38 protein-coding genes and 1 pseudogene are annotated in these 43,457 nt (G+C 71.9%); 22 read left to right on the forward strand and 17 right to left on the reverse strand.

The genetic code is table 11. The annotated features are described in order from the left end of the window. Positions 1–258: 258 nt before the first annotated feature. The 6 genes from LCH29_RS40575 to mce all read right to left on the reverse strand — a co-directional run bounded on the left by LCH29_RS40575 (position 259) and on the right by mce (position 9,628). Entirely contained in the window at positions 259–1,260 is a 1,002-nt protein-coding gene (locus tag LCH29_RS40575; RefSeq protein ID WP_446466701.1) for an ABC transporter permease subunit, read from the reverse strand. Further along, positions 1,257–2,459, reverse strand: coding sequence for an ABC transporter ATP-binding protein (locus LCH29_RS40580; protein WP_446466702.1), 1,203 nt, complete (start codon positions 2,457–2,459; stop codon positions 1,257–1,259). Before LCH29_RS40580 ends, LCH29_RS40575 begins: the two co-directional genes overlap by 4 nt. A gap of 68 nt (positions 2,460–2,527) precedes the next feature. Then, the gene (locus LCH29_RS40585; protein ID WP_446466703.1) at positions 2,528–3,304 is read right to left on the reverse strand and encodes a hypothetical protein; all 777 of its coding nucleotides are present in this window, start codon (positions 3,302–3,304) and stop codon (positions 2,528–2,530) included. A gap of 494 nt (positions 3,305–3,798) precedes the next feature. Continuing rightward, positions 3,799–4,737: a cellulose-binding protein gene (locus LCH29_RS40590; protein WP_009714987.1), complete on the reverse strand. Its 939-nt coding sequence runs from the start codon at positions 4,735–4,737 to the stop codon at positions 3,799–3,801. A gap of 196 nt (positions 4,738–4,933) precedes the next feature. Continuing rightward, positions 4,934–8,935 (reverse strand): polarized growth protein Scy, encoded by a 4,002-nt coding sequence (gene scy / locus LCH29_RS40595; RefSeq protein ID WP_446466704.1) that lies wholly within the window; start codon positions 8,933–8,935, stop codon positions 4,934–4,936. A gap of 252 nt (positions 8,936–9,187) precedes the next feature. Then, positions 9,188–9,628 (reverse strand): methylmalonyl-CoA epimerase, encoded by a 441-nt coding sequence (gene mce / locus LCH29_RS40600; protein WP_009714985.1) that lies wholly within the window; start codon positions 9,626–9,628, stop codon positions 9,188–9,190. Positions 9,629–9,782: 154 nt separating this feature from the next. Here mce and LCH29_RS40605 point away from each other — a divergent pair, with 154 nt between their 5' ends. From LCH29_RS40605 to LCH29_RS40620, 4 genes are all read left to right on the forward strand, one after another. Beyond that, complete coding sequence (locus tag LCH29_RS40605) at positions 9,783–10,964, forward strand: acetyl-CoA C-acetyltransferase (RefSeq protein WP_446466731.1); 1,182 nt, start codon at positions 9,783–9,785, stop codon at positions 10,962–10,964. 63 nt (positions 10,965–11,027) lie between these two features. Then, positions 11,028–12,002, forward strand: a complete 975-nt coding sequence (gene meaB / locus LCH29_RS40610) for a methylmalonyl Co-A mutase-associated GTPase MeaB (RefSeq protein WP_446466705.1) — start codon at positions 11,028–11,030, stop codon at positions 12,000–12,002. A gap of 240 nt (positions 12,003–12,242) precedes the next feature. Next, positions 12,243–12,899, forward strand: a complete 657-nt coding sequence (locus LCH29_RS40615) for a response regulator transcription factor (RefSeq protein WP_446466706.1) — start codon at positions 12,243–12,245, stop codon at positions 12,897–12,899. Then, the gene (locus LCH29_RS40620) at positions 12,892–14,277 is read left to right on the forward strand and encodes a sensor histidine kinase (RefSeq protein ID WP_446466707.1); all 1,386 of its coding nucleotides are present in this window, start codon (positions 12,892–12,894) and stop codon (positions 14,275–14,277) included. Before LCH29_RS40615 ends, LCH29_RS40620 begins: the two co-directional genes overlap by 8 nt. Before the next feature lie 56 nt (positions 14,278–14,333). Here LCH29_RS40620 and LCH29_RS40625 read toward each other — a convergent pair whose 3' ends face one another. Both LCH29_RS40625 and LCH29_RS40630 read right to left on the reverse strand, forming a co-directional pair. Next, complete coding sequence (locus LCH29_RS40625; RefSeq protein ID WP_446466708.1) at positions 14,334–14,810, reverse strand: MarR family winged helix-turn-helix transcriptional regulator; 477 nt, start codon at positions 14,808–14,810, stop codon at positions 14,334–14,336. A 94-nt stretch (positions 14,811–14,904) separates the two neighbouring features. Continuing rightward, complete coding sequence (locus LCH29_RS40630) at positions 14,905–15,585, reverse strand: AIM24 family protein (RefSeq protein WP_446466709.1); 681 nt, start codon at positions 15,583–15,585, stop codon at positions 14,905–14,907. 104 nt (positions 15,586–15,689) lie between these two features. Here LCH29_RS40630 and LCH29_RS40635 point away from each other — a divergent pair, with 104 nt between their 5' ends. Then, positions 15,690–16,895, forward strand: a complete 1,206-nt coding sequence (locus tag LCH29_RS40635; protein WP_446466710.1) for an RNA-guided endonuclease InsQ/TnpB family protein — start codon at positions 15,690–15,692, stop codon at positions 16,893–16,895. A gap of 34 nt (positions 16,896–16,929) precedes the next feature. On the opposite strand, the gene LCH29_RS40640 is transcribed toward LCH29_RS40635, so the two are convergent. Both LCH29_RS40640 and LCH29_RS40645 read right to left on the reverse strand, forming a co-directional pair. After that, on the reverse strand, positions 16,930–17,580 hold the full coding sequence (locus LCH29_RS40640) for an AIM24 family protein (RefSeq protein ID WP_446466711.1): 651 nt from the start codon (positions 17,578–17,580) through the stop codon (positions 16,930–16,932). Further along, complete coding sequence (locus LCH29_RS40645) at positions 17,580–18,218, reverse strand: AIM24 family protein (RefSeq protein ID WP_446466712.1); 639 nt, start codon at positions 18,216–18,218, stop codon at positions 17,580–17,582. Before LCH29_RS40645 ends, LCH29_RS40640 begins: the two co-directional genes overlap by 1 nt. A 138-nt stretch (positions 18,219–18,356) precedes the next feature. On the opposite strand from LCH29_RS40645, the gene LCH29_RS40650 reads away from it, so the two are divergent. From LCH29_RS40650 to LCH29_RS40675, 6 genes are all read left to right on the forward strand, one after another. Further along, entirely contained in the window at positions 18,357–18,701 is a 345-nt protein-coding gene (locus tag LCH29_RS40650) for a DUF3817 domain-containing protein (protein ID WP_446466713.1), read from the forward strand. Continuing rightward, positions 18,698–18,991: an MTH1187 family thiamine-binding protein gene (locus LCH29_RS40655; RefSeq protein ID WP_009714975.1), complete on the forward strand. Its 294-nt coding sequence runs from the start codon at positions 18,698–18,700 to the stop codon at positions 18,989–18,991. Before LCH29_RS40650 ends, LCH29_RS40655 begins: the two co-directional genes overlap by 4 nt. Positions 18,992–19,033: 42 nt before the next feature. Next, complete coding sequence (locus LCH29_RS40660) at positions 19,034–20,437, forward strand: MFS transporter (RefSeq protein ID WP_446466714.1); 1,404 nt, start codon at positions 19,034–19,036, stop codon at positions 20,435–20,437. Positions 20,438–20,659: 222 nt separating this feature from the next. Further along, complete coding sequence (locus LCH29_RS40665) at positions 20,660–21,172, forward strand: MarR family winged helix-turn-helix transcriptional regulator (RefSeq protein WP_446466715.1); 513 nt, start codon at positions 20,660–20,662, stop codon at positions 21,170–21,172. A 52-nt stretch (positions 21,173–21,224) separates the two neighbouring features. Then, the gene (locus tag LCH29_RS40670) at positions 21,225–21,563 is read left to right on the forward strand and encodes a DUF3817 domain-containing protein (protein ID WP_123100123.1); all 339 of its coding nucleotides are present in this window, start codon (positions 21,225–21,227) and stop codon (positions 21,561–21,563) included. 109 nt (positions 21,564–21,672) lie between these two features. Next, entirely contained in the window at positions 21,673–23,373 is a 1,701-nt protein-coding gene (locus LCH29_RS40675) for an acyl-CoA mutase large subunit family protein (RefSeq protein WP_446466716.1), read from the forward strand. Here LCH29_RS40675 and LCH29_RS40680 read toward each other — a convergent pair. Beyond that, positions 23,349–24,020 (reverse strand): TetR/AcrR family transcriptional regulator, encoded by a 672-nt coding sequence (locus LCH29_RS40680; RefSeq protein WP_446466717.1) that lies wholly within the window; start codon positions 24,018–24,020, stop codon positions 23,349–23,351. The two genes, LCH29_RS40675 and LCH29_RS40680, sit on opposite strands and share 25 nt — an antisense overlap. Positions 24,021–24,155: 135 nt before the next feature. On the opposite strand from LCH29_RS40680, the gene LCH29_RS40685 reads away from it, so the two are divergent. The 8 genes and pseudogenes from LCH29_RS40685 (at position 24,156) to LCH29_RS40720 (ending at position 31,716) form a co-directional block, all read left to right on the forward strand. Further along, positions 24,156–25,118 carry a tetratricopeptide repeat protein gene (locus tag LCH29_RS40685; RefSeq protein ID WP_123100126.1) on the forward strand — a complete coding sequence of 321 codons (963 nt, stop codon included), beginning with the start codon at positions 24,156–24,158 and terminating at the stop codon, positions 25,116–25,118. Positions 25,119–25,685: 567 nt separating this feature from the next. Beyond that, a complete protein-coding gene (locus LCH29_RS40690; RefSeq protein ID WP_446466718.1) occupies positions 25,686–26,303 on the forward strand; it encodes a DUF6230 family protein in 618 nt (205 codons plus the stop codon). 142 nt (positions 26,304–26,445) lie between these two features. Continuing rightward, a complete protein-coding gene (locus tag LCH29_RS40695; protein ID WP_446466719.1) occupies positions 26,446–26,976 on the forward strand; it encodes a DUF6114 domain-containing protein in 531 nt (176 codons plus the stop codon). Then, complete coding sequence (locus tag LCH29_RS40700; protein ID WP_446466720.1) at positions 26,954–28,279, forward strand: hydrogenase expression protein HypF; 1,326 nt, start codon at positions 26,954–26,956, stop codon at positions 28,277–28,279. The genes LCH29_RS40695 and LCH29_RS40700 overlap by 23 nt, the downstream gene beginning before the upstream one ends. A gap of 129 nt (positions 28,280–28,408) precedes the next feature. After that, entirely contained in the window at positions 28,409–28,825 is a 417-nt protein-coding gene (locus LCH29_RS40705) for an effector-associated constant component EACC1 (protein WP_446466721.1), read from the forward strand. Between the two features lie 2 nt (positions 28,826–28,827). Continuing rightward, positions 28,828–30,129 carry a caspase, EACC1-associated type gene (locus LCH29_RS40710; protein WP_446466722.1) on the forward strand — a complete coding sequence of 434 codons (1,302 nt, stop codon included), beginning with the start codon at positions 28,828–28,830 and terminating at the stop codon, positions 30,127–30,129. A 3-nt stretch (positions 30,130–30,132) separates the two neighbouring features. Continuing rightward, positions 30,133–30,546: pseudogene (locus LCH29_RS40715) on the forward strand (Clp protease N-terminal domain-containing protein); the annotation flags it as partial. 66 nt (positions 30,547–30,612) lie between these two features. After that, entirely contained in the window at positions 30,613–31,716 is a 1,104-nt protein-coding gene (locus tag LCH29_RS40720; RefSeq protein ID WP_446466732.1) for a Clp protease N-terminal domain-containing protein, read from the forward strand. Positions 31,717–31,770: 54 nt separating this feature from the next. Here LCH29_RS40720 and pyk read toward each other — a convergent pair whose 3' ends face one another. From pyk to pta, 3 genes are all read right to left on the reverse strand, one after another. After that, positions 31,771–33,198 carry a pyruvate kinase gene (gene pyk / locus LCH29_RS40725; RefSeq protein WP_446466723.1) on the reverse strand — a complete coding sequence of 476 codons (1,428 nt, stop codon included), beginning with the start codon at positions 33,196–33,198 and terminating at the stop codon, positions 31,771–31,773. A 66-nt stretch (positions 33,199–33,264) separates the two neighbouring features. After that, on the reverse strand, positions 33,265–34,410 hold the full coding sequence (locus LCH29_RS40730; RefSeq protein WP_446466724.1) for an acetate kinase: 1,146 nt from the start codon (positions 34,408–34,410) through the stop codon (positions 33,265–33,267). 49 nt (positions 34,411–34,459) lie between these two features. After that, positions 34,460–36,556, reverse strand: a complete 2,097-nt coding sequence (pta, locus tag LCH29_RS40735) for a phosphate acetyltransferase (protein ID WP_446466725.1) — start codon at positions 36,554–36,556, stop codon at positions 34,460–34,462. Positions 36,557–36,754: 198 nt separating this feature from the next. Here pta and LCH29_RS40740 point away from each other — a divergent pair, with 198 nt between their 5' ends. The 3 genes from LCH29_RS40740 (at position 36,755) to LCH29_RS40750 (ending at position 40,242) form a co-directional block, all read left to right on the forward strand. Continuing rightward, positions 36,755–37,780, forward strand: coding sequence for an ATP-dependent 6-phosphofructokinase (locus tag LCH29_RS40740; protein WP_179936834.1), 1,026 nt, complete (start codon positions 36,755–36,757; stop codon positions 37,778–37,780). Positions 37,781–37,843: 63 nt separating this feature from the next. Then, positions 37,844–39,127 carry a hypothetical protein gene (locus LCH29_RS40745; protein WP_446466726.1) on the forward strand — a complete coding sequence of 428 codons (1,284 nt, stop codon included), beginning with the start codon at positions 37,844–37,846 and terminating at the stop codon, positions 39,125–39,127. Continuing rightward, entirely contained in the window at positions 39,118–40,242 is a 1,125-nt protein-coding gene (locus LCH29_RS40750; RefSeq protein WP_446466727.1) for a hypothetical protein, read from the forward strand. Before LCH29_RS40745 ends, LCH29_RS40750 begins: the two co-directional genes overlap by 10 nt. A 6-nt stretch (positions 40,243–40,248) precedes the next feature. Here LCH29_RS40750 and LCH29_RS40755 read toward each other — a convergent pair whose 3' ends face one another. The 3 genes from LCH29_RS40755 to LCH29_RS40765 all read right to left on the reverse strand — a co-directional run. Continuing rightward, positions 40,249–41,145, reverse strand: coding sequence for a carbohydrate ABC transporter permease (locus LCH29_RS40755; RefSeq protein ID WP_446466728.1), 897 nt, complete (start codon positions 41,143–41,145; stop codon positions 40,249–40,251). Between the two features lie 130 nt (positions 41,146–41,275). Further along, positions 41,276–42,673, reverse strand: a complete 1,398-nt coding sequence (locus LCH29_RS40760; protein ID WP_446466729.1) for an LCP family protein — start codon at positions 42,671–42,673, stop codon at positions 41,276–41,278. 86 nt (positions 42,674–42,759) lie between these two features. Further along, positions 42,760–43,457: glycosyltransferase (locus tag LCH29_RS40765; RefSeq protein WP_446466730.1), on the reverse strand; the 698-nt coding region annotated here is incomplete at its 5' end.

The following is a 43,457-nucleotide window of genomic DNA, read 5'->3' on the forward strand; positions in this document are numbered from 1 at the left end:
GGGAAACCGGGGCATGGCAGGACTCCTATTCTGCCCCCGCATAACCCACCGGATACGAGCCCTCTGGCTCGGCCCGAAAGGGAGCTGACGTGGGTCAGGGGAACACCCTGGCCGCCGGACGGGCGGACAGGCTAAACGCCTCGCAGAGCGCAGGTAAGACCAGGACGAGAGTCCCGGCACAGCGCGTTGGAGCAGGAAGCCACCCAGACGGTCACACAACCGTGGCAGGAATCCCCGGGCTTCAGGCCGGGGAGCACGTCAAACGTCGCGCTTCTCCAGCAGGACGTACGCCGCGACGAGGGCCGCCGCGGTGATGCCCCCCAGCACACCCAGCTGCGACCAGCCGGAGCCCATCGAGTCGTCGATCTGGAAGAGCGCGGCCAGCGCGAAGGGCGAGGAGTACTTCTGCATCGTCTCGCCCAGATCCGCCAGGCTGGGCGACATCATCAGGAACGCCGGGAGGATCGACGGGAGCAGCACCACGCCCAGCATCGTGGTGATCGCACCGGCCGAATGCCGCAGCATGCTGCCGACGGCGAGCGAGAGCAGCCCGAGCAGGGAGACATAGAGCCCGACGCCGAGCGTCGCGCCGATCAGCTGGTCGTTGGTCGGATCCATGACCTCCGGGCCGCTGTGCATCCCGGAGCTGATGAACGTCACCAGGGCGAGCGAGAGGGTGGTGGTGACGAACGCGAGCGTGAAGAAGACCAGCGCCTTGGCGGTCAGCACGCGGGAGCGGGCCGGGGAGGCGGTGAAGGTGGTGCGGATCATGCCGGTGCCGTACTCGGACGAGATCACCAGCACACCGAGGGTGACGACGCACAGCTGGCCGAGCAGGGCGCCGAAGAACCCGGGGAGGGTGGTGGGGGCGCTGGTGTAGTCGCTGTCGTTGGTGCTCGCCGACGTCAGGAACCCGATCCCGACGACCAGCGCGGCCATGACGCTCAGCGTCCAGATCGTCGAGCGCACCGACTTGATCTTGGTCCACTCCGAGGCGATGGCGTTCCCGAGGTGGGTGCGCTGGATCGGGATCGGCGAGGTGTAGGTGCCCACGGCGGCGTACGGCTGCGCGGGCGCGCCGGGCGGCGGCGACACGTACCCCGGCGGCACATGCGGCGCCTGGTGCTGGGGTGCCACCGGCTGCGCCTGCGGTGGCTGTGCGTACGGCTGCTGCGGTGCGTGCTGCGGTGCCTGGGGAGCCTGGGGCGGAGTCTGCGGCGGGACGGGCGCCTGGCCCTGCTGCTGGTACGGCGTCGTCATCGGGCGTCCTCGTTGTCGCGCTTGGACAGGTCGGCGGGGGCGGCGGCGGGAGGCTGCGCCGGGGCGGTGGGCGGCTGGACCGGGGGAGCGGCCGGGGCACCGTGCGGCGGGGCGGCGCCCTGCGGCGGGGCGGGCGGCTCGGCGTACCCCGGCATCACGGTTCCGGGCGGGTACGGCCCGGGCTGCTGCCCCGGTACGCCCGGCGCGCCCGGCGCGTAGCCGTACGCCCCGCCCTGCGGGGCGCCCGCGCCGGGCGGCTGCTGGAGCCCGGCCCGCTGGTCGGCCGTCGAGCGGTAGTCCACGGCGCCCTGCGTCATCCGCATGTACGCCTCCTCCAGCGACGCCTGGTGCGGGGACAGCTCCCACAGCCGGACGTCCGCCGTGTGTGCCAGCTCGCTGATGCGCGGCAGCGGCAGCCCGGTGATCCGCAGGGCGCCGTCCTGCTCCGGCAGCACCTGGCCCCCGGCCTCGCTCAGCGCGGCGGTCAGCTTCTCGCGCTGCTGCGGTTCGCCGTCGGGGGTGCGGACCCGGGCGAAGTCCGCCGAGTTGTACGAGATGAAGTCCTTGACGCTCATGTCCGCGAGCAGCTGCCCGCGGCCGATCACGATCAGCTGGTCGGCGGTGAGCGCCATCTCGCTCATGAGGTGGCTGGAGACGAAGACCGTGCGGCCCTCGGAGGCCAGCTGCTTCATCAGGTTGCGGACCCACAGGATGCCCTCGGGGTCCAGACCGTTGACCGGCTCGTCGAAGAGCAGCACCTGCGGGTCGCCGAGCAGCGCGGCCGCGATGCCCAGGCGCTGGCCCATGCCGAGCGAGAAGCCCTTGGAGCGCTTGCGGGCGACGTTCTGGAGGCCGACCACGCCCAGCACCTCGTCCACCCGGCGGGCCGGGATGCCGGACAGCTGGGCCAGGCACAGCAGGTGCTGGCGGGCGCTGCGGCCGCCGTGCACGGCCTTGGCGTCCAGGAGCGCGCCGACCTGGCGCGGGGCGTTGGGCAGCTTGCGGAAGGGGTAGCCACCGACCGTGACGTGCCCCGCGGTGGGTTCGTCGAGCCCGAGGATCATGCGCATCGTCGTCGACTTGCCGGAGCCGTTGGGCCCCAGGAAGCCGGTGACGGCGCCCGGCCGCACCTGGAACGACAGGTTGTACACGGCTGTCTTGTCGCCATAGCGTTTCGTCAGGCCGACTGCCTCGATCATGCTCCGCCCCTCGTGCGAATGGGTCGGGGCGCCTCGCCCCCGTGAGTCTTAGGAGCTTAACGGCCTGGTTACGGTTCCCGTGAAAGCAGGGTTGAGAGCGGATCGTGACCCCGTGGCCGGGCCCAGCCCTCGTCGTGGAACAGCCGGGTGCCCGCCGTCCGCACCGCCGCGTCGGCGCCCGCCCGGCCGACCCAGGCGGCGGGGTCGGGGCCGAGGAGGTCCCGCAGCCGCGCGGAGGAGGCGAGCAGCCGGGCCAGCAGCGCGCTCTGGTCGCCGCCGCCCGGCAGCGGCCGCCCGCCGTCGCCGGGCGCGGTGAGCACGCCGTGGGTGCTGACGTACAGGTACGCCGCGTCCAGCCGCTCCCCGGACGGCAGCACCATCGGGAACTCCGCCCCGGGCAGCCGGACCCGCTGGTAGTTGGGCACCTCGGTGCGGTCCACGGCGTCGAGCTGCGCGTCGTCGAGCCAGCTGACGACGAGGGACGTGAGGGCGGCGGGGTGCCCGTACGGGGCGGAGGCGACGTACCCGTAGCGGCCGATGTGCGCCGAGCAGCCGACCGCGATGCCGTGCACCAGGACCGGAACCATGGGCACGGTGGCGGGGTGCCCGGGCCCGCTGAGCTTGTGGTGCAGCTGGGCGGGGGAGGCGTTGGACCCGACCGCGATGACGGGGTGCCGCTGCCGGTACCGCTCCAGCAGCGTCAGGTCCAGGGGGTGCAGTTCGCCGCCGGTGAGCAGCGTGGGCGTGGTGACGGGCCGCCCGGGGTAGGTGAGCGGCGCTTCGGCGGGCACGTCGCCGAACCCGAGTGCGGCGAGGCTGAGGTCATCCACCCTGCGGTCATCCACCCTGCCGAGGCTACGCGACCGGCTGCCCGCGCCGACACCAGGCGAGCCCCGGCCGCGCGGCACGCGCTGCACCGGCCGCGTGAGGCGAGCGGCGCGCCCCGGCGAGCGTCGGCCGTGCAGCAGGACGACTTGCCGCGTGCGGGGCACCCGCGCCGTCCGTCAGTCGGCACCCGCCGCGCACGGCGAGCAGCGCATCCCGCGCCCGGCCCGGCCGCGCAGCGGGACGGGGCACGGCACGACATGCGCGTGCCCCGCGCCGCTCCTGCTGGCGGCACGGGGCACGGAGCGCTGGAGGGGGTGTCGTGCCGATCATGCCGGGCTCCCGACGTCTGGCACGGCATCTCGCGGCCCCGCGCTCGTCGCGCGCAGCGCCGCTGCGCTCTCCTCACGCGGGTTGCGAGCTACCGCTCCCCCAGCTACCGCTGGGAGGTGCCCCCTGACGCCGCTCGCTGATCCGGCCTGATCGACAAGACACCCTAAGCCATGACCGAGCGTCACCGGGTCTGCTGGGCGGGGACGCCGCGGGTGGCGGCCTCTTCCTCGCCCGGGTTCCCGGCCGCGGCGACCGCGGCGCCGGTCAGCGTGGCCAGCATCTCGCGGACGTTGGTCAGCTGGGCGTTGATGCTGTCGCGGCGGTTGGTCAGGGCCGCCAGCTCGCGCTCGGACTCGCTGCGGATGCGGTCCGCCTTGGCGTTCGCGTCGGCCACGATGTCCTCGGCCTGGCGCTGGGCGGTCTCCACCGTCTGGCGGGCCCGGCGCTCGGCGTCGGTGCGCAGCTTCTCGGCCTCCAGGCGCAGCTGCTCGGCGCGGTGCTCGATCTCCGCGAGCCGCTTCTCGGCCTTGGCCTGACGGGAGGCCAGGTCGCGCTCGGACTGCTCGCGGCGCTTGGCCAGGTTCGTCTCGAAGTCGGCGGCGGCCTGCGCGGCCTTGGCGCGGGTCTCCTCGAAGAGGGAGTCCGCCTCCTCGCGCTTGGACTGCGCGTCCTTCTGCGCCTCCTGACGCAGCGTGGTGGCTTCGCCCTTCGCCTTCTCGACGATCCGCGCGCCCTCGTCCTCGGCCTTGGCCTTGCGGTCGGCGGCGAACGCCTCGGCGTCGTTGCGGACCTGCTGGGCGGAGGACTCGGCCAGCTCGCGGTGCTGCTCGGCGGCCCGGCGGGCCTCCTCGCGCAGGTCCTTCGCCTCTTCCTCGGCGAGGCGGAGGATCTTCTCGACCCGGGCGCCGAGTCCGGCGTAGGACGGCTCCGCGTCGTTGATCTGGGCCTGAGCGTTCTGCGTTTCGAGGTGCAGCTCCTCGATGCGCTTCTCGAGCGAGGTGATGCGGGACAGTGCGCTGTCACGGTCGGCGATGAGCTTGGTAATGCGGTCGTCCACCTGACCGCGGTCGTACCCACGCCGCACGAGCTCGAAGCCGAAGGGGGAGGAAGTGTCGCTCATGGGGTTCCTGTCGAAAGAGACCGGTGAGGTGATAGAGCAAATCCTAGGGGGCCGAACGGCGTGTCATCGAGTCAACGTCCGTTTGATCTGGAGAATGTCCAGCCTTTTGAGTGGACGTAAGACGGAGACCTTGTCACTCGTCGGGATGATACGGACACGACACGCCCTGTGCGACTAGCCGTCGGACCGTGTTCCCCTACCCATCGGACCGCTTTCCACTCGACCGGGTCGCTCCCGCTCCCGCCGCCGTCTTCACTCCGCCGTTCTCCTTGCCGCCCGCGCCGCCCGACGCGGGGGTCTCGAAAGACTCCAACGCTTCCAGCACGTCCTGGACACGGGTGATTTCCGCGTTGATGTCCTCGCGGCGGCGCTTGAGCAGCTCCAGCTCCCGCTTGCCCTCGTCGACGATCTCCTTCGCCTCCGCCGTCGCCTCGGACTTGGTGCGCTCGGCGTCCTTCTCGGCCTCCAGCCGCTTCTGCTCGGCCTCCTTCAGCAGCCCCTCGGCCTTCTTCACGGCCTGGATCCGCACCCGGCTCGCCTCGGTCTCGGCCTCCGAGACCAGCGACTTCGCCTTCTCCTCGGCCTTCATCAGCTGCGCGGTCGCCGCCGCGACGAGCTTGTCGACCCGCTCGCCGGTCGCCTTCATCTGCTCCGCCGACTCCCGGCGGGCCCGCTCGTGCAGCTCCTCCACCTCGGCCGCGGTCGTCGCCCGCAGCTCCTCGGCGCGCTCCCGGATGGACGTCGCGTCGCCGCGGGCCTCGGCCAGCATCGTGTCGGAGTCCGTACGGGCCTTCTCCACCAGGCCATTGGCCTGCGCGGTGGCCTCGGACACCAGCCGCTCGGCCTCCTGCCGGGCGGCGCCCACCATGACGTCCGCCTGCTCCTCGGCCGCGGCCGTCGCCTGGAGCGCGGACTCCTGGGCCTCCGCGGTGAGCCGCTCGGCCTCCGCCGCGGACTCGGTGACCAGCCGGTCCGCCTGCTCGGCCGCGTCGGAGCGGCGCTTGTTGGCGTCCTCGCGCGCCTGGTCGACCAGCCGGTCGGCCTCGTTCTGCGCCTCGGTGCGGATGCGCTCCGCCTCGGCCGCCGCGTCGGCCGCGACCCGCTCGGACTCGGCGCCGGTGCGCTGCGCGTGCTGCTGCGCCGAAGCGACCGTCTCCGCGGCCTCGGTGCGCAGCCGCTCGGCCTCCGTACCGGCCTCCGACAGCAGCCGGTCCGCCTCGTTCGACGCCTCGGTGACCAGCCGGTCGGCCTGGGCCGCCGCCTCCGAGCGGATGTTGTTGGCGTCGCTGCGGGCCTGCGCCCGGGTGCGCGCCGCGTCCTGCTCCGCGGTCGCCCGCGCTTCCGCCGCCTCCGTCCGCAGCGCCTGCGACCGCGCGGTGGCCTCGGCGACGATCCGCTGCGCCTCCTCGGTCGCGCCGCTGACCAGTGTGTCGGCCTGCTCGGCGGCCTCCGCGCGGGTCTTGTTGGCGCTCCTGCGCGCCTCGTCCAGCGTCTCGTTGGCCTCCGCGCGCAGCCGCTCGGCCTCGTGGTTCGCCTCGCCGAGCAGCCGGTCCGCCTGCTCCGCGGCCTCGGAGCGGCGCCGGTTGGCGTCGTCGCGCGAGCGCGCGCCCAGCTGCTCCGCCTCGGCGATCGCCTCCGCGACCGTGCGCTCCGCGAGCGACTTGGCGGCCTCCGCCTCCTCGTGCGCGGCACGCCGCACCCGGGAGGCGTCGACGGAGGCGCGCTCCCGCTCCGCGTACGCGTCCGCGCGGACCCGGTCGGCCTCCTCCTGGGCGTCGGTCCGGGTGCGCTCCGCCGCGTGCTCGGCCGCCTGCCGCAGCCCGGTGATCTCCGACTCGGCCTGCTCGTGCAGCCCCGCGACCGAGTCCCGTACGGACTGGGCGTGCTGCTCGGCGGCCGACACCAGGTCCGCCGCGTGCTGCTCGGCCTCCTCGACCAGCCGCTGCGCCTCGGCCTGCGCCTCGCTGACCCGGGTCCGGGCCGCGGCCAGCAGCTCCTCGCCCTGCTCGCGCGCCGCCGTACGCTCCCGCTGCGCCTCCTCGCGGGCGTCGCCCAGCAGCTCCTCGGCCTCGCGGCGGCGGCGCGCCGCCTCCTCCGCGGAGGCCGCCAGGGCCTCCGCTGCCTCGGCGCCGATGCGCTCGGCGGCGCTCGCCGCCTCCGCCCGCACCCGGTCCGCGGTCTCCTGCGCCTCGCTCCGCAGCCGCTCCGCCTCCGCGGCGGCCTCGCTCCGCAGGCGCACCGCCACGGACTCGCCCTCGGCGCGCGCGTTGGACGCGTCCGCGGCGGCCTCGTCGCGCAGCCGGTCGGCCTCCTCCTCGGCCTGCTGCCGCAGGGCGTCCAGCCGCTCGGTGGACTCGGCGCGCTGCCGCTCGATCTCCTCGGCGGCCTCGCGGCGGAGCCGCTCGGACTCGGTCCGGGCGTCGTTCAGCTCCTGCTCGGCGGAGCTGAACCGCGCCTCCGCCTCCTCGTGCCGCCGGGTCAGCTCGGCCTCGGCCTCGCTGCGCCGCGCCTCGGCCGCCTGCTCGGCCTCCTCGCGCAGCTCCTCGGCGGTACGGGCCGCCTCCTCCTTGACCCGCTCGGCCTGCTCCTCGGCCGAGGTCACCAGCTCCTCGGCCTCGCCGCGGGCCCGCTTCAGCAGCTCGTCGGCCTGGCGGCGCAGCGCGTTGGCCCGCTCGATCGCCTCGGTGCGGACCCGCTCGCTCTCGGCGGTCGCGCCCGAACGCGTCTCCTCCGCGTCCTGCTTGGCCTGCGTCAGCAGGTCCTCGGCGGTGCTGGCCGCCTCCTCGATCTGCTCGACCGCCTCGCGGCGCGCCTCGGCCCGGATCCGCTCGCCCTCGGCGACCGCGTCCGACCGCTGCTGCTCGGCCTCGCCGCGCAGCCGCCGTGCCTCCTCCTGGAGCTCGGCGGTCTTGGCGCGGTACTCCTTGGTGTCGTCCTTCGCCGCGCCCTTGAGCTGGTTGGCGGTGTCGTGCGCCTCCGAGCGCAGCCGGTCGGCCTCCGCCTCGGCCTCGCGCCGGATCCGCTCCGCTTCCTCGGCCGCCGCCTTGGTGGTGGCCTGCGCCTTCTCCGAGGCGCGGGACAGCACCTCCTCGGCGCTGCGCGCCGCCTTGGCCAGCTGCGCCGCCGAGTCCTCGGCGACCCGGGCCCGGGCGTCCTCACCGGCCTCGGAGAGCAGCCGCTCGGCCTCGGCGCGGGCGTCGTCCCGCATCTGCTCGGCCTCGGCGCGGATCGCCTCGGCCTCCTTGGTGGCCTCGCCGACCAGCCGGGCGACCTCCGCCTTGGCGGTGCGGGCGCGCTGTTCGTTGTCCGATTCGGTGGCCGAAAGCCGCTTGGCCGCCGCGTCCTTCGCCTCGCCGAGCACCTTCTCGGCCTCGGCGCGCGCCTCGCGCAGCGCCGTCTCGGCCTCCAGCATCCGCGCCTCCGCGGCGCGGGTCTGCTCGGCGGCGTGCCGACGGGCCTGGTCCGACTCCTGGGTGGTGGAGGTGCGCAGCTGCTCGGCGTGCTCGGTGGCCTCCTGGGCCTGGGCGCCCGCCTTGGTCAGCAGCCGCTCGGCCTCGGTGCGGGCCCGGCGCAGGATCGCCTCGGCCTCGGCGCGGGCGGTCTCCGCCTCGGAGCCCAGCCGCTCCCTGGCCTGGTCGGCGAGGCGCTGGGCCTCGGCGCGGGCGGCGGTCAGCGCCTGCTCGGCCTCGGCCCGGGACTCGTCCAGCAGCCGACGGGCCTGCGCCTCGGTGCGGGCGCGCAGTTGCTCGGCCCAGGCGACGTTCTCGTTGACGTGGGACTCGACCGTGGCACGGCGGTCGGCCAGCTCCTGGTCAAGACGCTGACGGCGGGCCACGGCCTCGGCGTGCAGCTCGGCTTCGAGCCGGGCCTGCTGCTCGGCCTGCTCCTGGAGCAGCCGCTGGGTCTGGGCACGGGTCTGCCGCAGCTCGCGCTCGGCGTCGGCGCGCACCTGCTCCGCCTGGAGCTGGGCGTCCCGCAGCAACTGCTCTGCCTGGTAGCCGAGGTTGGCGCTGTCGTAGGCAGGGCGGCTCGCCAGCGCGCGCCGCACCTCGTGCAGCTTGGCGCGCAGAACCTCGACCTGGTAGCCGAGGTCGTCGGCGTGCTGGACGGCCTTCTCCCGCTCGTTCTTCAGCCGCTCCATCTCGGCCTCGAACTTCGAGAGGTGATCGTCAGGCTCGTAGCGGTCGTAGCCCCGCACTGCGCGGTCCCATCCGTCCCCTGGTCGCGGTGGCGGCCGGCTCCGTACCGCGCGGTTCCTGGCAGTCCCTTGCGGTCCCTCGCGGCCCCGACCCGGCGTGATGCGTGCCGGGCGGACCGGAGCTGGCCCTTCCGAAGAAATGGTGTCAGATCATCGGCTCAGCCCGGGCCGGACCCCGATCCCTCTCGATTCCCGTACCCCGGCCGAGCCTGCACTCTACCGGCCGGGGAAGGGGTAGGTCAGTGGTCCGCTTCAGTGGTCCGCTTCACCGGGTGTCGCCGCGGTCACGAGTTCGGTCAGCACACCGTGGCAGTCCTTGGGGTGGAGGAACGTGATGCGGGAGTCCATCGACCCACGTCGGGGCTGTTCGTACAGCACCCGCACGCCCTTGTCGCGGATGGCCTCGGAGTCGGCGTCGACGTCGGCGGTGCCGAACGCGATGTGATGGACGCCCTCACCGTTCTTCGCCAGCCACTTGCCGACCGCGGAGTCCTCCCGGGTCGGCTCCAGCAGCTGGAGGTAGGAGGCCCCGCCGTCCGAGGTCTCGTTGATCTTCAGCATGGCCTCACGGACGCCCTGCTCCTCGTTGACCTCGGAGTGGAACACCTCGAAGCCGTACGTGGCACGGTAGAACTCGACGGTCTTGTCCAGGTCGAAGCAGGCGATCCCGATGTGGTCGATTCTCGTCAGCATGGGCTTAGTGCACCGCTACACGGCCGGTTACGCAACGTGCGCGCGATCACACCGATGGGGCGGTGACCGGACGGGTACTCGTCAGTACATTGACGATAACCCTCGTTAACTTCCTTCTCTCCGCGGAGGACGCACCATGACTCGTACGACATCTGTGATTGTGGCGGGAGCCCGTACCCCCATGGGCCGCCTCCTGGGCAGCCTGCGCTCGTTCTCCGGTGCCGACCTGGGCGGCTTCGCGATCAAGGCCGCGCTGGAGCGGGCCGGGGTCACCGGTGACCAGGTGCAGTACGTGATCATGGGGCAGGTGCTCCAGGCCGGTGCCGGGCAGATTCCCGCACGTCAGGCGGCCGTCAAGGCCGGTATCCCGATGAGTGTCCCCGCCCTCACCGTCAACAAGGTGTGCCTGTCCGGACTGGACGCCATCGCGCTGGCCGACCAGCTGATCCGGGCCGGGGAGTTCGACATCGTGGTGGCCGGCGGCCAGGAGTCCATGACCAACGCGCCCCATCTGCTGCCGGGCTCCCGCGACGGCCACAAATACGGCGCGATCCAGATGCTCGACGCCATGGCCCACGACGGTCTGACCGACGCCTTCGAGAACGTCGCCATGGGCGAGTCCACCGAAGCGCACAACACCCGGCTCGGCATCGGCCGCCCGGAGCAGGACGAGATCGCCGCCCGCTCCCACCAGCGCGCCGCCGCCGCCCAGAAGAACGGCCTGTTCGACGCCGAGATCACCCCGGTCGAGATCCCGCAGCGCAAGGGCGACCCGGTCGTTTTCGCCAAGGACGAGGGCATCCGCGGCGAGACCACCGTGGAGACCCTGGGCAAGCTGCGCCCGGCCTTCGCGGGCGACGGGAACGGGACGATCACAGCCGGATCGTCCTCGCAGATCTCGGACGGGGCGGCCGCCGTCGTCGTCATGAGCAAGGAGAAGGCCGAGGAGCTGGGCCTGGAGTGGATCGCCGAGATCGGCGCCCACGGCAATGTGGCCGGGCCCGACAACTCGCTCCAGTCCCAGCCGTCGAACGCGATCGCGCACGCGCTGGGCAAGGAGGGGCTGACGGTGGACGATCTCGACCTGATCGAGATCAACGAGGCGTTCGCCGCGGTCGCCGTGCAGTCAATGAAGGACCTGGGTCTTTCCTCCGAAAAGGTGAACGTGAACGGCGGTGCGATCGCCCTCGGCCACCCCATCGGCATGTCCGGCGCCCGCATCGTGCTCCACCTGGCGCTGGAGCTCCGGCGGCGCGGCGGCGGCGTCGGCGCGGCGGCGCTGTGCGGCGGGGGCGGCCAGGGCGACGCGCTCATCGTCCGCGTCCCGGGGGCATAACTCCCTCGGGTATGACGCGGCCGAAACCGGTCGTCCGTACGAGTGATGAGGAGCACGGCACCCATGGCTGACGCTGATGTGCCCACGCTGGTGGAGCAGGCCCGGCAGGGGCGGCCGCGCGCGGTCGCCCGGCTCATCTCGCTGATCGAGGGCGACTCCCCGCGGCTGCGCGAGGTGATGGCCGCGCTGGCGCCGCTGGCGCAGGGTGCGTACGTGGTCGGGGTGACCGGTTCGCCGGGGGTCGGCAAGTCCACGTCGACCTCCGCGCTCGTCTCGGCGTACCGGAGGGCGGGGAAGCGGGTCGGGGTGCTCGCCGTCGACCCCTCCTCGCCCTTCTCCGGCGGCGCGCTCCTCGGTGACCGGATCCGAATGTCCGAGCACGCCTCGGACCCCGGCGTCTACATCCGCTCCATGGCTACCCGCGGGCATCTGGGCGGCCTCGCCTGGGCCGCCCCGCAGGCCATCCGGGTGCTGGACGTGGCCGGATGCGACGTGGTGATCGTGGAGACGGTCGGCGTCGGCCAGTCCGAGGTGGAGATCGCCGCCCAGGCCGACACGACCATGGTGCTGCTCGCCCCGGGCATGGGCGACGGCATCCAGGCGGCCAAGGCCGGGATCCTGGAGATCGGCGACGTGTACGTGGTCAACAAGGCCGACCGGGAGGGCGCCGACGCCACCGCCCGCGAGCTGAACCATATGCTGGGCCTGGGCGAGGCCCGGGCGCCGGGGGACTGGCGGCCGCCGATCGTGAAGACCGTCGCGGCGCGCGGCGAGGGCACCGACGAGGTCGTGCAGGCTTTGGAGAAGCACCGGGCGTGGATGGAGGAGCACGGCGTGCTGGCCGAGCGCCGGATGCGGCGCGCGGCGGGCGAGGTCGAGACGATCGCCGTGACCGCGCTGCGGGCCCGCATCGGCGACCTGCACGGCGACCGCCGCCTGGGCGCGCTGGCGGAGCGGGTCGTGGCGGGCGAGCTGGACCCGTACGCGGCGGCGGACGAGCTGGTGGCGGGGGTCACGGAAAAGGCGGCGGGTGCGTAGGGGTGTCTTGTCGGTCAGGCCGGATCAGCGAGCGGCGTCAGGGGGCACCTCCCAGCGGTAGCTGGAGGAGCATCGCAACCCGCGTGAGGAGAGCCGCAGGGGGCACCGCCCAGCGGTAGCTGGGGAGCGACGAGCGCGGGGCCGCGAGGTGCCGCCCGCCGCGGCAGCGGCTGATGTCACAGCGGCGTCGGGAGCCCCACCTGAAGGATCCTTCAGGTGGGCTCTGGGACGCTTGGCCGCATGCGTTTGCTGATTGTGGAGGACGAGCGGCGGCTCGCCCTGTCGCTGGCCAAGGGGCTGCGGGCCGAGGGGTTCGCGGTCGACGTGGTGCACGACGGACGGGAAGGGCTGCACCGGGCCCAGGAGGGCACGTACGACCTGATCGTCCTCGACATCATGCTGCCCGGGATGAACGGCTACCGCGTCTGCGGCGCCCTGCGGGCGGCCGGGCACGAGGTGCCGATCCTGATGCTCACGGCGAAGGACGGCGAGTACGACGAGGCGGAGGGGCTTGACACCGGCGCCGACGACTATCTGACCAAGCCGTTCTCGTACGTCGTGCTGGTCGCCCGGGTGCGGGCGCTGCTGCGGCGGCGCGGCGCCGGGGCCTCGCCCGTGCTGCGGGTGGGGGCGCTCGCGGTGGACCGGGGCGCGCGCCGGGTGGAGCGGGACGGGGACGAGGTGTCCCTGACCGCCAAGGAGTTCTCGGTGCTGGAGCACCTGGCGACGAACGGCGGGGACGTCTGCTCCAAGGCGGACATCCTGGAGCACGTGTGGGACTTCGCGTACGACGGCGACCCCAACATCGTCGAGGTGTACGTGAGTGCGCTGCGCCGCAAGCTGGGGCCCGGCTTCATCGAGACCGTGCGGGGAGCGGGGTACCGGCTCCGTGGGTAGGGCGTTCGGTTCGGTACGGGCGCGGGCCGCGCTGGGCGCGACCGTGGTGGTGGCCGTGGCGCTGGTGGCCGCGGGGCTCGCGGTGCTGCGGGTGCTCCAGGGCAACCTGGCGGACCAGGCCGGGCTGCACGCCCAGGTGGAGGCCCGCGAGGTGGCGTCGAAGATAGCCGCGGGGACCGGCTACCGCGCTCTGGACCTGGACGACGACACCCCGGTGCAGGTGGTGGACGACAAGCGCCGGGTGCGGGCGGTCAGCGAGGACCTGGAGGCCGTGACGGGCACGGCGAGCCCGTCGGTGCGCCCCGTGTCCGTGGCGCCGGACGGCGAGCGCGAGGAGGGCGAGGTCGACGGCGACGTCCGGTACACAGGCGGCTCCGCCCGGATCGACGGCACCACCGCCGACTACCGCTGGGCGGCCGTGGAGGCCACCAGCCCGCAGGGCGACGAGGTCACCGTCTACGCGGGCGCCCCGCTGGCCACCGAGCGCGACGCGGTCGGCACGGTGCGGCAGGCGATGCTGATCGGGCTGCCGCTGCTGCTGCTCGTGGTCGCCGGGGTGACCTGGCTGGTGACGCGGCGCGCGCTGCGGCCGGTGGAGGGCATCCGGCAGGAGATGTCCGCGATCACGGCGAGTACGGACCTGTCCCGGCGCGTGCCCGAGCCGGACTCGCACGACGAGGTGGCGCGGCTGGCCCGGACCACCAATGAGACCCTCACCGCACTGGAGGCGGCGGTGGAGCGGCAGCGGGCGTTCGTGGCCGACGCCTCGCACGAGCTGCGCTCCCCGGTGGCCTCGCTCCGTACCCAGCTGGAGGTGGGCGTGGCCCACCCCGAACTGCTGGACCTGCCGGGCGCGGTCGAGGACGTGGTGCGGCTCCAGCGGCTGGCGGCCGATCTGCTGCTGCTGGCCCGGCTGGACGCAGGGGAGCGCCCCCGCGCGGACAGCAGGGTGCAGCTGGACACGCTGGTGCGGGAGACGGTGGAGCAGCGCACCGGGGACCGGGTGCCGGTGCGCACCGATCTGGCGGCGGTGGCCGTCACCGGCTCCCGCGGGCAGCTCACCCAGGTGCTGGGCAACCTGGTCGACAACGCGCAGCGGCACGCGCGCGGCGCGGTGCGGGTGTCGGTGCGGGCGGACGGCGCCGAGGGCGTGGTCGCGGTCGCCGACGACGGCGCCGGGGTGCCGGAGTCCGAACGGGAGCGGATCTTCGAGCGGTTCGTACGGCTCGACGACGCCCGCAGCCGCGACGATGGCGGGGCCGGGCTCGGCCTCGCCATCGCGCGGGACGTGGTGCTGCGACACGGCGGCACGCTCACCGTGGGTGAGGCGCCGGGCGGCGGCGCGCTGTTCGAGGCGCGGCTGCCGCTCGCGGGCTGACCCGGGGCCGGACCGACCCCGGGGTGGTCCGGCCCCCTCGCGGTGTGTGCTGTGCTCTAGACCCGGCCGCGCTGGGCGCGCAGATGGTCGGCGACGGGCACCAGCGACCCGTACAGCGCCTCCAGGTCGGCCGGGGAGAGCAGGTCGATGAAGTGCTTGCGCACCGATTCGACGTGGTGGGGTGCGACCTTGCGCATGGTGTCCCAGCCGTGCTCGGTCAGGACCGCGTAGAGCCCGCGCCGGTCGGATTCGCAGTTCTCGCGGCGGACCAGCCCGGCGTTCTCCATCCGGGTGATCTGATGGGAGAGGCGGCTCTTGGACTGGAGCGTCGCGGACGCGAGGTCGCTCATCCGCATCCGGTGCTCTTCCGACTCCGAGAGGTTGACCAGGATCTCGTAGTCGTTCATGGTCAGGCCGAACGGCTGGAGGTCCCGTTCGAGCTGGTAGGTCAGCAGTCGGCTGACGTCCAGGTGGGTGCGCCAGGCGCGCTGTTCCTCATCGCTGAGCCAGCGCGTGCCGTTCTCGGTCTCCATGGGATGTATTCTACCTATAGAAGTTGAATTCCGAACCAATGGATGTATCGGGCTAGAGGTCACCTGTTCGACGTTACACTCCGCGTCGTCGCGCTCACGAACCGGTACCCCCTGTCTCGCCGACGGCTATCTCCTCCATCAGCTCCTCCGTGGACTGGAGCAGCACGGTTCCGGCACCCACGAACTCGAACTGGTGCTCCTCGCCCGACGTGCCGCCGAGGCCGGTGTGCGCGCGGATGCCGCCCATGACGCCGCGCAGGTACTCGTGGTCGTAGTGGTGGTTGGGCGTCGGGCAGTCCGCCCAGCCGACCAGTGCCTGCGGATCGACCCGGATCGGCGGCTCCATGAAGACCACGGGCCCGTTGGACGCCGCCACGAACTTCCCCGTCCCGATGAGCGTCAGGAAGCCCGGCACGATCGACTGCTTCAGCGCCAGCGACGGCTGGAAGGCGAGCAGGTTGCCCGACCGGATGGTGAGGTTCCCGTCGTCCAGGTCATAGGAGTTGACGTCGAAGGCGCGGTCGGCGAGCACCATCTTGCCCTTGCCCTCCGCCACCACCCACTCGGCGGCGTGCAGGGGCGAGTGGAAACTGCCCGCGACGAGCCGGTCGAGCCGCCCGAGCCCGATGCCCTGGAAGCCGATCTGCCCGTAGTAGGCGACCATCTTCCCCTTCTGGAGGAACCACTGCCCGTCCAACTCCACGCTGAAGGCGTACGGATTGACGTTGTCGTCGGCCGGCAGCGTGTACGCGTCGTGGATGACGGGGCCGTTCACCTGGGTCCTCCGAGGATGTCCCGGCCTTCGGGCCGGGGGAAACGGATTCCTGCCGAAAAGGCCAGGAACGCCAACTGTCGTACCTCCTGTTTGGATTGGCGGTTGTGACGGTGGAAGCGAAGACCGGCGAGGACATCGGGCGTGCCCGGTGGACCTTCCGGCTTCGTGTGTCTTCCGGTGCTCGCGTGGCGCTTGAGGCGGAGTGGGGCCGGTGTCGGTGGGTGTGGAACGAGTGCGTCGCCCGCTCGAAGCGGGCCCACCGGGGCGGTGAGAGGTGCGGTCCGGCCGCGCTGGACAAGATGCTGACCGAGGCGCGCCGCATCACTCCCTGGCTCAGGGAGGGTTCCTCGGTTCCTCAGCAGCAGGTTATCCGTGACTTCGGCAGGTCCCGGGCGAAGGCGCTGAAGGACATCAAGGACCGGCTCCCCATGCACCGGTGGGCAGGTATGCCCCGCTGGAAGAGGAAGCGGGTCGCCGACCCAACCCTGAACTACACCCGGCGCGGCTTCCGCCTGAAAGACGGGCGCCTGCACCTGGCGGGCGGCATCGTGGTGAGGGTGGTGTGGTCGCGCGCGCTTCCGGCCAGCCCGTCCAGCGTGCGTGTCTACCGGGACAGTCTCGGCCATTGGTACGCGTCGTTCGTGCTCCCCGCCCAGGTCGAGCCGCTTCCTCGAACCGGCCTGGTACTGGGCGTGGACTGGGGGGTGCGCGAGACCGCCACCACCACCTCGGACGCCCATGACCTTCCGCACGCCGAACACGGCCGGAAGGCTGCGGCGAAGCTGGGCCGCTACCAGCGGATGATGGTCCGCCGCCGTGCGCCGAAGGGCACGCCGCAGTCGAAGGGCTACCGCACCGCCAAGCGGCAGGCGGCCAGGCTGCACAAGAAGATCGCCCGGCAGCGGCAGGACACCGCCCGCAAATGGGCGAAGAAGGTTGTGCGTGACCATGACGTGGTGGCGGTGGCGGACTTCCGCCCGAAGTTCCTGGCCAGAACGTCGATGGCGCGTAAGGCGGCCGACGCCGCCATCGGCACGACGAAGGCGGCCCTGATCGAGGTGGGCCGCAAGCACCAGCGGGACATCCGGCTGGTGCACCCTGCGCACACCACCATGGACTGTGCGCGGTGCGGAGCGAGAACCAAGCACGCACTACCTCTTTCGGAACGTACCTACACCTGCGTCGCGTGCGGAGTCATATCCCCCAGGGACAAGAACTCCGCCCATGTGATGCTCGTCCGGGCTGGTCTGGACCCGGCTGGTGTCGAGGGCGTAAGACCTCCCGGGCCGCCGGTCCGGAAGGCAGCCTGAGCCAGGAATCTCCCGCCTTCGAGCGGGAGAGCAGTCAAAGCTTCTCCTCCGATGCCTGGACGTAGACCGTGCCGGTGCCGGACAGCTCCAGCTGGAAGGCCTCCCCCGATCCGCGGCCCACCATGTCGCGCCAGCCGAGAGCCGTCGAGAGCTTATTGCGAACATCACCCCGGTGGGCTACATATGCCTGCGGATCGACATGGACCGGACGCCCCGGCTGGATCGGCAGCTCGATCACCCCGCCGTGCGCCATCACCGCGGCCGAACCCTGCCCCTCCAGCGTGGTGGTGAACAGCCCCTGGCCGGTCACCTGGCCGCGCACCATGCCCATCACCCCGCCCTGCGACCCCAGGAACATCGTGCCCTGGCGCAGCGAGCCGTCGAACGCCAGCAGCCGGTCCGACTCCACGTACAGCGTGTCGCCGACCAGGTCGATCACCTGCACATGGTGTCCGCCGTGCCCGAACATCACGGTGCCCTGGCCCTCTATGGTCATCAGCGGCGTCGCCTCGTTGGCGACCCGCCGCCCGATCATGCCCATCACCCCGCGCTGACCGCCGGTGATGCTCGGCGTGAACCGCACCTGGCCGCGGTACGCCAGCATCGCGCCGCGCTGGCTGAACAGCGTCCGGCCGGGCGTCACCTGGGCCTCCACCATGCGGGAGGTGAGATTGGTGAACGGCATCAGACCTCGCCCCCGATCGTGTTGCGCTCGCTGGGCTGTACGTACACCAGTCCCTCGCCCTCGAAGCGGATCTGGAAGGCCTCGCCCCCGCTCTCGCCTATCAGCGCGCGGAAGTTCACGCCCGACTGGAAGTGCTGCTTGAGGTTGCCGGTGTGGGCCACGTACGCGCCCGGGTCGACCTGGAGCGGGGTCTGCGGGGTCACGCGCAGCACGATCGCCGCGCCGTGCGAGACGAGCGCCGCCTGGCCGGTGCCCTCCACGGTCGTGGTGAACAGCCCGTTGCCCTGCGCGGAGCCGCGCAGCCCGGTGAAGGAGGTGCCGGTGCGCAGGGCCGCGTCCGTGCAGAGCAGGTTGTCCGCCTCCACGTACAGCTTCTCGCCGTGCAGCGACACCAGGTTGATCTCGCTCGCCCGGTCGGCGAAGTAGCACGTGCCGTGCCCCTTCACCTCCATGACCTCCATCTGCTCGCCGGTGAGCCGCCGCGTCACCATGCCGCGCAAGCCCTCACCGCCGCCCGTCCTCTTCTTGAAGGTCATGTCCCCCTCGTACGCGATCATCGCGCCGTTCTTCGCCTTCACGGAGTCGCCGGTCAGGTCGACGGCGAGCACCCTGGATCCCTGGAGCCGGAAGTGAGCCACGGAACCGACGGTATCGGTCCCGCCACCCGGGAGAAATGATCGCGGGCGGGGCTGCGACAATAGGAGCGCTTGTGCATGGCTTCACAAGCACCCCTGTTCCGATCCGTTGTCCGTGTCTCCTCATGCGAAGGTGCTCTCGTGGACTTCAAGACCGCCACCGCGCTGCGCCGGCTCCGCCTGGTCTCCGCGCCCGAGGCCGTGTCCTTCCTGCTGCTGCTCGTCTGCTCGGTGCTCAAGCGCACCACGGACTTCAACGCGGTGCCGGTGATGGGCATGGTGCACGGCGTCCTCTTCATCCTCTACGTGGTCTTCTGGGCGGACGCCTGGAACAAGACCAAGTGGGGCTGGAAGACCGCCGTCCTCTACTTCGTCCTCTCCGTCCTGCCCACCGGCGGCTTCTTCGCCGAGCGCAAGCTCAAGCGCGAGGCCGAGGCCGGTGTGATCGCGGCGCGGGCCCGCCGCGAGGGTGTGGTCAACGTATGATCGTCGCCTTCTCGGTGACCCCGCTGGGCGTCGGCGAGGACGTGGGGGAGTACGTCGCGGACGCGGTGCGGGTGGTGCGCGAGTCGGGGCTGCCGAACCGCACGGACGCGATGTTCACCTCGATCGAAGGTGAGTGGGACGAGGTCATGGCCGTGGTCAAGCGCGCCGTGGCGGTGGTGGAGGCGCGCGCCCCGCGCGTCTCCGTCGTCATGAAGGCCGATATCCGCCAGGGCGTGACGGACGGCCTCACCTCGAAGGTGGACACGGTGGAGCGGCACCTCTCCGAGTAACGCCCTCTGGAGCGGGGCCGCCGGTGCGGGCAGGCTGGGCACATGCCCACATCCTCAGGGTCCGGGGCCACGGATCCGGCCGCGTTACGCCCCGGCCACCCCGCCCCCGTACCCGAGCCCGAGCCCGCCGCCACCGCGCGCACCGGCTACGGCGCCGTCTTCGCCTTCCGCGAGTTCCGCACGGTCTTCGCCGCGCATCTGATCTCGATGCCGTGCGAGATGGCGGGCGGGATGGCGCTGTCCGTCCTCGTCTACCGGCTCACCGGATCGCCCCTCCTCAGCGCCCTCACCTTCGCGACCGCGCTGCTGCCGTACGTGATCGGCGGCACCCTGCTGTCCTCCGTCGCCGACCGCTACCCGGCCCGCCGGGTGCTCGTCGTGTGCGACCTGGTGCACGCGGGCTGTGTGACCGCCATGGCGGTCCCCGGGATGCCGGTGGCCGTGCTGCTCGCGCTGCGCTGCGTGCCCGCGGCGATCTCGCCCGTGTTCAGCGGCACCCGGTCGGCCACGCTGGGCGACATCGTCGGCGAGGGCGATCTGTTCGTGCTGGGGCGCTCGGTCATCCGGATCACCGCGCAGAGCGCCCAGCTGGCCGGGTTTGCGGTGGGCGGGCTGCTGCTGACCGCCGTGTCGCCGCGTACCGTCCTGGTGATCATGGCCGCGGCGCTGTGCTGCTCGGCGCTGCTGCTCCGCTTCGGCACGCAGCCCCGCCCCGCGCGCCGCACGTCCGGGGACGGGGACGGGGCGGGCGGGGCGCTGCTCGGGGACTCGCTGCGCGGCGTCCGGCAGCTGTTCGCCGACCGCCGGGTCCGGGCGCTGCTGCTGCTGTCCTGGGTGCCGCCGATGTTCGTGGTGATGCCGGAGGCGCTGCTGACGCCGTACGCGGACGCCCAGGGGCTGGGCTCGGTCGGGCTCGGGCTGCTGATGTGCGGGATGCCGGTCGGCGCGGTCGTGAGCGAGGTCCTGGCGGGCTCCCTGCTGGGGCCGCGCGGACGGGCCCGGCTGACGCTGCCGGTGGGGGCGCTCTCGGCGCTGCCCGCCGTCGGGTACGCCGCGGATCCCTCGTTCGGCTGGGCGCTGGCCCTCCAGGTGGTGACGGGCTTCGGGATCGCGTACACCCTCGGCCTCGACCAGTGGTTCCTGGCGGCCGTGCCGGAAGAGCTGCGGGGCCGGGCGATGACCGTGCTGACGGCCGGGCTGATGACCGCGCAGGGCCTGGGGATGGCGGTGTCGGGGGCGGTCGCGGAGTTCGTGCCGGTGCATGCCGTGGCGGCGCTGGCGGGCGGCTGCGGCGCGCTGTGCTCGCTCCTGGTCGCGCTGGAGGTGCGGCGTGCGGTCCCCAGGGGGTGTCCGCAAAGTCCCGCCGGGCCCGCGACGCCTGGCACGCGCCCCCGGCTACCGCTGGGAGGTGCCCCCTCTCGCTGCGTTGTCGGATCACCCGAGTAGGCCCGCCCCCGGACTCCGTCCGGGAGGTGCCCCCGCGAGGGCGACCCTCCGCCTTGCGATCGCACGCGCCCCCGGCTACCGCTGGGAGGTGTCCCCTGACGCCGCGGGCTGATCCGACGCGACTTTGCGGACACCCCTAGGGGTGGACCGGGGCCGGGTCCGGCCGGTTCGAGGGGTGAGACCGGGCTGACCGCGATATGACCGGCCGGTAGGGTCGGTAGCGTGCCGAAGCCGCTCAGCTTGCCGTTCGACCCCATCGCCCGCGCCGATGAGCGCTGGAAGCAGCGATGGGGGTCCGTGCCGTCGATGGCCGCGATCACGTCGATCATGCGGGCCCACCAGATCCTGCTCGGCCAGGTCGACGCGGTGGTCAAGCCGTACGGACTGACCTTCGCGCGCTATGAGGCGCTGGTGCTGCTCACCTTCTCCAAGTCCGGTGAGCTGCCCATGTCCAAGATCGGCGAGCGGCTGATGGTGCACCCGACCTCGGTCACCAACACGGTGGACCGCCTGGTCAAGTCGGGTCTGGTCGACAAGCGGCCCAATCCGGCCGACGGCCGCGGCACTCTCGCCAGCATCACCGACCAGGGCCGTGAGGTGGTCGAGTCGGCCACCCGTGACCTGATGGCGATGGACTTCGGGCTCGGGGTGTACGACGCCGACGAGTGCGGGGAGATCTTCCGGATGCTGCGCCCTCTGCGGATCGCCGCGGAGGACTTCGAGGACGGCGCCTGACCGGCCGGGGGCGGCGAAGATCGCCCCGGAACGGGCGGTTACGCTCAACCGCATGAAACGAAGCGTCCTGACCCGCTATCGGACGATGGCCTACGTCACCGGTGTGCTGCTGATCCTGCTGACCATCGGCGTGATCGCCAAGTATCTGCTGGACGTGAGCGGCGCGGCCGGGTTCACCAGCGTCGTCGGCATCGCGCACGGCTGGCTGTACGTCCTCTACCTGGTCTTCGCCTTCGACATGGGCTCCAAGGCGAAGTGGCCGTTCGGCAAGCTGGCCTGGGTGCTGCTCGCGGGCACCATCCCGACCGCGGCCTTCTTCGTCGAGCGCAAGGTCTCCCGCGAGCTGGAGCCGCTGGTCAGCGGGTCCGAGCCCGAGACCGCGAAGGCCTGAGCCACTCTCCCCCTCCGACCTGCGGGAACGGGTCGGCCGGACACCCGGTCGGCCCGACACGGGCGGTCTGCCGTCGACAGTTAGTAGGACGTCCTAGTAAATTTGAGGTATGGACGCCGAAGGCATTGAGGCGGGCCGCCGTCGCTGGCAGGCCCGGTACGACGCGGCGCACAAGCGCGACGCGGACTTCAGCACCCTGTCCGGGGACCGGGTCGAGCCGGTCTACGGGCCCGCGCCGGGTGACACGGTCGAGGGGTTCGAGCGGATCGGCTGGCCCGGTGAGTTCCCGTACACCCGGGGTCTCTACGCCACCGGCTACCGCGGCCGCGCCTGGACCATCCGCCAGTTCGCGGGCTTCGGCAACGCCGAGCAGACCAACGAGCGCTACAAGATGATCCTCGAGGCGGGCGGTGGCGGGCTGTCGGTCGCCTTCGACATGCCGACGCTCATGGGCCGTGACTCCGACGATCCGCGCTCGCTCGGCGAGGTCGGCCACTGCGGCGTCGCGATCGACTCCGCGGCCGACATGGAGATCCTCTTCAGGGACATACCGCTCGGCGACGTCACCACCTCGATGACGATCAGCGGCCCGGCCGTCCCCGTCTTCTGCATGTACCTGGTCGCCGCCGAGCGCCAGGGCGTGGACCACGCCGTGCTCAACGGCACGCTCCAGACCGACATCTTCAAGGAGTACATCGCGCAGAAGGAGTGGCTCTTCCCGCCCGAACCCCATCTGCGGCTGATCGGCGACCTGATGGAGTACTGCGCGCGCGGCATCCCCGCGTACAAGCCGCTCTCGGTCTCCGGCTACCACATCCGCGAGGCGGGGGCGACGGCCGCGCAGGAGCTGGCGTACACCCTCGCCGACGGCTTCGGCTACGTCGAACTGGGCCTCTCCCGCGGCCTGGACGTCAACGCCTTCGCGCCCGGCCTGTCCTTCTTCTTCGACGCCCACATCGACTTCTTCGAGGAGATCGCCAAGTTCCGGGCGGCCCGCCGCATCTGGGCCCGCTGGATGCGCGACGCGTACGGGGCGACGTCCGAGAAGGCGCAGTGGCTGCGCTTCCACACCCAGACCGCCGGGGTCTCGCTCACCGCCCAGCAGCCGTACAACAACGTCGTACGGACCGCCGTGGAGGCGCTGTCCGCCGTGCTCGGCGGCACCAACTCGCTGCACACCAACGCCCTGGACGAGACGCTCGCGCTGCCCAGCGAGCAGGCCGCCGAGATCGCCCTGCGCACCCAGCAGGTGCTGATGGAGGAGACCGGCATCCTCAACGTGGCCGACCCGCTGGGCGGCTCCTGGTACGTCGAGGCGCTCACCGACCGGATCGAGGCCGACGCCGAGAAGATCTTCGAGCAGATCAAGGAGCGCGGCCGCCTGGCGGTACCGGACGGGCAGCATCCGATCGGGCCGATCACCTCCGGCATCCTGCGCGGCATCGAGGACGGCTGGTTCACCGGGGAGATCGCCGAGTCCGCCTTCCAGTACCAGCGGGCGCTGGAGAAGGGGGACAAGAAGATCGTCGGCGTCAACTGCCACCACGGCTCGGTCACCCACGATCTGGAGATCCTGCGGGTCGGTCACGAGGTCGAGCGCGAGCAGGTGCGGGTGCTGGGCGCCCGTAAGGCCGGACGGGACGAAGCCAAGGTGACCGACGGGCTGAAGACGCTGGTGGCGGCCGCCCGGGACGGCTCCAACATGATCGAGCCGATGCTGGAGGCGGTGCGCGCCGAGGCGACGCTCGGCGAGATCTGCGGCGCACTGCGCGGGGAGTGGGGGATCTACACCGAGCCCGCCGGGTTCTGACCGCTCTCCGGCGGCGCGCTCGCTCCGCCCGGGTGCGCCGTCGCGGCCAGCCCGTGCAGCAGCAGCGTCGAGAAGCCCTGGGCCCACTCCCTGTCCACCGGCTCCGCGCTGACCAGCAGCCGGTGCACCACCGAGCCCGCGATCACGTCGAAGATCAGGTCCGCGTTGCGGGCCGCCGCTCCCGGATCGTCCTCGCGCGGCAGTTCGCCGCGCAGCTGCGCGCGCTCCCGGCCGATCAGCACCAGCCGCTTCTGCCGGTCCACGATCGCGGACCGGACCCGGGCCCCCAGCGCCTCGTCATGGGTGGCCTCGGCGACCACGGCCATCAGCGCCGTCTTGGTCTCGGGCAGCTCCAGCAGCTCGGCGAAGCGCACCACCACGTTCTCGATGTCCGCCCGCAGGCTGCCGCAGTCGGCCGACATCAGGTGCTCGTCGAAGACCGCGGCGACCGCGTCCACGACCAGCTCGCTCTTGCCCGCCCAGCGGCGATAGAGGGTCGTCTTGGCGACTCCGGCGCGTGCCGCGACGTCGCCCATCGTGAGCTTTCCCCAGCCCAGCTCGACCAGGGCGGCACGCGTCGCGCCGAGGATGGCACGGTCGGCCTCGACGCTGCGGGGGCGCCCTGTGCGCCTGCTGGGCGGGCTCATGGCGCATGACCCTACTCGCAGGTAGACGCGGGTGTCCCGGCCGGTTACGCTACGGCTCGTAGCGTAAGAACGGCCTGTCCGCGGATCGGCTGGTGCGCTTTTCCATTCACCGCGTCGAGAGGGGAGGATAGGACCATGCAGCCACGGAACATGTCCATGAGTGGAGTGGTCGACCTCGCCGCGGTGAAGGCGGCCGGGGAAGCGAAGCAGAAGGCGGAGAAGGCGCGGGCCGACGCCGCCCGCACGGGCGCGCCCGCGCCCACGCGCCTGGTCTTCGACGTCGACGAGGCGGGTTTTCAGCAGGACGTCCTCCAGCGCTCCACCGAAGTGCCAGTTGTCATCGACTTCTGGGCTGAGTGGTGCGAGCCGTGCAAGCAGCTCGGACCGATCCTGGAGAAGCTCGCCGGGGAGTACGCGGGGAAGTTCGTCCTCGCGAAGATCGACGTCGATGCCAACCAGATGCTCTTCCAGCAGTTCGGCGTGCAGGGGATCCCCGCGGTGTTCGCGGTGGTCGCCGGGCAGCCGGTGCCGCTGTTCCAGGGCGCGGCGCCGGAGGCGCAGATCCGCCAGGTGCTGGACCAGCTGGTCCAGGCCGCGGAGCAGCAGTTCGGCATCGTCGGCGCCCCGGCCGAGCCCGCGGCGGAGGACGCCGGGCAGGAGGCCCCGGAGGCGCCCGCGGGCCCGTACGACAGCGCGCTGGCCGCGGCCCATGAGGCGCTGGACGCGGGGGACCTGGGCGGTGCCGTCCGCGCGTATCAGAACGTGCTGAACGACGACCCGGCCAACGCGGAGGCCAAGCTCGGCCTGGCCCAGGCCCAGTTGCTGGAGCGGGTGCAGGGGCTGGACGCGCAGCAGGTGCGCAAGGCGGCCGCCGACAGCCCGGCGGACTCGGCGGCGCAGATCGCGGCGGCCGACCTGGATCTGGTGGGCGGTCATGTGGAGGACGCCTTCGGTCGCTTGGTCGACGCGGTGCGGCGCACGGCGGGGGAGGATCGCGAGGCGGTCCGGCTCCATCTGCTGAGCCTCTTCGATGTGATCGGCGGTGACGATCCCCGAGTGGTCACGGCGCGTAGCGCGTTGGCGCGCGTCCTGTTCTGACCTCGCGGCTCTCAAACGGAACAGCGGCCGCGCTTTACCAAAACTTGGTAAACGCGGCTGCTGTTACTGCTAGTAAGGCCACGGCGGGGCTTTGTCCGTTCTTGCCGTTAAATCTCCCCCTCTTTTTGGCCGTTGGGCGGCGACCCTGAGTACCCGGGATCGACCGACCTGCCGCAGATCGGTTATCTACCCGTTACTCGCTAGTAACGAACCCCTTGTGCCCCGGCCGTGAATGGACCACGATCGGCCAAGCTCGGTCCATCTTCAACGAAGCCCGGCAACCGGTCGGTGCGGTGCTGCGGGTGGGTCCCCACCGGGCAGGCCGGCGGCAGTGGCGTCGGCCGTGGACAGGGGGGTCTCTGCCCAACAGGCAGGGCCTGTCCAGGAGGTTGCGCGAGAAGCGTGGCCAGTGGTTGTCGCTCGGGGGTGATCGCCGGTGTTTCGGCGGGTGCAGTTCGCGCCTGTGAGACGTGGGCGCTCTCCTTCCCGAGGACGTAGCACTTCTCCCATCCCAGTTCGGGGCCGCGGCTCCGATCCGGAGATGTACGTCCGAGAAGGAGGAAAGTCATGGAGTCCCTGGCTCGTGGCGGGACCAGATGGAAGCGGTTCGCCGTTGTCATGGTCCCGAGCGTTGCTGCCACGGCCGCGATCGGCGTCGCCCTGTCACAGGGTGCGCTCGCGGCCTCGTTCAACGTGTCCGGCCAGCAGTTCAAGGTCGCGGTCGACCGGCTCGACGGTACGGGCTTCGCCCAGTACGGCGCGATAGACACCCAGCACGGCGGGAAGAACATCCCCGTCGCGGTGTCCGCGTTCAAGAGCGCCAAGCTCAAGGGTCTGTGCCAGTCGGTGGTCGTCCCGGTCCCGGTCTTCGGCGACGTGTCGCTGAAGCTGTCGGCCGGTAACGGCAGCAAGTCGGTGGAGGCGAAGAATCTCTTCATCGACCTCGACCAGCTGGACGCCGACGCCACGTTCCGCGGCATCGACATCGGTGTGGCGGCGGGCGATGCGAACAAGGGTCCCGGGATCAACAAGGGTGACAAGGCCCTTCCCGGCTCCTTCGCCCAGCAGGCCGATTCGGCGACGCTGACCGGTGTGAAGCAGACCGCCTGGGCGACCAGTGCGGGCACGTTCAAGCTCTCCGGCCTTTCGATGAAGGTCAGCAAGGGCAAGAACGAGTGCTTCTAGAGCGCTGAGCTGGAAGGGTGGGGGGCCGCGGCGCTGCCCCTCACCCGGCATCGCCCAGCAGCGCTTACGGCGCCACGCAGTTCAGTACCGCAGTAGAACACTTGCGATCGCCTAGATCGCCAGCCCCAGGGAGCTGTTTTCAATGAGTGCCGAGTCGCCGGGGGCGCGTGACCGTATCAGCCATTGGCGCAAGTCCTTCAGGGCGTGGCGCTGGCAGCGCCCGTTCTGGGCGGGGCTGCTCACCACCCTGGCCGGGCTGCCGATCATGTACTTCCCGTACAACAGCCTCAACGCGGGCGGGTTCACGATCAACCTGTCCACCACCGCCGGATCCGCCTCGCTCATCATCGGCGTACTGCTGGTGATGCTGGGTCTGACCATGTGGTTCCAGCCCATGGTGCGGGTGTTCGCCGGGGTCGCCTCGATCCTGCTCGGCCTGGTGTCGCTGCCCGTGTCCAACATTGGCGGCTTCCTGATCGGATTCCTCCTCGCCCTGTTCGGCGGTGGCATGGGAGTCGCCTGGGCGCCGGGCGAGACCCCCACGGCACAGCCGGCCGAGGGGCCGGGAACCGCGCCCGAGGACGGCGCTGACGATGGCGGTGTGCCGGAGCCGGCCGGAGCCGGACCCGCACCGGACCAGGAAGCCACGAATGGGAGGCACCGTGCGGGGTGAAGAGGAGCAGGCCGCGGACGGAAGTCCGCGCCGGGCCAGAACCGGCCCACGGCATGCGGCGCCGAGGAAGTCGGTGCTCACTCGCCTCCAGGTGCCCGCGGGCAAGGCGATAGCGCTGGCCGCCATGCCGACGGCCGTGCTCATGGGCATGGGGCTGACCCCGCAGCTCGCGTCGGCCACCACGCGGGCCGAGGACCGGTACAAGGCCGGACCGTGCGTCTCCCAGCCCGACGAGGCCGACAAGGACGACGCCGAAGGCAAGAAGGACGCGTCCGACGACAAGGACAGCAAGGACGAGGGCTCCAAGGCCCCGTCCGGCTCTTCTGACTCGTCCGGCTCGTCCGGCTCGTCCGGCTCGTCCGGTGGTGGTGACACCGCACCCGCCAAGCCGACCCCGACCCCGACCACCCCGACCCCGAGCCCGTCCGGCTCGTCGGGTTCCGGGGACGAGCAGGAGTCCGAGGAGCCGAGCGCGTCGCCCAGCCCGTCGGAGTCCGAGACCAAGAACCCGCTGGACCCGCTGGGCATCGGGGACAAGCTGCACGACGTCTTCAACCCGGACGAGGCCGACGAGGACGAGGCCTCGGCCGAGCCCAGCGCCTCGCCCAGCCCGTCGGCGTCCTCCGCCACGCCCAGCCCCTCCCCGTCCACCGAGAAGGCCGACAATCCGGTCAAGGACACGGTGGACAAGGTCGGCGACGGCGCGAAGGACACCGTCGACAAGGTGGGGAAGGCGGCCGAGGACGCCAAGGACAAGGCCGACAAGGCCCTGCCGAAGCCCTCCCCGTCCGACGGCGCGGACGGCGGCAAGGTGGGTTACCCCTGCCCCGAGTTCGACGCCGACGCGTACAAGAACGCCGAGGACGAGCCGACCGCCAGCCCGCTGCCCGACGACCCGTGGGTCCTCAAGACCACGATGCTGTCCCTGCACGGCCTGGACTACAAGGGCATCGTCGACGTCAAGACGCACAACGGCCAGTCGAAGAAGGTCCTCAAGTTCACCGCCGAGGGCGTGGACATCAAGGATCTGCACCAGCTGGTCAAGGGCCCGGCCGGAACCACCACCAACGTGGCGGCGCGCGAGGGTTCCACCTCGACCTTCCGCAACGGCACGGTGACCATGTACACGGAGGAGCTGAAGGGCAACCTCCTGGGCATCATCCCGATCACCTTCAGCCCGAAGAGCCCGCCGCCGGTGAACATCCCCGAGGTGTTCTTCACCGATGTGACGGTCACCCAGGCCGGTCAGTTCGGCGGCGAACTGACCATCCCGGGAATGCACGTGTACAAGACCGGGGAATAACCCCGGAAAACCACATACCTGTTCGGGAGCCGCACGCCCTCCTCGGAGGGCACCGCCCGCGGACACCAGGCCCAACCGCCCGGTGTCCGCGGGCGCGTTTGTCCGCGCCGGGCTCTATCATTACCTTGAGTGTTCGCATGGACGCGCACCATGCTGCGTGGCGCGCGCCGGGGGGAAACGGGGGCAGCGGTGGAGTGCCACATTTCGGTCGACGGCCCGGAGCCGGACGAAAGCCTGGAGCAGCTTGCCGCATGGCTGCGCGACGAACCCGAACTGGCCGGCCGGGTGAGGCCGAAGGCGGCCCCGCCGCGCGACGGCGAGATGGGCGCGGCCGTGGAGCTGCTCGTCGTCTCGCTGGGCGCGGGCGGCGCACTCTCCGTCCTGGCGGGCTCGCTGCGGGCCTGGCTGTCCCAGCCGCGCCGCTCCGGCATCAAGGTCACGGTCCACCGCCCGGACGGGCAGCGGCTGGAGATCGACGCCCGGCACGTGACCAAGGAGTCCGTCGAGGAGATTCTCCGGCAGGCGCTGCGCGCGGAAGAGGAATAGCCATGCGGTTGCCCGATTCCGAGCGTTCCCGGGCGGTCCTGATCGGCACAAGTCGCTATTCCGATCCAAAACTTCCGGACCTTCCGGCGGTGCGCGACACCATCGAGGATCTGGCCGCGACCCTCACCCATCCCGCGTACGGGGGCCTTTCGGACCGGCATTGCACCGTGCTGCTGGACGAGGGCGACATTCAGCAGGTGGGCCGTTCCTTACGGGCCACGGCGGCCGGAGCGGAAGACCTGCTGCTGGTCTATTACGTCGGCCACGGTCTGATCGCGCCCAGGCGGCAGGACTTGTATCTGTCGCTGGCCGACAGCGAATTCGAGGACCCCGAGTTCGGCTCGCTGGAATACCGCAAACTGCGCGACGTCGTCCTCGACAGCCGCGCCACCTCGAAGGTCATCATCCTCGACTGCTGCTTCTCCGGCCGCGCGCTGAGCGGCACCATGGCCGGGCCGGAGGCCGCCGTGCTGGGGCAGGTCGATGTGGCGGGCACCTATGTGATGGCGTCATCCCAGGGCAACGAGGTCTCCCTGATCCAGGACGGCGAGAAGAACACGGCGTTCACCGGCCGCCTGATCCGGCTGCTGCGGGACGGTGTGGCGGGCGGGCCCGAACTGCTCAGCATCGACGAGGTCTACCGGCGGCTCCAGACCACCATGACCGCGGAGGGCCTGCCCGCGCCCCTCCAGCGCGGCTCGCGGAACGCTCCCCTGCTCGCCCTCGCCCGCAACCGCGCCCACCGCCTCCCCGACGACCCCGCCCGCCACGAGGCCGCGGTGGCGCTGTGCGAGGCGGGGCAGTACGCGGAGGCGGCGGAGGCGTTCGGCGCCCTGCTGGAGGAGCAGGAGAGCCTCCTGGGCGCCGACCACGTGGCGACGCTGCGCACCCGTCAGTGGCTCGCGCACACCCGCGGCGGGGCCGGGGCGCCCGCGGAGTCGGCGGACCGGCTGCGGGAGATCCACGCCCGGCAGACCCGGCTGCTGGGCCCCGACCACCCGGACACCCTCCGCAGCCGCCAGTTCCTCGCCGTCAACCTGGGCGAGTCGGGGCGGCGGCCGGAAGCGATACGGATGCTGCGGCTGCTGCTGCTCGACCGGCGGCGCGTCCTGGGCGGGGACGACGTCGCGACGCTGCGCACCCGCCATGTCCTGGCCCACAACCTGGCCCTCACGGGCGAGCCCGACGAGGCGGCGGCGCTGCTGCGCGAACTGGTCGCGGACCGGGAGCGGGTGCTGGGCCCGGACCATCCGCACACGCTGCGGGCCCGGCGGGATCTGTCCGAACTCGTGGTGGGAGGGTGAGAGATGTTCGAGCGCTTCACCGACCGGGCACGGCGTGCGGTGGTGCTGGCCCAGGAAGAGGCCCGGGAGCACAACCACAACTGGATCGGCACGGAGCATATGCTGCTCGGCCTGATCTACGAGGGGGAGCGCCCCGGCGCCGAGTTCCTGGAAAGCCTCGGGGTGCCCGCGGCCGGGGTGCGCGAACTGGTGGAGCGCACCCTCCCCAGGGGCACGAAGACCCCGAGCGGGCACATCCCCTTCACCTCCGCGGCCAAGCAGGTGCTGGAGGACGCGCGCCGGGAATCCACTGAGCTGGGCATGGACTACGTCGGTACGGAGCACCTGCTGCTCGGCCTGATGTGTGAGCAGGGCGGCATCGCCACCCGGGTTCTGGGGTCGTACGGCCTCGGCCTGGAGGCCGTGCGGGAGCGGGTCCGCAAGCCTGCCGCCTCGGGGAACGAATTCCTCCAGCGGTTCACCGACCGGGCGCGCCAGGCCCTGATGGCGGGCCAGGAGTCCGCACGGAAGCTCAACCACAACCACCTGGGGACCGAGCACATCCTGCTGGGCCTGTTCGCGGTGGAGGGCGTCGCCGCCACCGCTCTGCACAACCTCGGCATCTCGCAGGACGCGGTCCGCGAGCAACTGCTCAGGACCGCCGGTTTCGGTACGAAGCCACCGACCGGTTCCATACCGTTCACGGTCCGGGCCAAGAAGGCGCTGGAGATGGCGCTGAAGGACGCCTTGACGCTGGGCCACAACTACATCGGTACGGAGCATCTGCTGCTGGGCCTGATGCGGGAGAGCGAGGGTGCCGGGGCGCAGCTCCTGCGCGGGTTCGCCGCTCAGCATCAGGTGCGGGACGAGGTCATCCGTATCCTCAACGCGCCCGCACCGGCCCCGGAGCCGCCGCCCGTGGTCGTCGGCCGCGAACCGGAGATCCAGCGCATCATGCAGATCCTGATGCGCAAGTCCCGTAACAACGCCCTGCTGGTGGGGGAGCCGGGCACCGGGCGCACGTCGATCGTCTCGGGGCTGGCCCAGCGCATCGCCCAGGGCGGCGTACCGGCCGGTCTGGCCGAGGTGCGGCTGCGGGCCGTCGACGCCACCATGGCGGTGGCGGAGGACCCGGACCGCACGGTGCTGTTCCTGGACGATGTCCGACCGGGCGACGCCGATGCGCTGCGCGCGCTCGGGCGGGGGAGGCCGCGGGTCATCGCCGTCACCGACCCGGGGACCTATGACGCCCTCCGGGACGTCGGCGCGTACTTCCAGGTGGTCCCGGTCGGTGAACCCACCCACGGTGAGGCCGTCGGCATCCTGAAGCAGCTGCGCCGCGAGTACGAGGCCCACCACCAGGTCACCATCACCGACGACGCCCTCGACGCCGCCGTCACCCTGTCCGCGCGGCACATCACCGACCGCGTGCTGCCGGGGAAGGCGGTGGAGGTCCTGGACGAGGCGGGGGCCAGGGTGCGGATGACCGACGGGACCGCGCGGACCGTGGACGCACGCCACATCGCGGAGCTGTTCGCGGACCGGACGGCGGACCGGGCCGCGGACGGGCCGTCCGTCGACGACCGCTCCATCTGGGCCATGAGCTGAGCGGCCGGGCCCCGAAGGGACCCGGCCGCTCAGTCGTTCAGCAGGTGTCGGCGGTTACTGGTTCTCGCCGCCCAAGTGGTGCACCCGCACCATGTTGGTCGTGCCGGGGACGCCGGGGGGCGAGCCCGCCGTCATGATCATGATGTCGCCCGCGCTGTAGCGGCCCAGCTTCGACAGCTCGGCGTCCACGAGGTCCACCATCGCGTCGGTGTGCTCCACGTACGGCACCACGAAGGACTCCACGCCCCAGCTCAGCGTCAGCTGGTTGCGGGTCCCCGGGTCCGTGGTGAACGCCACGATCGGCTGCTGGGCGCGGTAGCGGGAGAGCCGCCGCGCGGTGTCGCCGGACTGGGTGAAGGCGACCAGGGACTTGGCGCCCAGGAAGTCGGCGATCTCGCACGCCGCACGGGCCACCGAACCGCCCTGGGTCCGCGGCTTCTTGCCGGGCACCAGCGGCTGGAGGCCGCGCGAGAGCAGCTCCTCCTCGGCGGCCTGGACGATGCGGGACATCACCTTGACGGTCTCGATCGGGTAGGAGCCGACCGACGACTCGGCGGAGAGCATGACCGCGTCCGCGCCGTCCAGGATCGCGTTGGCGACGTCGGACGCCTCGGCGCGGGTCGGCCGGGAGTTGTCGATCATCGACTCCATCATCTGGGTCGCCACGATGACCGGCTTGGCGTTGCGGCGGCACAGCTCGATGAGCCGCTTCTGGACCATCGGGACCTTCTCCAGCGGGTATTCCACCGCCAGGTCGCCGCGGGCCACCATGACGCCGTCGAACGCCGCGACGACGTCCGCCATGTTGGCGACCGCCTGCGGCTTCTCGACCTTGGCGATCACCGGCACCCGGCGGCCCACCTCGTCCATGATCCGGTGGACGTCGCGGACGTCGGCCGCGTCCCGGACGAAGGACAGCGCGACCATGTCGCAGCCCATCGTCAGCGCGAACCGCAGGTCGTCGATGTCCTTCTCGGACAGGGCGGGCACGTTGACCGCCGCGCCCGGCAGGTTGATCCCCTTGTGGTCGGAGATCACCCCGCCCTCGATGACGATCGTCCGGACCCGGGGGCCCTCGACGGCGGTGACCCGCAGCTCGACGTTGCCGTCGTTGATCAGGATCTGGTCGCCCTTGGAGACGTCCCCCGGCAGTCCCTTGTAGGTGGTGCCGCAGATCGTCCGGTCGCCCTCGACGTCCTCGGTGGTGATGATGAACTCGTCGCCGCGGACCAGCTCCACCGGGCCGTCCGCGAAGGTCTCCAGCCGGATCTTGGGGCCCTGAAGGTCGGCGAGGACGCCGACCGCGTGCCCTGTCTCCTCGGATGCCTTGCGAACGCGGTGGTAGCGCTCCTCGTGCTCCGGGTGGCTTCCGTGGCTCATGTTGAAGCGGGCCACGTTCATCCCGGCCTCGATCAGCGACTTGAGCTGGTCGTAGGAGTCGACGGCGGGGCCCAGCGTGCAGACGATTTTGGAACGGCGCATGAGGCTGATCCTATCGGTTTGTTTCGGAGCGGAATATTTCTGAGCGAGTCGAAGCCGAACCGAAGGCTAGTCGCTGGCCAGATCGAACGTCTGGCTCGCGATCTCCAGCTCCTCGTCGGTCGGCACCACCGCAACCGCGACCCGGCTGCTCCCGGCCGAGATCAGCCGCGCCGCGGAGCCGCGCACGGCGTTGCGCACCGCGTCCACCTCGATGCCGAACGCGGGCAGATCGCGCAGCGCGGCCTCCCGCACCGCCGCCGAGTTCTCCCCGACGCCGGCCGTGAACGCGATGGCGTCCAGCCGCCCCAGCACCGCGGTGTACGCGCCCACGTACTTCCGCAGCCGGTGGATGTAGATGTCGAACGCGAGCTGCGCGGCCTCGTCGCCCTCGGCCATCCGGCGGCCGATCTCGCGCATGTCGTTGTCCCCGCACAGCCCGATCAGCCCGCTGCGCTTGTTGAGCAGGGTGTCGATCTCGTCCGTCGACATCCCGCCCACCCGGGACAGATGGAAGATCGCCGCCGGGTCGAGGTCACCGGAGCGGGTGCCCATGACCAGGCCCTCCAGCGGGGTCAGCCCCATGGAGGTGTCCACGCACACACCGCCGCGCACGGCGGAGGCGCTGGCGCCGTTGCCCAGGTGCAGCACGATCGTGTTCAGCTCGGCGACGTCCTTGCCCAGCAGCTTCGCGGTCGCCCGCGAGACGTACGCGTGCGAGGTGCCGTGGAATCCGTACCGCCGCACCCCGAACCGGTCGGCGGTCCCGGTGTCGATCGCGTACCGGGCCGCCGACTCCGGCATCGTGGAGTGGAACGCGGTGTCGAAGACCGCGACCTGCGGCAGGTCCGGGCGCAGCGCCCGGGCCACCTTGATCCCGGTGACGTTCGCCGGGTTGTGCAGCGGGGCCAGCGGGACCAGCTTCTCGATCTCCTCGACCACCTCGTCGGTGATCAGGGTGGGCTCGGTGAACCGGGTGCCGCCGTGCACCACCCGGTGGCCGATCGCCGCCAGCTCGGGCGAGTCGAGCCCCAGGCCCTGGTCCGACAGCTCCTCGGCGACCTGCTTGAGCGCGGCCGTGTGGTCGGCGACGGGGCCTTCCCCGATCCGCTCCACCAGGCCGGAGGAGAGCCGGGCGCCGTCCGCCATGTCCAGCAGCTGGTACTTGACGGACGAGGAGCCGGAGTTGAGGACGAGGACGCGGGTGCCGTTCACGCGGTCTGCACTTTCTGTAGCGGGGCTGTCGGGGCTGCCGGGGCCGGGGTCACCCGGCCGCCGGGGTGGTCGGGGGCGTCTGGGACTGGGCCTGGATCGCGGTGATCGAGACGGTGTTCACGATGTCCTGCACGAGTGCCCCGCGGGACAGGTCGTTCACCGGCTTGCGCAGACCCTGGAGCACCGGGCCGACCGCGACGGCGCCCGCCGAGCGCTGCACGGCCTTGTAGGTGTTGTTGCCGGTGTTGAGGTCCGGGAAGATCAGCACGGTGGCCTTGCCCGCCACCTCGGAGTCCGGCAGCTTGGTCGCCGCGACCGCCGCGTCCACCGCGGCGTCGTACTGGATCGGGCCCTCGACCAGCAGGTCCGGGCGGCGCTCGCGCACCAGGTCGGTCGCCTTGCGCACCTTGTCGACATCCGCGCCGGAGCCGGAGGTGCCGGTGGAGTACGACAGCATCGCGATCCGCGGCTCCACCCCGAACCGGGCGGCCGTGGTCGCCGACTGGATGGCGATATCGGCCAGCTGCTCGGCGTCCGGGTCCGGGTTGACGGCGCAGTCGCCGTACACCAGCACCCGGTCGGCCAGGCACATGAAGAAGACGGACGAGACGATCTGCGCGCCCGGCGCGGTCTTGATGATGTCGAACGCGGGCCGGATGGTGGCCGCGGTGGAGTGCACCGCACCCGAGACCATGCCGTCGGCCAGGCCCTCCTGGACCATGAGCGTGCCGAAGTACGAGACGTCGGCGACCACGTCGTACGCCAGCTCGTGGTCGACGCCCTTGTGAGCGCGCAGCTTCGCGTAGATCTCCGCGAAGCGCTCCCGCAGCGGCGAGGTCTGCGGGTCGACGATCTGCGCCTCGCCGATCTGGATGCCCAGTTCGGCGGCGCGCTTGCGGATCGTGTCCTCCTCGCCCAGCAGTGTGAGGTCGCACACATCGCGGCGCAGCAGCACGTCGGCGGCGCGCAGCACCCGCTCCTCGGTGCCCTCGGGCAGCACCACCCGGCGGCGTCCGGACCGGGACCGCTCGATCAGCTCGTGCTCGAACATCATCGGGGTGACCCGGCCGGAGCGGGCCACCGCGATGCGGTCGGTCAGCGCGGCGGTGTCCACGTGGCGCTCGAAGAGGCCGAGGGCGGTCTCGGCCTTGCGCGGCGCGCCCGCGTTCAGCTTGCCCTCGATGGCGAACAGCTCGGCGGCGGTCGGGAAGGAGCCGCCCGCCACCGCCGCCACGGGGGTGCCGGGGGCCAGCCGGGACGCCAGCGCCAGGATGTCGGGCCCGGGCCGCTCGTCCAGGGTGAGCAGCACCCCGGCGATCGCGGGGGCGCCCGCGCTGTGCGCGGCGAGCGAGCCGACGATCAGGTCCGCGCGGTCGCCGGGCGTCACCACGAGACAGCCCTCGGTGAGGGCGGGCAGGAAGTTGGGCAGCATCGCGCCGCCGAAGACGAAGTCCCGGACGTCCCGGGAGAGTCCGGCGTGATCGCCGAGCAGGACGTCGGCGCCGAGGGTGCGCACGATCTGGGAGACGGTGGGCGCCGACAGCGCCCCGTCCTCGGGGAGCACGTAGCCGGGCACCGGGAGCCGGGCGGCCAGCCGCTCGGCGATCTCCGCGCGGTCGCCCGGTACGGCCCGGTTGACGACGACGGCGACGACGTCGCAGCCCTGCGCCTCGTACGCGCGGTAGGCGTTGTGGGCCTCGGCGCCGACGGCCTCGGCGTGTCGGTCCTGGCCGCCGACGACGGTGATCACGGAGGCGCCGAACTCGTTGGCGAGCCGGGCGTTCAGCCCCAGCTCGTCCGGGAGGCTGGTGTCGGCGTAGTCGCTGCCCAGGACGAGGACGTACTCGTACGCGCGGGCCACCTCGTGGAAGCGGTCGACCAGGCGCGACACCAGCTCGTCGGAGCCCTCCTCGGCCTGGAGGGCGGCGGCCTCCTCGTAGCTCATGCCGCTCGCCGAGGTGGGCGGCTGGCTGAGCCGGTAGCGGGCCCGCAGCAGATCGAAGAGGCGGTCGGGGTCGTCGTGCACCAGGGGCCGGAAGACGCCGACCCGGTCGACATGGCGGGTCAGCAGCTCCATGACCCCCAGCTCGACGACCTGGCGGCCGTCACCCCGTTCGATCCCGGTCACGTACACGCTGCGCGTCACGCGTGCTCTCCGTTTCTTCGGCGTTTTCCTTACATGCATCCTTCGGACACAAATTGGCCGCTTTCGGTGGCCCAGTCCTCTTGACAATACCTTTGGCCATGATTAAGGCGCTCGGCAGCATGGGATACAGCACCACCCCGCCCATGAAACAATCGGACTGGCTCACATCTACCCGTAGGGAGCAGGAGACACAGCACGATGCGCATCGGAGTTCTCACCGCGGGCGGCGACTGCCCCGGCCTCAACGCTGTGATCCGGTCGGTGGTGCACCGTGCGGTCGCCGGCCACGGGGACGAGGTGATCGGGTTCGAGGACGGCTTCAAGGGACTCCTCGACGGCCGTCACCGCAAGCTCGACCTCGACGACGTGAGCGGCATCCTGGCCCGCGGCGGCACCATCCTCGGCTCCTCCCGCCTGGAGCGTGCCCGGCTGCGCGAGGCCTGTGAGACCTCCAAGGACCACGCCCGGGACTACGGCATAGACGTGCTGATCCCGATCGGCGGCGAGGGCACCCTGACCGCCGCCCGGATGCTGTCGGACGCGGGGCTGCCCATCGTCGGCGTCCCCAAGACCATCGACAACGACATCTCCTCCACCGACCGCACCTTCGGCTTCGACACCGCCGTCGGCGTCGCCACCGAGGCCATGGACCGCCTCAAGACCACCGCCGAGTCGCACCAGCGGGTCATGGTCGTCGAGGTCATGGGGCGGCACGCGGGCTGGATCGCCCTGGAGTCCGGCATGGCGGGCGGCGCCCACGGCATCTGCCTCCCGGAGCGGCCCTTCGAGGTCGACGGGCTGGTCAAGATGGTCGAGGAGCGCTTCGCGCGCGGCAAGAAGTTCGCGGTCATCTGCGTCGCCGAGGGCGCGCACCCCGCCGAGGGCGCGATGGACTACCAGAAGGGCGAGATCGACCAGTACGGGCACGAGCGGTTCGCCGGTATCGGCAACCGGCTCGCGGCCGAGCTGGAGCGGCGGCTCGGCAAGGAGGCCCGCCCGGTCATCCTCGGCCACGTGCAGCGCGGCGGCACGCCCACCGCGTACGACCGCGTGCTCGCCACCCGCTTCGGCTGGCACGCCGTCGAGGCCGCCCACCGCGGCGACTTCGGCATGATGACGGCGCTGCGCGGCACCGACATCTCCATGGTGCCGATCGCCGAGGCCGTCACCGAGCTGAAGACCGTCCCGGCGCACCGCATGGACGAGGCCGAGTCCGTCTTCTGAGGCACCAGGTCCCCGCCTGTTGGAGGGGGAGTCGATCAGGGGGACTAGGGAGATACCGGCGGGATGGGCGGGTTAACGGACCGTGTGTGGCTGCGCTACGCGATCCTCTTCGTACTGATCACGGCGCTGGTCACCGGTGCCGTCATCACGATCGGCGGCAAGGGCGGCGGCCATCTCGCCGCCAACCGCGACCAGTTACGGAGGGCCTGCGACGGCGCCCTGCCGTACGGCGACCTCGAACGGCTGGTGCGGGACGCCCGGCCCGGTGAGCTGAGACAGCACGGCACCATGCTCGCCCCCGGCCGGGAGAGCCGCTCCCTGCTCGACTGCTCGCTGTCCTGGGGCGGCGGCAACGCGGTCACCGTCCACGCCGAGGCGCTCGTCTCGGACGTGCCCCAGGGCATGGAGACCCGCCAGATCGTGAACCCGGGCCCCGGCGACACCTTCACGGCGCCCGGCACCACCGGCCGGTACGGCGCGCGGGGCGCCTGGCTGGTCGCCGACTGCCTGGGCGGACTGGACGGCCGGGTCCGGCCGACGACCGATCTGTACGTCACGGCCAAGGTCACCGACGGACGCGCCGGGGCCGACCGTACGACCGCGCTCACCGGCTTCCGCACCGCCGTTCACGTCGCCAACGCCATCACCAGGGCGCAGCGCTGCGGCGGGCCCCCGCTGGACCCGCCGTCCCAGGTCGTGGCCACCGCCCGGACCGCCGGGGAGCAGGGCGGGGGCGGCGCCACCGGCGCCGCATCGCGGCGCTGCGACTGGATCAGCCCGTCCTCGGTCCCCGGGCTCAGGGCCGGGGCGTGGACCACGCGCGGCGACGCACAGGACTCCACCTCCATGAGCGCCTGCACCGGCGACTGGGACCCGAACGCCCGGCGGAACGAGGGCGTGACGCCGCAGGACTGGCAGATCACCGGGGTCGAGGCGGCCAGTTGGGCGGGGATCCTGGGCCGGTCCGCGTACGACTCGTACGAACGCGAGGGCCATGTGCCCGGCTGGGGCGCGGACGAGGAGGACCGGCTCGCGAAGGCCGGGTCCCCCGACACCGACGCATCGGATGCGGTGGACCGCGTCCCCTCCTACCTCACCCATCCCCAACTCGCCCTGTGGGCCCGGTCGGTGTGCGGCGGCCGGGTCACCTACCACCGCGTCTCCGTCCTGCCCCGGCTGCACATACCCGACGGCGAGACGGTCCCGCTCGGCCCCGGGCAGCGCGCCGCGCTCGCCGAGACCGCGCACACGCTGCTGGCCCGCTACCTGGGCGCCGAGGGCGGCTGGCCGAAGGCGGCGGGCTGCCGCGACACGAAGGTGCTCGGGGAGGTGGAGGAGTGGCACTGACGACCGGGCCGCGCTCGCTGCTCACCCGGCGGCAGGCGCGGGGCATCGCGGCCGCCGCGCTCGCGCTGGCCGTCCTCACCGGCGTGATCGTCTGGTTCGCGGGCAGCGACGAGAGGGCGCTGGACGAGGCGTGCGGCGGGGCACTCGCGGCCGACGAGGTGCGCGCGGTGCTCGGCGACACCGGTGTGGACGTGACCAGCAGTACGAAGGGTGCCTTCGGCGGCGGCCGCGGCACCTCCCTCGACGTGCGCTGCCAGGTGACCGCCGAGGGCAGGGGACGGGTGGGCGTCACCATCTCCGGGGCGCCGCGCCCCCGCGCCGACTACGGGACCGGCGAGCTGTCCACCGCCGTCCCCGCCCGCGACACCCTCCCCGTGCCCGTGGGCCACGGCTGGTCCGGCCTCCTCGCCACCGACAACGCCCGCCAGGGCGACCCCGGGGACGGCAGGGCGACCGCGGCCGTGCTGCTCGACTGCGCCGGGAGCGGCCGCAGTCTGCTGATCACCGTCGAGACCACGCTCGGCGGCGCCACCCTGGACGACCCCGCCACCCGGCCCTCCTTCGTCCGCACCGCCACCGCCACCGCGCAACGGGCCGACGACCGCTGGGACTGCGGTGCCCGGCTGGGCAAGCAGGTCTATGACGTGGACCTGCCGGTGAACAAGGACGAGTACGAACCGCTGCTCGGCGCCACCGGCACCTGCGCGACCGTCCCCACCGCCGCCCGCTCCGCCGTGTCCACCGCCCGCGAGACCGCCCGGGCCCGCGCCCCGCGCGAGATCTGCGCCCTCGGCGCCCGCGACGGTTCGCCCCGCTACCGCCTGGACGCGTACTACGGGCCGTACGCGGAGGACGCCCGTGCCCAGTACACCCGCAACGACGGCGAGGACGTCACCCCCGCCGAGAAGCCCGCCGGGCGGCTCGGCCGGAGCGCGTACTGGGCCGGGGCGGACTGCCCGGACGGCGCCCCGCGCGCCCTGTACCTGATCCGCGCCGACGACGCCGACGGCGACGCCCGCGCCCGCCCCGACCTCGCCTACGAACGCGCGGCCCTGTCCGCCTTCGCCGCCCGCTCGGCCGAGGACCACGGTTGTGCTGAGCCGGTCACCCCGTGAGGACGCTCACCCCTTGACGGCGCCCCCGAGCGTGAAGCCGCCGCCCAGCCGCCGGGAGATGAGCACGTACAGCAGCAGCACGGGGGTGGAGTAGAGGATCGAGAACGCGGCCAACTGCCCGTAGACGATCTGCCCGTGGTTGCCGAAGAAGGTGAAGAGGGAGACGGACGCCGGGAGTTGTTCGGGGGAGAGCAGCAGCATGAAGGGGACGAAGAAGTTGCCCCACATCATGATGAAGCTGTAGATCGTCACGACCGTGATGCCCGGGCCCATCAGCGGCAGGATGACCCGCGTCAGGCTCTGCGCCCAGGACGCGCCGTCCGTCCAGGCCGCCTCCTCCAAGATCACCGGCACGCCGTCCATGAAGTTCTTCATCAGCCAGATCGCGAACGGCAGTTGCGAGGCGGCCAGGAAGAGCGCGGTGCCGGACATGGTGTCGATCAGGTCGACCTGGACGAAGAGCCCGTAGACCGGGACCATGATCGCGGTGATCGGCAGACACGTCGTGAACAGCACGGTCATCAGATACGGCCGCACCAGGCGGGAGCGGAACCGGGACAGCGGGTACGCGGCGAGCGCCGCGCACGCGACCGTCAGCGCGGTGGCGCCGCCGCACAGCACCAGGCTGTTGAGCATCGGCGTGAACGTGATCTCGTCCGTCCACACCGCCGAGAAGTTGTCGAGCGTCGGGGTGCCGGGCGCCGACACCCGTAACGTCGCGTCGCCGTCGACCGAGGCGAGCACCAGCCAGGCCAGCGGGAGGACGAAGGCCGCCGCGACGACCAGCAGCGCGGCGTCGGCCGCGAGCCGGCGGCGCAGCCGAGGCGACCAGAGGGGACGGGGCGGGCGGAGGCCGGGAGACCGGAGGGGACGGGACCGCGGGCGGGCGGAGAGCACGGACAACCTCGGACCTCCTCGCGCGCTTGCGAGCGCAGTCGATCGGCGCCGTCGATCAGCGTCCCGTCCATGAAACCGTTCGCCGCGCCGGGAGGGGAAGACGGCGGTGCCGCGGAAAAGCGGCACCGCCACCCGGCTATCGCACCGCCGCTGCCGGGCGGCCGGGCAGCGACGAGGGCACGCTCACCGGCTGGTCGTTCTGGAGCTGGCCGAAGAGCCGCTTCGCCTGCGCGGTGTCCCACTGCACGGCGCTGCCCTTGGACGTCTTCAGGTTGGTGTTGGACACCGGGACGTTGAGCTGCTTGCCCGTGCCCTGGGTGACCCCCTTCATCGCCTGGAACAGGGACATCAGGTTCTGGAGGTTCATCTTCTTGTCCACGATGAGCGTGTCGAGACCCGCGCTGACGGTCGGGAACGCCGCGAAGGGGTTGGCCAGCACGCCCGGTGTGGCGGCCTTCTTGGCGAGCGCGGCCAGGAACTTCTGCTGGTTCGCGGTGCGTCCCAGGTCGCCGTTGGCCTCCTGCTTGCGCTGCCGGACGAAGGAGAGCGCCTTGCCGCCGTCGAGGTTCTGGCAGCCCTTCTTCAGGTCCAGTCCTGACTTCTCGTCCTTGATGTCGCGGTCCACGCACATCCGCACGCCGCCGACCGCGTTGACGATGTCCACGAAGCCGCCGAAGCCGATCTCCGCGTAGTGGTTGATGTGAATTCCCGTGTTGCGCTCGATGGTCTGGACGAGGAGATCGGGACCGCCCCGCGAATAGGCCGCGTTGAGCTTGTTCTGCTCCTCGCCGTAGCGCCTGCCGGTGTCGGGGCGTACGTACGACGGCACCCTCACCCAGGAGTCGCGCGGCAGGCTCATCATCGTGGTGCCGTTGGCGCCGGTGTGCAGCACCATCATCGAGTCGGTGCGGCCGCCCTCGGCCGAGCCGGTGCTGAGGCTCTGCTTGTCCTGCGCGGACAGGCCCGCACGGCTGTCGGAGCCCACGATGAGGTAGTTGGTGCCCTTGCCGAGCGGCGGGCGGTTCACGGACTTGTCGAGGTCGACGTCGCGGTTCATCCGGGTGTCGACCCAGATGTAGGCGCTCCCGGTGGCGACCAGCAGCGCCGAGACCGTCACGATCGCCAGCCGGGTGAGGCGGCGGCGCCTGCTGAGCGGCTCCTTGGGGGCGCGCCGCCGTACGACCAGGGGCTCGGCGGCGTCCTCGTCCCGGAACAGGGGCCGCTGGTCGGGGACGTCCGGCCGCATCGGGCCGGGCCTGCCCGGGCCCCTGACACCGCCCGGGCCGCCGCTGACGCCCGGGGGACCGCCGCCCGGTACCCCGTTCCCGCCCGGCATCCCGGGGCTGCCCGGGGTCGGCGGCGGGGGCGGCGGCGGGTTGGGCGCGGGCGGTACGACGGGGAACGACTCGGTCGGGGCGTTGGCCGTCTCGTAGGCCTGGGCCGCCCCCGCCTGGCGCGTCGGCCCCTGCCGGAGGTAGGCCGCCGTGCCCTGCCGCTGCTCTCCCTCTGCCCGCCCTTCCCGCCTATCACTCATGGGGGCAGCCTCCCTTCGGGTGGAAACGTCCGTATGCCTGCGCCTGCTGACTACTGATACGGCTGCGGCCGCCCGTTGTCTCGACGTCAGGCTCTCTGGTACGCGGCAGGGTCGCCGATCGTTTCACCGGCCGTGCCCGAGCGCTGGATACGGTGCCACTTCAGCCGGGCGCCGAGCAGCAGGGCGACCACGGACTGGATGACCACCAGGTACATCAGCTGCCGGTAGACGAAGAGCTGGAACGGCAGCGACCACAGCGACCGCGTCCGCTCCCCGTCCAGCCGCAGCGCGTATCCGGCGCACACCGTCTGGATGCCGAGGTACGCGAGCCACACCCCGGCCGACTCGGTGGGGTTCTGGAAGAGGATCCCGTACAGCGCGAAGAGGTCGATCACGGGCGCGAGCAGCGGCAGCAGGACCTGGAAGAGGGTCAGGTACGTCAGCCCGCGGCGGCCGAACCGCCCCACCGAGCCCAGCTCGATCATGGCCCGGCGGTGCTTCCACATGGACTGGAGCGTGCCGTAACCCCAGCGGTAGCGCTGCCGCCACAGCTGGCGCAGCGAGGTGGGGACCTCGGTCCAGGCGACGGCCGTCTCCTCGTACACGACCTTCCAGCCGGCCCGCCACAGGGCCATGGTGAGGTCGGTGTCCTCGGCGAGGGTGTCCTCGCTGACCCCGCCGACCGCCAGCAGCGCGTCCCGGCGGAAGGCGCCGATGGCGCCGGGGACGGTGGGCATGCACTCCAGCACCTCGAACATCCGGCGGTCGAGGTTGAAACCGAAGA

This window comes from Streptomyces sp. BRA346, from assembly GCF_052851135.1.

Excerpts from the sequence above, each read along its gene's own strand:
- LCH29_RS40710 (WP_446466722.1), top strand. The coding sequence starts at position 28,828 with ATGCGGTTGCCCGATTCCGAGCGTTCCCGGGCGGTCCTGATCGGCACA.
- LCH29_RS40655 (WP_009714975.1), top strand. The coding sequence starts at position 18,698 with ATGATCGTCGCCTTCTCGGTGACCCCGCTGGGCGTCGGCGAGGACGTG.
- mce (WP_009714985.1), bottom strand. The coding sequence starts at position 9,628 with ATGCTGACGAGAATCGACCACATCGGGATCGCCTGCTTCGACCTGGAC.
- LCH29_RS40740 (WP_179936834.1), top strand. The coding sequence starts at position 36,755 with ATGCGCATCGGAGTTCTCACCGCGGGCGGCGACTGCCCCGGCCTCAAC.
- LCH29_RS40700 (WP_446466720.1), top strand. The coding sequence starts at position 26,954 with ATGGGAGGCACCGTGCGGGGTGAAGAGGAGCAGGCCGCGGACGGAAGT.
- LCH29_RS40580 (WP_446466702.1), bottom strand. The coding sequence starts at position 2,459 with ATGATCGAGGCAGTCGGCCTGACGAAACGCTATGGCGACAAGACAGCC.
- LCH29_RS40720 (WP_446466732.1), top strand. The coding sequence starts at position 30,613 with ATGGCGGGCCAGGAGTCCGCACGGAAGCTCAACCACAACCACCTGGGG.
- pyk (WP_446466723.1), bottom strand. The coding sequence starts at position 33,198 with ATGCGCCGTTCCAAAATCGTCTGCACGCTGGGCCCCGCCGTCGACTCC.
- LCH29_RS40670 (WP_123100123.1), top strand. The coding sequence starts at position 21,225 with ATGAAACGAAGCGTCCTGACCCGCTATCGGACGATGGCCTACGTCACC.
- LCH29_RS40680 (WP_446466717.1), bottom strand. The coding sequence starts at position 24,020 with ATGAGCCCGCCCAGCAGGCGCACAGGGCGCCCCCGCAGCGTCGAGGCC.
- LCH29_RS40625 (WP_446466708.1), bottom strand. The coding sequence starts at position 14,810 with ATGGAGACCGAGAACGGCACGCGCTGGCTCAGCGATGAGGAACAGCGC.
- LCH29_RS40675 (WP_446466716.1), top strand. The coding sequence starts at position 21,673 with ATGGACGCCGAAGGCATTGAGGCGGGCCGCCGTCGCTGGCAGGCCCGG.
- LCH29_RS40660 (WP_446466714.1), top strand. The coding sequence starts at position 19,034 with ATGCCCACATCCTCAGGGTCCGGGGCCACGGATCCGGCCGCGTTACGC.
- LCH29_RS40640 (WP_446466711.1), bottom strand. The coding sequence starts at position 17,580 with ATGCCGTTCACCAATCTCACCTCCCGCATGGTGGAGGCCCAGGTGACG.
- meaB (WP_446466705.1), top strand. The coding sequence starts at position 11,028 with ATGGCTGACGCTGATGTGCCCACGCTGGTGGAGCAGGCCCGGCAGGGG.
- LCH29_RS40590 (WP_009714987.1), bottom strand. The coding sequence starts at position 4,737 with ATGAGCGACACTTCCTCCCCCTTCGGCTTCGAGCTCGTGCGGCGTGGG.
- LCH29_RS40685 (WP_123100126.1), top strand. The coding sequence starts at position 24,156 with ATGCAGCCACGGAACATGTCCATGAGTGGAGTGGTCGACCTCGCCGCG.
- LCH29_RS40760 (WP_446466729.1), bottom strand. The coding sequence starts at position 42,673 with ATGAGTGATAGGCGGGAAGGGCGGGCAGAGGGAGAGCAGCGGCAGGGC.
- LCH29_RS40695 (WP_446466719.1), top strand. The coding sequence starts at position 26,446 with ATGAGTGCCGAGTCGCCGGGGGCGCGTGACCGTATCAGCCATTGGCGC.
- LCH29_RS40615 (WP_446466706.1), top strand. The coding sequence starts at position 12,243 with ATGCGTTTGCTGATTGTGGAGGACGAGCGGCGGCTCGCCCTGTCGCTG.
- LCH29_RS40690 (WP_446466718.1), top strand. The coding sequence starts at position 25,686 with ATGGAGTCCCTGGCTCGTGGCGGGACCAGATGGAAGCGGTTCGCCGTT.
- LCH29_RS40745 (WP_446466726.1), top strand. The coding sequence starts at position 37,844 with ATGGGCGGGTTAACGGACCGTGTGTGGCTGCGCTACGCGATCCTCTTC.
- LCH29_RS40575 (WP_446466701.1), bottom strand. The coding sequence starts at position 1,260 with ATGACGACGCCGTACCAGCAGCAGGGCCAGGCGCCCGTCCCGCCGCAG.